This window comes from Ruegeria sp. YTSC199 (genome assembly GCF_059609725.1).
In genome coordinates this window covers 1-54,033 of record NZ_JBXWMF010000024.1, presented here as the reverse complement: position 1 = coordinate 54,033, position 54,033 = coordinate 1, and the positions used below count along the sequence as shown (strand labels likewise).

At 55.7% G+C, this 54,033-nt stretch carries 62 protein-coding genes and 4 pseudogenes (1 of these 66 only partly in view); 43 read left to right on the top strand and 23 right to left on the bottom strand.

Annotated features, from left to right (window positions below; genetic code table 11):
- A protein-coding gene (locus tag AC2FEE_RS19725) for a helix-turn-helix domain-containing protein (RefSeq protein ID WP_496867049.1) crosses the window boundary here: on the bottom strand, positions 1-501 show its 5' portion. 129 nt of this gene lie to the left of the window's left edge; only the first 501 of its 630 coding nucleotides appear in the window; its start codon is at positions 499-501; the stop codon falls past the left edge of the window.
- Between AC2FEE_RS19725 and AC2FEE_RS19720 the strand changes: the two are divergent.
- A pseudogene (locus tag AC2FEE_RS19720) lies at positions 474-764 on the top strand (GlxA family transcriptional regulator); the annotation flags it as partial. The gene AC2FEE_RS19725 and the pseudogene AC2FEE_RS19720 sit on opposite strands and share 28 nt — an antisense overlap.
- A 55-nt stretch (positions 765-819) precedes the next feature.
- On the opposite strand, the pseudogene AC2FEE_RS19715 reads toward AC2FEE_RS19720, so the two are convergent.
- Together AC2FEE_RS19715 and AC2FEE_RS19710 are read right to left on the bottom strand one after the other, a co-directional pair.
- Positions 820-1,501, bottom strand: a pseudogene (locus AC2FEE_RS19715) (IS6 family transposase).
- Positions 1,485-1,748 carry a hypothetical protein gene (locus tag AC2FEE_RS19710; protein ID WP_496867035.1) on the bottom strand — a complete coding sequence of 88 codons (264 nt, stop codon included), beginning with the start codon at positions 1,746-1,748 and terminating at the stop codon, positions 1,485-1,487. Before AC2FEE_RS19710 ends, AC2FEE_RS19715 begins: the two are co-directional and overlap by 17 nt.
- A 235-nt stretch (positions 1,749-1,983) precedes the next feature.
- On the opposite strand from AC2FEE_RS19710, the gene AC2FEE_RS19705 reads away from it, so the two are divergent.
- Complete coding sequence (locus tag AC2FEE_RS19705; RefSeq protein ID WP_496867048.1) at positions 1,984-2,358, top strand: lysozyme inhibitor LprI family protein; 375 nt, start codon at positions 1,984-1,986, stop codon at positions 2,356-2,358.
- Positions 2,359-2,472: 114 nt separating this feature from the next.
- Here the strand turns inward: AC2FEE_RS19705 and AC2FEE_RS19700 are convergent, their stop codons facing one another.
- The gene (locus AC2FEE_RS19700) at positions 2,473-2,982 is read right to left on the bottom strand and encodes a GNAT family N-acetyltransferase (RefSeq protein WP_496867034.1); all 510 of its coding nucleotides are present in this window, start codon (positions 2,980-2,982) and stop codon (positions 2,473-2,475) included.
- Positions 2,983-3,138: 156 nt separating this feature from the next.
- Here AC2FEE_RS19700 and AC2FEE_RS19695 point away from each other — a divergent pair, with 156 nt between their 5' ends.
- Positions 3,139-3,858, top strand: a complete 720-nt coding sequence (locus AC2FEE_RS19695; protein WP_496867033.1) for an IS6 family transposase — start codon at positions 3,139-3,141, stop codon at positions 3,856-3,858.
- A 31-nt stretch (positions 3,859-3,889) separates the two neighbouring features.
- On the opposite strand, the gene AC2FEE_RS19690 is transcribed toward AC2FEE_RS19695, so the two are convergent.
- Positions 3,890-4,804, bottom strand: coding sequence for a LysR substrate-binding domain-containing protein (locus AC2FEE_RS19690; protein ID WP_496867032.1), 915 nt, complete (start codon positions 4,802-4,804; stop codon positions 3,890-3,892).
- 144 nt (positions 4,805-4,948) lie between these two features.
- Here AC2FEE_RS19690 and AC2FEE_RS19685 point away from each other — a divergent pair, with 144 nt between their 5' ends.
- The 7 genes from AC2FEE_RS19685 to AC2FEE_RS19655 all read left to right on the top strand — a co-directional run bounded on the left by AC2FEE_RS19685 (position 4,949) and on the right by AC2FEE_RS19655 (position 11,008).
- Positions 4,949-5,443, top strand: a complete 495-nt coding sequence (locus AC2FEE_RS19685; RefSeq protein ID WP_496867031.1) for a TRAP transporter small permease — start codon at positions 4,949-4,951, stop codon at positions 5,441-5,443.
- A complete protein-coding gene (locus AC2FEE_RS19680; RefSeq protein ID WP_496867030.1) occupies positions 5,440-6,738 on the top strand; it encodes a TRAP transporter large permease in 1,299 nt (432 codons plus the stop codon). The genes AC2FEE_RS19685 and AC2FEE_RS19680 overlap by 4 nt, the downstream gene beginning before the upstream one ends.
- A 36-nt stretch (positions 6,739-6,774) precedes the next feature.
- Positions 6,775-7,767 (top strand): TRAP transporter substrate-binding protein DctP, encoded by a 993-nt coding sequence (dctP, locus tag AC2FEE_RS19675; protein WP_496867029.1) that lies wholly within the window; start codon positions 6,775-6,777, stop codon positions 7,765-7,767.
- A gap of 74 nt (positions 7,768-7,841) precedes the next feature.
- Positions 7,842-8,153 (top strand): (2Fe-2S)-binding protein, encoded by a 312-nt coding sequence (locus AC2FEE_RS19670; RefSeq protein WP_496867028.1) that lies wholly within the window; start codon positions 7,842-7,844, stop codon positions 8,151-8,153.
- Positions 8,089-9,537 (top strand): FAD-dependent oxidoreductase, encoded by a 1,449-nt coding sequence (locus AC2FEE_RS19665; protein WP_496867027.1) that lies wholly within the window; start codon positions 8,089-8,091, stop codon positions 9,535-9,537. Before AC2FEE_RS19670 ends, AC2FEE_RS19665 begins: the two co-directional genes overlap by 65 nt.
- Complete coding sequence (locus tag AC2FEE_RS19660; RefSeq protein ID WP_496867026.1) at positions 9,534-10,649, top strand: NAD(P)/FAD-dependent oxidoreductase; 1,116 nt, start codon at positions 9,534-9,536, stop codon at positions 10,647-10,649. The genes AC2FEE_RS19665 and AC2FEE_RS19660 overlap by 4 nt, the downstream gene beginning before the upstream one ends.
- A 14-nt stretch (positions 10,650-10,663) precedes the next feature.
- Positions 10,664-11,008 carry a RidA family protein gene (locus AC2FEE_RS19655; protein ID WP_496867025.1) on the top strand — a complete coding sequence of 115 codons (345 nt, stop codon included), beginning with the start codon at positions 10,664-10,666 and terminating at the stop codon, positions 11,006-11,008.
- Between the two features lie 126 nt (positions 11,009-11,134).
- Here the strand turns inward: AC2FEE_RS19655 and AC2FEE_RS19650 are convergent.
- Positions 11,135-11,409 (bottom strand): annotated as a pseudogene (locus tag AC2FEE_RS19650) (IS6 family transposase); the annotation flags it as partial.
- Between the two features lie 149 nt (positions 11,410-11,558).
- Here AC2FEE_RS19650 and AC2FEE_RS19645 point away from each other — a divergent pair.
- The 13 genes from AC2FEE_RS19645 to AC2FEE_RS19585 all read left to right on the top strand — a co-directional run bounded on the left by AC2FEE_RS19645 (position 11,559) and on the right by AC2FEE_RS19585 (position 23,852).
- A complete protein-coding gene (locus AC2FEE_RS19645) occupies positions 11,559-12,485 on the top strand; it encodes a hypothetical protein (protein ID WP_496867024.1) in 927 nt (308 codons plus the stop codon).
- Positions 12,486-12,569: 84 nt separating this feature from the next.
- The gene (locus tag AC2FEE_RS19640; protein WP_496867023.1) at positions 12,570-13,526 is read left to right on the top strand and encodes an AAA family ATPase; all 957 of its coding nucleotides are present in this window, start codon (positions 12,570-12,572) and stop codon (positions 13,524-13,526) included.
- On the top strand, positions 13,523-14,428 hold the full coding sequence (locus AC2FEE_RS19635; protein ID WP_496867022.1) for a DUF58 domain-containing protein: 906 nt from the start codon (positions 13,523-13,525) through the stop codon (positions 14,426-14,428). Before AC2FEE_RS19640 ends, AC2FEE_RS19635 begins: the two co-directional genes overlap by 4 nt.
- On the top strand, positions 14,425-14,796 hold the full coding sequence (locus AC2FEE_RS19630; protein WP_496867021.1) for a hypothetical protein: 372 nt from the start codon (positions 14,425-14,427) through the stop codon (positions 14,794-14,796). Before AC2FEE_RS19635 ends, AC2FEE_RS19630 begins: the two co-directional genes overlap by 4 nt.
- Positions 14,789-15,751 carry a VWA domain-containing protein gene (locus AC2FEE_RS19625; protein ID WP_496867020.1) on the top strand — a complete coding sequence of 321 codons (963 nt, stop codon included), beginning with the start codon at positions 14,789-14,791 and terminating at the stop codon, positions 15,749-15,751. The genes AC2FEE_RS19630 and AC2FEE_RS19625 overlap by 8 nt, the downstream gene beginning before the upstream one ends.
- The gene (locus AC2FEE_RS19620) at positions 15,748-16,647 is read left to right on the top strand and encodes a vWA domain-containing protein (RefSeq protein ID WP_496867019.1); all 900 of its coding nucleotides are present in this window, start codon (positions 15,748-15,750) and stop codon (positions 16,645-16,647) included. Before AC2FEE_RS19625 ends, AC2FEE_RS19620 begins: the two co-directional genes overlap by 4 nt.
- The gene (locus AC2FEE_RS19615) at positions 16,644-17,318 is read left to right on the top strand and encodes a tetratricopeptide repeat protein (RefSeq protein ID WP_496867018.1); all 675 of its coding nucleotides are present in this window, start codon (positions 16,644-16,646) and stop codon (positions 17,316-17,318) included. Before AC2FEE_RS19620 ends, AC2FEE_RS19615 begins: the two co-directional genes overlap by 4 nt.
- Positions 17,315-18,496, top strand: a complete 1,182-nt coding sequence (locus AC2FEE_RS19610; protein WP_496867017.1) for a hypothetical protein — start codon at positions 17,315-17,317, stop codon at positions 18,494-18,496. Before AC2FEE_RS19615 ends, AC2FEE_RS19610 begins: the two co-directional genes overlap by 4 nt.
- Positions 18,497-18,606: 110 nt before the next feature.
- Positions 18,607-19,326, top strand: a complete 720-nt coding sequence (locus AC2FEE_RS19605; protein ID WP_496867016.1) for a response regulator — start codon at positions 18,607-18,609, stop codon at positions 19,324-19,326.
- Positions 19,327-19,335: 9 nt separating this feature from the next.
- Positions 19,336-20,493, top strand: a complete 1,158-nt coding sequence (locus tag AC2FEE_RS19600; RefSeq protein ID WP_496867015.1) for an FIST N-terminal domain-containing protein — start codon at positions 19,336-19,338, stop codon at positions 20,491-20,493.
- Positions 20,494-20,495: 2 nt separating this feature from the next.
- Positions 20,496-22,763, top strand: a complete 2,268-nt coding sequence (locus tag AC2FEE_RS19595) for a hybrid sensor histidine kinase/response regulator (RefSeq protein ID WP_496867014.1) — start codon at positions 20,496-20,498, stop codon at positions 22,761-22,763.
- Between the two features lie 31 nt (positions 22,764-22,794).
- Positions 22,795-23,469, top strand: a complete 675-nt coding sequence (locus tag AC2FEE_RS19590) for a hypothetical protein (RefSeq protein WP_496867013.1) — start codon at positions 22,795-22,797, stop codon at positions 23,467-23,469.
- A 47-nt stretch (positions 23,470-23,516) separates the two neighbouring features.
- Entirely contained in the window at positions 23,517-23,852 is a 336-nt protein-coding gene (locus AC2FEE_RS19585; RefSeq protein WP_480594694.1) for a hypothetical protein, read from the top strand.
- Positions 23,853-23,872: 20 nt separating this feature from the next.
- On the opposite strand, the gene AC2FEE_RS19580 is transcribed toward AC2FEE_RS19585, so the two are convergent.
- Entirely contained in the window at positions 23,873-24,685 is an 813-nt protein-coding gene (locus AC2FEE_RS19580) for a quinoprotein dehydrogenase-associated SoxYZ-like carrier (protein WP_496867012.1), read from the bottom strand.
- A 123-nt stretch (positions 24,686-24,808) separates the two neighbouring features.
- Here AC2FEE_RS19580 and AC2FEE_RS19575 point away from each other — a divergent pair, with 123 nt between their 5' ends.
- A complete protein-coding gene (locus AC2FEE_RS19575) occupies positions 24,809-25,840 on the top strand; it encodes a quinoprotein relay system zinc metallohydrolase 2 (RefSeq protein ID WP_496867011.1) in 1,032 nt (343 codons plus the stop codon).
- Between the two features lie 5 nt (positions 25,841-25,845).
- Here AC2FEE_RS19575 and AC2FEE_RS19570 read toward each other — a convergent pair whose 3' ends face one another.
- Together AC2FEE_RS19570 and AC2FEE_RS19565 are read right to left on the bottom strand one after the other, a co-directional pair.
- On the bottom strand, positions 25,846-26,625 hold the full coding sequence (locus AC2FEE_RS19570; protein WP_496867010.1) for a pentapeptide repeat-containing protein: 780 nt from the start codon (positions 26,623-26,625) through the stop codon (positions 25,846-25,848).
- 30 nt (positions 26,626-26,655) lie between these two features.
- Positions 26,656-27,270: a hypothetical protein gene (locus AC2FEE_RS19565; protein WP_496867009.1), complete on the bottom strand. Its 615-nt coding sequence runs from the start codon at positions 27,268-27,270 to the stop codon at positions 26,656-26,658.
- Positions 27,271-27,433: 163 nt separating this feature from the next.
- Between AC2FEE_RS19565 and AC2FEE_RS19560 the strand changes: the two genes are divergently transcribed.
- The 7 genes from AC2FEE_RS19560 to AC2FEE_RS19530 all read left to right on the top strand — a co-directional run bounded on the left by AC2FEE_RS19560 (position 27,434) and on the right by AC2FEE_RS19530 (position 33,678).
- Positions 27,434-28,546, top strand: a complete 1,113-nt coding sequence (locus AC2FEE_RS19560) for an S-(hydroxymethyl)glutathione dehydrogenase/class III alcohol dehydrogenase (protein WP_496867008.1) — start codon at positions 27,434-27,436, stop codon at positions 28,544-28,546.
- Position 28,547: 1 nt separating this feature from the next.
- The gene (fghA, locus tag AC2FEE_RS19555; RefSeq protein WP_496867007.1) at positions 28,548-29,381 is read left to right on the top strand and encodes an S-formylglutathione hydrolase; all 834 of its coding nucleotides are present in this window, start codon (positions 28,548-28,550) and stop codon (positions 29,379-29,381) included.
- 55 nt (positions 29,382-29,436) lie between these two features.
- Positions 29,437-29,793, top strand: a complete 357-nt coding sequence (locus AC2FEE_RS19550) for a c-type cytochrome (protein ID WP_496867006.1) — start codon at positions 29,437-29,439, stop codon at positions 29,791-29,793.
- A 132-nt stretch (positions 29,794-29,925) separates the two neighbouring features.
- Entirely contained in the window at positions 29,926-31,728 is a 1,803-nt protein-coding gene (gene xoxF5 / locus AC2FEE_RS19545) for a lanthanide-dependent methanol dehydrogenase XoxF5 (protein WP_496867005.1), read from the top strand.
- Between the two features lie 69 nt (positions 31,729-31,797).
- Entirely contained in the window at positions 31,798-32,301 is a 504-nt protein-coding gene (locus AC2FEE_RS19540; protein ID WP_496867004.1) for a c-type cytochrome, methanol metabolism-related, read from the top strand.
- Positions 32,285-33,127 carry a substrate-binding domain-containing protein gene (locus tag AC2FEE_RS19535; RefSeq protein WP_496867003.1) on the top strand — a complete coding sequence of 281 codons (843 nt, stop codon included), beginning with the start codon at positions 32,285-32,287 and terminating at the stop codon, positions 33,125-33,127. Before AC2FEE_RS19540 ends, AC2FEE_RS19535 begins: the two co-directional genes overlap by 17 nt.
- Positions 33,124-33,678 carry a PQQ-dependent catabolism-associated CXXCW motif protein gene (locus tag AC2FEE_RS19530; protein ID WP_496867002.1) on the top strand — a complete coding sequence of 185 codons (555 nt, stop codon included), beginning with the start codon at positions 33,124-33,126 and terminating at the stop codon, positions 33,676-33,678. The genes AC2FEE_RS19535 and AC2FEE_RS19530 overlap by 4 nt, the downstream gene beginning before the upstream one ends.
- 1 nt (position 33,679) lies before the next feature.
- On the opposite strand, the gene AC2FEE_RS19525 is transcribed toward AC2FEE_RS19530, so the two are convergent.
- The 3 genes from AC2FEE_RS19525 to AC2FEE_RS19515 are packed head-to-tail and all read right to left on the bottom strand — an operon-like array spanning position 33,680 to position 35,965.
- Positions 33,680-34,498, bottom strand: coding sequence for a quinoprotein dehydrogenase-associated SoxYZ-like carrier (locus AC2FEE_RS19525; protein WP_496867001.1), 819 nt, complete (start codon positions 34,496-34,498; stop codon positions 33,680-33,682).
- The gene (locus AC2FEE_RS19520; protein ID WP_496867000.1) at positions 34,495-35,418 is read right to left on the bottom strand and encodes a beta-propeller fold lactonase family protein; all 924 of its coding nucleotides are present in this window, start codon (positions 35,416-35,418) and stop codon (positions 34,495-34,497) included. The genes AC2FEE_RS19525 and AC2FEE_RS19520 overlap by 4 nt, the downstream gene beginning before the upstream one ends.
- A 7-nt stretch (positions 35,419-35,425) precedes the next feature.
- Positions 35,426-35,965 carry an SRPBCC family protein gene (locus tag AC2FEE_RS19515; RefSeq protein WP_496866999.1) on the bottom strand — a complete coding sequence of 180 codons (540 nt, stop codon included), beginning with the start codon at positions 35,963-35,965 and terminating at the stop codon, positions 35,426-35,428.
- Between the two features lie 321 nt (positions 35,966-36,286).
- Here AC2FEE_RS19515 and AC2FEE_RS19510 point away from each other — a divergent pair, with 321 nt between their 5' ends.
- Genes AC2FEE_RS19510 through AC2FEE_RS19480 form a run of 7 tightly spaced genes read left to right on the top strand, consistent with a single transcriptional unit; the run spans position 36,287 to position 41,498 of the window.
- Positions 36,287-37,459, top strand: coding sequence for an ABC transporter substrate-binding protein (locus AC2FEE_RS19510; RefSeq protein ID WP_496867047.1), 1,173 nt, complete (start codon positions 36,287-36,289; stop codon positions 37,457-37,459).
- Positions 37,460-37,471: 12 nt separating this feature from the next.
- Positions 37,472-38,443 (top strand): YVTN family beta-propeller repeat protein, encoded by a 972-nt coding sequence (locus AC2FEE_RS19505; protein WP_496866998.1) that lies wholly within the window; start codon positions 37,472-37,474, stop codon positions 38,441-38,443.
- 19 nt (positions 38,444-38,462) lie between these two features.
- On the top strand, positions 38,463-38,900 hold the full coding sequence (locus AC2FEE_RS19500) for a cupredoxin domain-containing protein (protein ID WP_496866997.1): 438 nt from the start codon (positions 38,463-38,465) through the stop codon (positions 38,898-38,900).
- Between the two features lie 15 nt (positions 38,901-38,915).
- On the top strand, positions 38,916-39,164 hold the full coding sequence (locus AC2FEE_RS19495) for a PepSY domain-containing protein (protein ID WP_496866996.1): 249 nt from the start codon (positions 38,916-38,918) through the stop codon (positions 39,162-39,164).
- A 19-nt stretch (positions 39,165-39,183) separates the two neighbouring features.
- Complete coding sequence (locus AC2FEE_RS19490; protein ID WP_496866995.1) at positions 39,184-40,149, top strand: ABC transporter substrate-binding protein; 966 nt, start codon at positions 39,184-39,186, stop codon at positions 40,147-40,149.
- Positions 40,150-40,155: 6 nt separating this feature from the next.
- The gene (locus AC2FEE_RS19485) at positions 40,156-40,905 is read left to right on the top strand and encodes an ABC transporter permease (RefSeq protein ID WP_496866994.1); all 750 of its coding nucleotides are present in this window, start codon (positions 40,156-40,158) and stop codon (positions 40,903-40,905) included.
- A complete protein-coding gene (locus tag AC2FEE_RS19480; protein ID WP_496866993.1) occupies positions 40,902-41,498 on the top strand; it encodes an ABC transporter ATP-binding protein in 597 nt (198 codons plus the stop codon). Before AC2FEE_RS19485 ends, AC2FEE_RS19480 begins: the two co-directional genes overlap by 4 nt.
- Positions 41,499-41,501: 3 nt before the next feature.
- Here the strand turns inward: AC2FEE_RS19480 and pqqE are convergent, their stop codons facing one another.
- From pqqE to AC2FEE_RS19435, 9 genes are all read right to left on the bottom strand, one after another.
- Positions 41,502-42,614: a pyrroloquinoline quinone biosynthesis protein PqqE gene (pqqE, locus tag AC2FEE_RS19475; protein ID WP_496866992.1), complete on the bottom strand. Its 1,113-nt coding sequence runs from the start codon at positions 42,612-42,614 to the stop codon at positions 41,502-41,504.
- A complete protein-coding gene (gene pqqD, locus AC2FEE_RS19470; RefSeq protein WP_496866991.1) occupies positions 42,614-42,886 on the bottom strand; it encodes a pyrroloquinoline quinone biosynthesis peptide chaperone PqqD in 273 nt (90 codons plus the stop codon). The genes pqqE and pqqD overlap by 1 nt, the downstream gene beginning before the upstream one ends.
- Positions 42,886-43,635, bottom strand: a complete 750-nt coding sequence (pqqC, locus tag AC2FEE_RS19465) for a pyrroloquinoline-quinone synthase PqqC (RefSeq protein ID WP_496866990.1) — start codon at positions 43,633-43,635, stop codon at positions 42,886-42,888. Before pqqC ends, pqqD begins: the two co-directional genes overlap by 1 nt.
- Positions 43,632-44,528: a pyrroloquinoline quinone biosynthesis protein PqqB gene (gene pqqB, locus AC2FEE_RS19460; protein WP_496866989.1), complete on the bottom strand. Its 897-nt coding sequence runs from the start codon at positions 44,526-44,528 to the stop codon at positions 43,632-43,634. Before pqqB ends, pqqC begins: the two co-directional genes overlap by 4 nt.
- 23 nt (positions 44,529-44,551) lie before the next feature.
- A complete protein-coding gene (gene pqqA, locus AC2FEE_RS19455) occupies positions 44,552-44,653 on the bottom strand; it encodes a pyrroloquinoline quinone precursor peptide PqqA (protein ID WP_085823998.1) in 102 nt (33 codons plus the stop codon).
- A gap of 103 nt (positions 44,654-44,756) precedes the next feature.
- A complete protein-coding gene (locus tag AC2FEE_RS19450; RefSeq protein ID WP_496866988.1) occupies positions 44,757-45,440 on the bottom strand; it encodes a response regulator transcription factor in 684 nt (227 codons plus the stop codon).
- 9 nt (positions 45,441-45,449) lie between these two features.
- Positions 45,450-47,051: a sensor histidine kinase gene (locus AC2FEE_RS19445; RefSeq protein ID WP_496866987.1), complete on the bottom strand. Its 1,602-nt coding sequence runs from the start codon at positions 47,049-47,051 to the stop codon at positions 45,450-45,452.
- Positions 47,048-47,839: an ABC transporter permease gene (locus tag AC2FEE_RS19440; protein ID WP_496866986.1), complete on the bottom strand. Its 792-nt coding sequence runs from the start codon at positions 47,837-47,839 to the stop codon at positions 47,048-47,050. Before AC2FEE_RS19440 ends, AC2FEE_RS19445 begins: the two co-directional genes overlap by 4 nt.
- Positions 47,836-48,582, bottom strand: a complete 747-nt coding sequence (locus AC2FEE_RS19435; RefSeq protein WP_496866985.1) for an ABC transporter ATP-binding protein — start codon at positions 48,580-48,582, stop codon at positions 47,836-47,838. Before AC2FEE_RS19435 ends, AC2FEE_RS19440 begins: the two co-directional genes overlap by 4 nt.
- Before the next feature lie 180 nt (positions 48,583-48,762).
- Here AC2FEE_RS19435 and AC2FEE_RS19430 point away from each other — a divergent pair, with 180 nt between their 5' ends.
- From AC2FEE_RS19430 to AC2FEE_RS19410, 5 genes and pseudogenes are all read left to right on the top strand, one after another.
- Positions 48,763-49,200 carry a thiosulfate oxidation carrier protein SoxY gene (locus AC2FEE_RS19430; protein WP_496866984.1) on the top strand — a complete coding sequence of 146 codons (438 nt, stop codon included), beginning with the start codon at positions 48,763-48,765 and terminating at the stop codon, positions 49,198-49,200.
- 15 nt (positions 49,201-49,215) lie between these two features.
- Positions 49,216-49,548, top strand: coding sequence for a thiosulfate oxidation carrier complex protein SoxZ (soxZ, locus tag AC2FEE_RS19425; RefSeq protein ID WP_496866983.1), 333 nt, complete (start codon positions 49,216-49,218; stop codon positions 49,546-49,548).
- A gap of 14 nt (positions 49,549-49,562) precedes the next feature.
- Positions 49,563-49,934, top strand: coding sequence for a c-type cytochrome (locus AC2FEE_RS19420; RefSeq protein ID WP_496866982.1), 372 nt, complete (start codon positions 49,563-49,565; stop codon positions 49,932-49,934).
- A gap of 24 nt (positions 49,935-49,958) precedes the next feature.
- Positions 49,959-51,218, top strand: a complete 1,260-nt coding sequence (locus AC2FEE_RS19415) for an FCSD flavin-binding domain-containing protein (RefSeq protein ID WP_496866981.1) — start codon at positions 49,959-49,961, stop codon at positions 51,216-51,218.
- Between the two features lie 251 nt (positions 51,219-51,469).
- A pseudogene (locus AC2FEE_RS19410) lies at positions 51,470-52,683 on the top strand (IS3 family transposase).
- Positions 52,684-53,064: 381 nt separating this feature from the next.
- Here AC2FEE_RS19410 and AC2FEE_RS19405 read toward each other — a convergent pair.
- Both AC2FEE_RS19405 and AC2FEE_RS19400 read right to left on the bottom strand, forming a co-directional pair.
- Positions 53,065-53,451, bottom strand: coding sequence for a type II toxin-antitoxin system death-on-curing family toxin (locus AC2FEE_RS19405; RefSeq protein ID WP_496866980.1), 387 nt, complete (start codon positions 53,449-53,451; stop codon positions 53,065-53,067).
- Positions 53,448-53,672: an AbrB/MazE/SpoVT family DNA-binding domain-containing protein gene (locus tag AC2FEE_RS19400; protein ID WP_496866979.1), complete on the bottom strand. Its 225-nt coding sequence runs from the start codon at positions 53,670-53,672 to the stop codon at positions 53,448-53,450. The genes AC2FEE_RS19405 and AC2FEE_RS19400 overlap by 4 nt, the downstream gene beginning before the upstream one ends.
- Positions 53,673-54,033: the final 361 nt, after the last annotated feature.

Genomic DNA, 54,033 nt, shown 5'->3' with positions numbered 1-54,033 from the left:
TCCGTGGCGATAGTCTACCTCGCCTTCCAACATGTAAATAGTCTCAATTCCTCCATGTTGAAATGTCGGGAACACGTCGGATTCAGCGGTTAGTGTTATCAGGTAGGGCTCTACGATTACGCCTGACCCGTTGGCGCCAATATGCCCCAACAGATTATATTGATGGTTGGCACGTGTTCCTTCGCGCTCCAGTTCAACGCCCTCGCCAGCTTTTGTATGAACCGCCTCGCGACGCTCTTCAAACTGTCTGAAGAAGCTTGTTAATGGAACTGACAGTGCGTCCGCCAGCGACTGTAATGTCGTCAAGGAAGGTGACGTATTCCCGTTCTCGATCTTGGACAGCATGCCGATCGACAATCCGGTTAGCTGGGCCAGTTCCGCGACCGTAGTGTTCTGCTGTTTGCGAAAGGCGCGAACCTCGCGGCCGATGGCAACTTCGAGAACTTTTTCTCTGTCACCCGAACGAACGGAATGTGGGTCCTGCGTCAGATTTGCCGCCATTTCTTTGTCGCGTTTTTTCAATTTTACTCTTTCGATGTCTTGCTATACTTGCCCAATCCGGTTCCGCAAGCAGGCGTGGCGCAATCCCCAATACAACTGGGACTACCATATCACCAATTTTTCCTGGTAGTAAAATATTCATGCTGACAGAAAAAAGAATGGAAACCGGATTCCTTCTGTTTGACGGCTTTCCGATGGCATGCCTGTCATTGGTGATCGAACCGCTACGTGCCGCAAATGAGATCGCCGGACAAGAGACATTTTGCGGTTCTGTCGCAAACCTCTTGGATGACAGCATGAATGGAATTGGTAGTTTGTTTATCCAGCCAATTTAGCAAACTGCTGAAACGGCCGGAGTCCGGGTGTGAACTGACCTTTTCGGACCATGTTGACCAGTTCGATACCTGCCAGTGAAATGCGGCTGAAGCGAAAGATTTAAACCCCTGCATGGGTCTGATCCTTCGTTTGATGAAAAGGTGATCCTGTTCAATGATGTTATTGAGGTGTTTGCGCCTGACCATCTCGATCAGGATCGGACGACCAAAGCTCTTGAGCATCTTGTTGACCGCCTGGACGCCAGATGTGTTGGCACCACTTTTGTCGATGACGATCTTACGCAGTAGACCGTTCACCTCAAGCGCGCGGGCGAAAAACTTCGTCGCAGCGGCTTTATTCCGGCGCTCGGACAACATGAAATCCGGGGTTTTGCCGTGTTTTCGATCGCTCGAAAAAGAAATACCCATTTGCCTTTGACCCGCACTTTGGTTTCATCCATTCGGCACGAAAGGTCTGCGGGATGCTTTCTGTACCGCGCTGCTTCAGCAATGAGGCCGGCATGTCGACTGACCCAGCGGTTTAGCGTCGCGTGATCCAGAACTACGCCACGTTCCGCCATAATTTCTTCCAGATCACGTTAAGAAACACCGTAGCGCAGGTAGAAGAAAACCGTGTGCAAGATCACGTCTTTCGGAAAATGCGCGCCCTTAAAGGAGATTGTCACGGCCTGCTCCTGTCATGTTCCGGTGCGCGCTACCGGAAATGCACTCGACCTGACAGGTAGGGACGAAGTTTGCGACAGAGCCCTTGAGTTTCCAATCTGGCTGGTCACCCACCGCGAGCTTCAGACCAGCCGCCGCATCCGGATCGTTTTCGACCTGCTGGCCCGGGGCCTGGCAGACATTGCGCGGCGCCGGGATCGCGGCGATTGATAGGTGTCGATGCGCCGAACCAAAAGTAATTATGTTCATCAGGCAGCCGGTGCTCTTCTTAGTCTTAAAGGGTAGCTTCGCGCGCCACAGATACGCTTGCAGAAGTTCGTCCTGTGCGCTGACTGCACGTCAGCCGTGGAAGTGTTGCGCAATCTATCAATGTCAGCTTCGGTGAAGCTGCCGACATCTACATAAGGAATCAGGAAAATTGTGGATCTGGAACCAGAACAGAGTGAACGTCATTGGGTTTCTCAGCGGAGTCTTTGTTGCGAGTATGGCAGTAGCGCAAACAACACCATTACCCGCTCCAACTGATCCTGCCTCCGTGACGGACGGCCCCTGCTGGCGCCAGCTTCAGCAGGACGGTGATAGCGAAGGAGCTTGGGCATGTGTAGAGAAGTCTTTGAGCGAGGCGGACGAAGAACTCAACCGTGTCTATGAAGAGATAATAAGCGGCGTTGACCCAAGCTGGCCGCTTGCTGATGACTACAAAGTAGCTTTAAGGGAAGCACAGCGTGCATGGATTGCCTTTCGTGACGCGGATTGCAGTAGGATCGGTGTCGCTGCCCGGGGCGACGCGAACCTTAGGATCCAGACGTGTTACGAGTATCAAACGCGAAAACGGATTCAAGAACTCCAGTCCTACTGAACTCGGCTCATCGAGTTAGGTATTAGAAGCGGTCATGTGGGTCGTTTCAAAGGTTCGCTGTATGCCCAAGCCGATTGATGCTGCGCTTTGCAACGATGTTGGTTTTCTGCGCGCTTAGACTGAAGCCAGAGATTTCCTGAACGCTCTATGTTCTCCGATGTATCCCGCCCGCTCATAAAACCGGTGGGCGGCTGTCCGTTCTCCGTGTACGAATAGTTCGATCAGGCTGCATCCGTGTTCCGTTGCTCGGGCCTCGGCATGCGCGAGTAGAAGCCCACCGATACCGCGACCTCGATAGGGTCGCTCGACCCTGACATCTTCAACCAGACCACGGCGTATACCACGATAGGACAAGCCGGGTATTACTGTCAGTTGAAGACATCCAATCACCGCATCATCATGTGTTGCGACGAACACCTGACTGTTCGGATCGCATTCAATCTGCTCAAAGGCAGTCAAATAGGCAGTAGCGTCCTCAGGTGATACACTCTCGCGTCGTCGGCCCTGTTCGTCATCCCAAAGCAGACGCACAACCTCTGGGATGTCAGTCCGTCTTGCGATGCGGATCTCTGGCAATGCCATGTCGGCATGGGTTCTCGAATTGGTGTTGCTGCTATCATTCATACCTAAAGTGCATCACAAAGGCGATGTACCCTCAATGATTTAACGAATGGAACGGAACTTATTGTACGTCAGATGGTTCTGTCACAAGCTTCGTCCCCACCTGTCAGGTCGAGTACATTTCTGGTAGCGCGCACCGGAACATGACAGGAGCAGGCCGTGACGATCTCATTCATAGGCGCACATTTTCCGAAGGACGTGATCTTGCATGCTGTCTTTTTCCACTTGCGTTACGGTGTTTCTTACCGTGATCTGGAAGAAATCATGGCGGAACGTGGCGTTGATCTGGATCATGCAACGCTAAACCGCTGGGTCAGTCGAAATGCCGGCCTCATTGCTGAAGCAGCGCGGTATAGAAAGCATCCCGCAGACCTTTCATGGCGAATGGATGAGACTTATGTGAAAGTGAAGGGCGAATGGGTGTATCTCTATCGCGCCATCGATAAATTTAGCAAGACGCTCGATTTCATGTTGTCCAGGCGCCGTAACAAAGCTGCTGCAACGAAGTTCTTTGCCCGTGAACTCGAAGTGAACGGGCTGCCGCGAAAAACTGTCGTCGGCAAAAGCGGTGCGAACACAGCCGGGATCAAGTTGATCAACAAGATGCTCAGAGGCTTTGGGTGTCCGATACCGATCGAGATGGTGAGGCGAAAATATCTCAATAACATCATTGAACAAGACCATCGGTTTCTCGAACGTCGGATCAGCCCCATGCTTGGTTTCAAATCTTTCGATTCAGCAGTATCTGCCTTAGCTGGTATCGAACTGGTCAACTTGATCCGCAAAGGTCAATTCACGCCCGGACTCCGGCCGTTTCAGCAGTTCGCCCAACTGGCAATGTTAACTGCTCACCAATTCCACGGATGCTCCGCCATCTAATAAGTTTGCGACAGAATCCCACAAACACTTCTCAAAACTGATTGTTAACGCGTTCCAGAGCCGCCTCCAATTGCCGAACAAATTCACTGGCCAATGCAGATGGAGGACGATGCGCCGGTTGCATAATTGAGACGTTCAAAACGACATGGGGATGAAACGCCCGGAAAACGATGGGTCTCGGCTCGGGTCGCATATTGACGTACCCAACTGCGGTAATGGGATCGCAGACGCAGTAGCAGAGTCCTTTTTCCACCAGAGTTAATGCCGGGTGAAAGGTCCTGAGTTCGAACCGTTGTTCGAAACTGGCTTTTTGCTCGGCGAATGCTCTCTGGGTTGCAATCAGGTTCGGGTGCCCTTCCTGCAACCCGGCCATCGGACGACCCGACAGGTGGTGCGCCTGGACTGTTTCAAGTTCAGCCAGTGGATCACCCGCAGGGATCGCACATACGCACTTCATGTCAAAGTCGACCGTATCAATTGCTGCAGTGGGTTTCGGGGTTTCACCCAATCCAATATCGTATTGCTGAGATGCCACCCATTCCTCGATCACCGGGGACGCGCGCATCATCAACGAAGCTTTTACTTCTGGTTTATCTAACAAGAACTCACCCAGAAGCTGCGGCATTAAAAGGCTGGAGGCGGCTGGCATACAGGCAATGTTCAGACGCCCCTTCGTCAGCCCGCCAATTTCGCGCATCGTTCGGGTTGAAAGCGACAGGCGATCCAGGATCGCCTCGGCCTCGGTGAGGAAATACTGCGCCTCGGGGGTAGGGGCCATTTTCCCGCGCTGTCGGCGGAACAGGGCGATATCCAATTCGGCCTCGAGATTTGCGATCAGCGCGCTCACAGCTGGCTGAGTTCGGCCCAGGATTCGGGCGGCGCCAGATACCGACCCTGTCCGCATAACCTCTCGAAAGGCCTGCAATTGGCGAAAGCTGAGATTCATGCGCCTTTGTTAATCCTTATCTTTTTGCCATCCCATAAACTAGCTTTATTCAACAATCAATTAAATCGTTTTGACTTGATATGCTCAGCACGTGATTTTCCCGCCACGAATGCACCGCATGCATTCGCTATGACGGAGGGGGAAATGACACGCTTTGCTAGCGTCTTGCTGACAGTTCTGATCTGCCTGGTTGCTCTTGGGCAGTTTGTGCAGGTGATCACTCGCTATGTGCTGGAAATCCCGGTCATGGGGCTGGAGGAAAGCCTGCTTTATCCCACCTTGTGGCTGTACATGTTGGGTGCGGTCAATGCCTCGCGCGAGAACACGCATATCCGCGCCAATGTGCTCGAAATCTTTTTGTCCACGGAACGTCAGCATCAGGTTCTTGCTGTCATAGGTGAGGTCATCAGCCTGATCGTGGGTATCTGGCTGACTACATGGGCCTGGAACTTCACCATGTATTCGATGCGCGTCTGGCGCGAGAGCCCAACGCTGTATTTGCCAACCTTTTATGTCGATGTCGCTTTGTTTGTCGGGTTGGTCCTGATGATGATCTTCACCGCCTGGCATCTGCTGATGCACTTGCGCGCACTGTTTTCCCTTGCTGCTGAACCTGTCGTTGATGGAGGCCTGAAATGATCGAGATCGCGCTTTTGGCCGTACTGGTTCTGGTCGTCCTGCTGACGCTTGGTGTTCCGCTACCCTACTGTTTTGGTGCGGGTCTGATGGTGATGTATTTCGCCGATGACGTGGTCATGAAAGGCAATATGCTGTGGGGTTTCCAACAGTTGGGAAACCCGGTGCTGCTGGCCATTCCGTTGTTTGTTCTGGCAGGGACAATCATGTCCGTATCCGGCATTGCGGCGAGCCTTCTCAATTTCGTCAACATCTTCATTGGTCACCTGAGGGGCGGACTGGGCGTTGTGGCCACGGTGTCCTGTGCACTGATCGGAGCGATCTCAGGTTCTGGCCTGACCGGTGTCGCTGCGATCGGTCCGCTGCTGATCCCGGAAATGGAGAAGCAGGGCTACCCGCGTGAATACGCAACGGCATTGATTGCGAACGCATCACTTCTTGGACTGTTAATCCCACCTTCCGTGACGATGATCGTTTATGGTTGGGTGACTGATACATCAATCCTGGCCTGTTTCCTGGCGACGCTTGGCCCCGGCCTGCTGATCATGGCGAGCTTTTCGGCAGTCAATATCCGGATGGCGCGCAAGTTTCCACTGCAACTAAATGAACCCCTCAAAGGCACGGCGTTCATGTCCGAAGCGACCCATCGCGGGTTCAAGGCTACGCCTGCTTTGTTGATGCCGGTTATCATTCTGGGCGGCATTTACGGTGGCATCATGACGCCGACCGAGGCCGCTGCAGTGGCGGTGATCTATGCAATTCCGGTTGGGTTCCTGATCTACAAAGGGCTGGATGTACGCACCTTTTTGGGCGCAGGAAGAGAAGCAGCCACTTCCGTCGGGGCGATCATGCTGATGATCCTGTTCTCGATGATCCTCAGCCAGATGTTCGTATTGGAAAGCATACCGCAAGCCATCGTGCAGGCTATCTTTTCGGTGACCGAAAACAAGGCGCTGTTGCTGGTCCTCATCAATGTCCTGTTGTTCTTGGTCGGCATGGTGGTCAATGACGTAACTGCTATCATTCTTATCGCACCGCTACTGCTGCCACTGATGCAGGCAATCGGTGTCAGCCCTATCCAGTTTGCAGCAATTATGGGCGTCAACACCGCGATGGGAGGCGTAACGCCGCCATATGCCTCGATCCTGTATCTCGGTGCGCGTATCGGCCAGGTGCCTGTCACCAAGGTGATCCGACCCGCCATGACCCTTATTTTGCTGGGTTATTTGCCCGTCGTGTTTCTGACCAGCTTCTGGCCAGACCTGTCGATGTGGCTGCCTCGCTTCTTTGGCTACTAAACCGCCCACTTCATCATTCACGGAGGAGACTTATCCATGATGAACTTTCTGAAACCCACCTGTCTGGCTGCGGCCGTTGTGGCAACTGCGGGCATCGCCGCCGCCGACACGCTGAAGATCAGCCACATCCGCCCCCAGGGTGCCACCATCGACAATGAACTGCGCGCCTTTGCAGACGATCTGAAGACCGCCACTAACGGCTCTCTTGAACTAAACCTGTTCCCGGCCTCTGCACTTGGTGATTACACCTCGGTTCAGGAACGCATCTCGGTTGGCGCCATTGACATGGCCGTTCAGCCCGCAGCCACGGCTGTTGATCGCCGCATGCAGATCTCGGCATTCCCCTATGTGGCCGCAAACTGGGAAGAGGCGAAAAAGATCTACGGCCCCGGCGGTGCGATTCACGGTGCGATGAAAGATCTCTATGCCAAACAGGACATCACCATGCTGGCCGCCTATCCGGTGTATTTCGGTGGCGTTGCTCTGAACACCAACGCTGTGAGCGCGGGCGACCCGACAGCCGCGAAAGGTATCAAGGTACGCGTGCCCGGCATCAAAAGCTTTCAGCTGACGGCCGATGCTCTGGGCTATATCTCTTCTCCGATCCCCTTTTCTGAGGCGTTCACCGCGGTTCAGACCGGCGTTGTTGACGGTGTCGTTGGATCGGGGGCCGAGGGCTATTATGCCTCATTCCGTGATGTGACCACCGCGTATGTGCCCGTCAACACGCATTTCGAAGTTTGGTATATGATCATCAACGCGGGCACGATGGCCGATATGAGTGACGAAGATCGTGCGGCGTTGGAAAAGGCTGCGCTGGCGTTCGAAGCCAAGCGCTGGGAAACAGCCGAAGCGGATCAGGGCGCCTTCGAACAGAAACTGGCCGATAATGGCGCCACAATTGTATCACTGACAGACGAAGAGCTTGCTGCCACCGCCGCCCATGTGCGCGCGCAAGTCTGGCCTCAGGTCCTGGAGGACGTTGGTCAGGATTGGGGTCAGTCCATCCTTGACAAGATCGGCGAATAACCGGTCAGGCCCCACGATCGGGCAAGGCGTGCCTCTCCCCGCGCCTTGCCCTGCCAGCCCACGGAGATCAGCCTATGTTCAGATATTTGCAAGACGATGACCACGATCTGGTTACGCTGAGCGTCAATGGTCGATCGGTCAATGCGCGCGGCGGCCAGTCGGTCTGGTCGGCGATGGCCGTGACCGGTCAGGTCGTGACCCGCAAGGCGACCCAATCGCGAGAAGCGCGCAGCGCTTACTGCGCCATGGGTGTCTGTTACGAATGCATGGTCGAAATCGATGGCCTTCCCAATCAACAAGCCTGCCTGCGTCGCGTGGCTGATGGAATGCATGTCATCACACAAGACATTACCGAAGACACTGAGGCGCCCGATGAAGGCCTTTGACTGCGCGATCGTTGGGGCTGGGCCAGCTGGAATGTCTGCCGCCATTGAATTGGCGCGGTCCGGAGTTGATGTGGCTGTGCTGGACCGTGCAGAACGGGCAGGGGGGCAGATTTATCGCTCCGCAGCAGATAGCCCATTGCCGGACGCTGCAAGTCTTGGGCCGGACTACGCGGCCGGAGTCGATCTGATCACCCAGTTTGAACAATCAGGGGCGGCACATCTTGCCGGTGCAGACGTATGGCATCTGGGGGATGATGGTCGAATTCTTTTTTCTCATCAGGGCAACACCCGCGAATTGCATAGCCGAGAAATGCTGTTGTGCCCCGGGGCGATGGAACGACCCATGCCGATCCCCGGCTGGACCTTGCCTGGCGTCATGACAGCCGGTGCCGCACAGGTGATGCTGAAATCGGATGCAGTTGTTGCGGACGGAGCCGTCTTTGCTGGATCGGGCCCTCTGTTGTACCTGATTGTGGTGCAGTATCTACGCCTTGGCGTGCCTGTGGCCGCTCTAGTCGACACCACTCCGCGACAGCATTATTTGGATGCCGTCCCTATGATACCGCGTGCTTTGCGGCAGGTTGGGGACATTCGCAAGGGTTTGTCTTTGTTGCGGGAAATTCGCGCTTCGGGCGTAACCACATACAGATACGCCGAAAACCTGGAGGTAATCGGCGATGATAGGGCCAAAGGGCTGCGTTTTGTGTCATCGGGCCGGCAACTCGAGGTCTTGGCCGATACCGTGTTTCTGCATCATGGCGTCCAGCCCAATCTGAACATGACCCGGGCGTTAGGGCTGGCGCATCATTGGAACAACACACAATCGTGTTGGCAGGCCACGGTTGATGCCTTTGGCCAAAGCTCGGTCGCACATATTTCGGTCGCCGGCGATGGAGCCGGAATTGTCGGTGCCAACGGTGCGCGTGCCGCCGGGCGCGTGGCAGCGCAGAATATCCTGCTTCGCCTAGGTCGGATTGCCCAAGCCGACAGGGATCAAAAGACAAGCGCTGATCTGAACTACTTGTCCGCCTTGAAACCTTTTCGCCAGTTCATCGATTGTCTCTACCGCCCGACCGAGGCACTGAGATTGCCGCGATACGCAGAGACTTTGGTATGTCGTTGCGAAGAACAGTCTTTGAGCGAATTGCGCAAGGGATTCGAACAAGGCGCGCGCGACCCCAATGCGCTGAAATCTCTGACCCGATGCGGAATGGGGCCATGCCAGGGTAGGCAATGCGGCCATGTGGTGACCGGCCTATTGGCGCGGTGGCGTGAAGAAAGTCCCGAAGCCGTTGGGTATTACCGCTTGCGCAGCCCTCAGCGCTTACTGTCTCTGGATGAACTTGGCCGGTATGGCCTGGTATCGGCGGAGGCTGCGGAATGAAGTCGGACGTTTTGATTATTGGCGGCGGTATCCAAGGTTGCGCAACCGCGTACCATCTGGCCCGCAAGGGTGCCTCAGTGATGGTAATTGAAAAGGACTACTCCGGACGACATGCCTCGGGCGTCAACGCTGGTGGGGTACGGTTGCTGGGCCGAGATATGGCCGAAGTCCCCTTGTCTAAAGCGTCGATGGAGATGTGGCAGACGCTGGATGAGGATCTGGGTTATGACACCGGATTTCGCCGCCAGACACTGGTCAACATTGCGGTGGATGAGGCGGATCTGGCCAGCGCGCAGGCCCGCGAGGCCAAGATGCAAGACGCTGGATACACACATGAACGGATTATCGACCAGGCCGAACTCAGGGAACGCTTACCTTATGTGAATCCCGACTGCGTTGGTGGTGTGATCTCGGAATTGGATGGATACGCCATCCCCTACAAGGCGACGTCGGCATTTCGTCTGGCAGCGGAAAAACTGGGCACACAGATTGTCGAAGGCGAAGAGGTGGTTGGCCTTCGGCGCGTCGGGGAAACGTGGTTGGCGCAGGGTGCGCGTCACACATATGAGGCTGAAACTGTCGTCAATTGCGCCGGTGCCTGGGCGGACAAAATTGCCCTGATGATCGGCGACAACGTCCCCCTCAGCCACTCTGCACCGATGCTGATGATCACAGCCCGGATGCCACGTTTTGCCAAGCCGGTCGTTGGTGCGGTCAGCCGCCAGCTCAGCTTCAAGCAGTTCAAAAACGGCACGGTATTGATCGGCGGCGGTGCCAAGGGATTTGCCGACCGCGCCAGCAACCGCACACGGCTGGACTACGCCAAACTTGCTGCTGCGTGCCGCACTACAGCAGAGTTTTTTCCGATCATGCGCAAGGCCAGCATCAACCGGATGTGGGCCGGGTTAGAAGCTTACATGCCGGACAATCTTCCTGTAATAGGCCCTGCAGTAAACGCTCCGCGTGCCTTCCACGCGTTCGGGTTTTCTGCGCATGGATTTCAAATGGGACCTGTCGTGGGGCAGGTTCTGGCGGATTTGGTGACTGGCGGTCAGGGTCGTTTCAATCTGTCATCTTTCCGTATCGACCGATTTGACCGCAAGGTCCTGTAAAGGAGATATCAAACATGGCAATCACACGTATTGAAACCGGTACTCGCATGAGCAAGATCGTCAAGCACAATGGTGTTGCGTATCTGTGCGGCCAGACCTCGGATGCCTCTACGGTTGCGGATCAGACCCGCGACATCCTGTCCAAGGTCGAGGATCTGTTGGATAAGGCGGACAGCGACAAGACCCGCATATTGCAATGTGTGATCTGGTTGGCTGACATGGCGGATTTCGCCGAGATGAACGCCGTCTGGGATGCATGGGTACCGGAAGGTCACGCGCCGGCCCGCGCTTGTGGTGAAGCTAAGCTGGCGCGCGACGTACTAAAGGTCGAGATGATTGTCACTGCGGCTTACGACTAGGTTAAGCCCGTTGGGTCTCAAAAGGTTCGGTAGAGCGGCCCCTTAATCGGATGTGTCGCAAACTTGTGGGTCTCTCTGTTTGAACTGAAACGCTTGTGATATCGGCGGACCGAAATTCGGCAGAGGAGTGCGGGCGATGACGATCTTTCTGGGAAGACCGTTGATCACCATCATGCGAGCGAAGAATTTCGTGGCTGCCGACTTGTTTCGCCGCCGCGCAGTTTCTTCAATGGCGCGAGAGTATCGCGTGACCCAACGGTTCAGCGTGGTGTGATCTACCGTTACGCCTCGTTCACCCATGATCTCCTCCAGGTCCGGTATGACACGCCGTACCGGACATAGAAAAACACGTCGAACGGGATAACGCCCTTCGGATATTGAGTACCCTTGAAAGAGATCATGTATAGTCTTTCGACTATTTGCTTTTTGCAGCCGCTCAGTCGAAAGCGGAGTCAGTGTCCATCGCAAAAAGTTTGCAACAGATTCCGACACAACCCTTGGATGGTGTAGGGACTTTAGATACGATGCTCTTCACATCACGAGGGATTGCATGCGTTATCTTCTGATGCAAATCATCATGTTTGTTTTCTTAGCAAGCGCGCTCCATGCCGATAAACGCGACTATATCGAGCTTGCGCAGCAAGGATGGGGGTATGAGCTGCGCTCAACCATGTTGGGGCGGGATATGGCGATTCCCGTTCACATAAACGGGCGCGATCTGGTTGGTGCAGCCCTATGCCTTGTAGGCGAAAGGCCGCATCCAGAGACTTTGGCAGTTTTGAATACCTTTCGAGAATTGCTGAAACACAGTTTTGGTCACCCGACTCCGATGCGGTACGCTGGCCCTTCAGCGCGGGACTGTGGAACCGGCCGTACCGTGATTTTGCGACTATATTCCGGTTACCCTCCCAACCGTGATCTGTCAGCGGATATTGACTGGCTCAGCGACGTGCATCAGCTTGGATTACCTGAGGGGCGCGCCTATGTTGTGACGTCTCCGGCGATGGCGCAGACTTTCTTTGGTCGTCGGGGGCAGGGGACCCATATCGTGGTCAAGCAACCGGCTCATGAACGCCTTGGCAAGCTTGAGAAAGACTTTCACAAATCGATTTTATTGGAAGAGCTGTTTCAGTCTTTCACATTTGGCATGGATATCCTGCTATATGATAAGTCAACGGGGTTCCTATCCAAACTGCAGGAAACGCCGGTGAACCTGCAGCGCCTGCCATGGAGCTCGCATGACTTTATGCGCGCACTCTTGAATTCGAACCCCAGCGGTCTGTGTGCGTTTGACATCTTCATGATGCATGCCGTTGCGCAATCTCCCGCGGATCAGACCATTGACTCAGGCTTTATCGACTACATTGACAGGCAATACGATCGCCTTTGGGCACAGGCGGATGAAACACTTGCTGATCCACAGTTTGCGGCCTTGTTTGACGAAGGCTGCTCAACATCCGTCCGTGTGCCTAGGTAATACCATCTGCTATGTTTTGCTGAACGGGTGACTCCGGGTAGCCTGAGCGCAGGTATTGCGCCCTCAGGGTCTATGGGAGGAATTATGGACACAAGGCCTGAAAACCCGCCGCGAACGATTGCGGGATTATCTGGGTATTTGTCGCAGGGGCTTGTTGGCCACGAGCGATTGGTGGAATCGCTGCTGATCGCCCTACTGGAAGGCGGCCATCTTCTTGTGGAAGGACCGCCCGGGCTGGCCAAGACTCGCGCCGTCAAATGGCTGGCGAACGCTGTCGAGGGCAGCTTTGCCCGTATCCAGTGCACGCCCGACTTAATGCCCTCGGACGTGACCGGAACGCCTGTGTACCAGCCCCACGAAGGCCGTTTTGAATTTGTTCCGGGGCCTGTGTTTCACACGCTGGTTTTGGTTGATGAGATCAACCGCGCGCCACCAAAGGTGCAGTCCGCCCTGCTGGAATCCATGGCGGAGCATCAGGTTACGGTTGGCAACGAAACACACGCACTGCCGGATCCGTTTCTGGTCATTGCCACACAAAATCCCATTGAACATGACGGGACCTTTCCCTTGCCTGAGGCACAGCTGGACAGATTCCTGCTGCACGTCGTGCTAACTTTGCCGGATCTGGAAACGGAACGTCAGATTCTCGACTTGGTGATTGCTGAAACGCAGGAAGGTCCGCCAGATGTTCAGAAGATGACGCTTGCGGAGCTAAAGATCGCGCGCACCGAAGCGCAGGCGGTGCATGTGGCCCCAGAATTGCGCGACTATATCGTGCGCCTCGTGACCGCGACCCGTAATGGCCCGATTGCTGAACAAGTAGAACATGCGGTCTCGCCCCGTGGATCGCTGGCTTTGGCCTCGGCATCGCGCGCGCGCGCCTATCTGCGAGGTCGCGATTTTGCCCTGCCCGAGGATGTGGCCGCGGTTGCGCCCGATGCGCTGGCCCATCGGATGGTGCTGACATGGCGGGCCATCGCGGATGGCAAAAAGCCACGCGAACTGGTGGCGGACATTCTGAATGCGGTCGAGCCGCTGTGACGGGCGTGCTGGCTCATGCGGGCGTCAGCCTGACAACTGATGCCTTGATCGCCTTGCGGCATGTCGCGTTGACTGAACACGAGAACCCGACAATGGCGGCCTTGCCCGGGGGGGTTCTGACCCGAAAGCGCGGTCAGGGTATCGAGGTTGCAGATGTGCGAGAGTATGTGGCGGGTGATGATATTCGTCACCTGGATCGTGGAACGACCGCCCGCACCGGGCGCCTGCATATCCGACAGTTTCAAGAGGAACGGGATCGGGTTGCCCTGTTGGTTGCCGATTTCCGCGCGCCGATGTTCTGGGGCCTGAAACGCGCCTTTCTCTCGGTTGCCGCGGCTGAGGCACTGGCATTGATCGGATGGCACATGGTTGAAAGTGGCGGGCGTGTGGGTCTGCTGGCGATCACGACCGACACATCCATCATTGTGCCGCCGCGCGGAAAAACGCGGGGGATGCTGGATGTGATTGGCGGTCTGGTTCAGGCCCATGCGCGCAGTCTGAATACCCTGCAGAAGGGTGAGGATGAGGGCTGGACGCTGGAACACGTGCTCACCGGTGTTGAACGCCTGACGCCCACCGGGTCCGAAATCATCATCGCGTCTGGCTTTGATCAGCAGGGCGATGGGTTTTCTGACCTGCTGGACCGGCTTGATCACCGCCGAAACCCCCGTCTTGTCCTCGTGACTGAAAGCAAGACACATGAAATGCCAAGCGGCTGGTATCCGATCCAACTTTCAGATGGGCAGCAAAGGCGCGTTTATCTGAGTGAGGCAGCGCCTGATGATGCGGCGATTTATCAGATGGTTGCCGCACATACGGCGCTTGTTTTGAATGCCAGCGACCCGGTTGAACAAACTTCTCGCCGCATTTCGTCAGCCTTTGCGGCAAGATACGTGTCATGAGCGAGACGGCCCTCTCTGAGGCCACAATGCTGGCCAGTCTGCGGGACATCCATTTACCCGCTGAGGCTGCTGGCGGGGTGATTGCAGAATATGCGGTTGTCTTTGGTATCGCGGCGTTGGCGTCAGTAAGTTGCGTCAGCATCCTGCGTTTTCTGAGTGTCAAGACTGCCAAAAAAAAACTGATGGAACCTCCCGATCAATTTGCAGATCAACCGGGTTGGTCTGCGGATCGCCGCAAGGTGGCGCTTTTGCACAGGCTACGCGCTCAGAACCCGACGCGTTATGCGGAACTGAGGGGCGAGCTTTATCAACCCGGCGGAGGCCCCGATCTGGAGACTCTGCGAGATGAGGTTGCGGGTCGTGTTTGAACTTGCTGATCCCTGGGTCTTGCTTCTGTTGCCGTTGCCTCTGGTGATTGTTCGTCTGATCAAACCACGGCCAGTTTTTGAACGCGGGTTTCCGGTTCCGGATCGCATTGGTGGGATGCTGTTGGCGGCAAGTCCTCGGGTTAACGCCGCGAACCGGCGCTTGGCAGATCGTCTTGCTTTGTGGGCCGTTTGGGCGCTGATTGTCGTTGCTTTGTCCGGTCCTCGCGAGTTGCAACCCGTCAGCGCCCTGAAGGTTTCCGGGCGGGACCTTGCGATCGTTTTGGATCTTTCGGGTTCGATGGTGAGGGAAGATTTTTATCTCGATGGGCGCCAAATCACTCGGTTGGAGGCGGTGACCAGTGTCGGGTCCGAGTTTGCCCGACGCCGCGCTGGCGACCGAGTGGCGTTGATAGTGTTCGGATCCGAAGCCTATTTCGCTACGCCTTTCACATTCGATACTGAAGCAGTTGCGCGGCGGATCGAAGAGGCCACGATAGGTATATCGGGCCGCGCTACCAACATTTCCGATGGTCTGGGCCTCGCTTTGAAGCGTCTTGCTGACAGTGAGGCGGCGTCTCGCGTTGTGATCCTGTTGTCGGATGGGGTGAACAACGCGGGGGCCACGAACCCCCGAGGCGTGGCGGAATTGGCGACTGAATTAGGCGTGCGGGTCCACACAATTGCGCTCGGTCCCAAAGACCTGCAAAGCGCAGAGGTAGGTGAACGCGGAGTGGTTGATGCGGCCACCTTACGCGCTATCGCCGAGGTTTCGGGGGGTGAGGCCTTTCGCGTCAAAACCACCGATGATCTGATCGACGTGACGCTAGCGCTGGATCGTTTAGAAGCGACAGATAGTGCGGGTCTTACGGCTGAGATCCACAAGTCCTATTGGACATGGCCCGCAGCAATGGCAGCGGCACTTGCCCTGATGGCGGCGTGGAGGCAGGCGCAATGAGTGAATTGGATATCACTCTGCTCAGGCCGTTTTGGGGGCTTTCCGTGATCTTAATATGCGCGATCGGCTGGTGGATAATACCCCGCACCGCCGGGTTCGGAGCCTGGGATAAGGTTACCGATCCTCAGCTTATGAAAGCGATGGCGGCGATTGGCAGGATCGAAGGTGGGTCGTTCCCGCTCACGCCAGTCGCCTTACTGCTGACCAGCGGGATCATTGCAGTTGCTCTGACTGGCCCGGCCATCGAACGGCGCGACGCGCAAACCTATCGCAATCTGGATGGCGTGTTGTTCCTTGTGGATGCGTCAGACAGCGTGGTGGATGACAACCGCTGGCCACAAATGCTGAGCATGGGGCGTTTTGGCATCAGCGCGCTTGGATCCCGGCCCGGCGGCATCATTGTATTCGCAGGTGATGCCTATGTCGCGACGGACATGACGACGGATCACCGCCAATTGGGGCAAACTTTCTCTCTCATCAATGGCGAGACCGTGCCGGACAAAGGATCTCGCCCGGGACGTGCACTGGCTTTGGCGCTTCAGCGAATGGAGGAGGCGGGGATCCTGGCCGGGGACGTGGTGATATTCACAGACGGAGACGGATTGGGCTCAACCTCGCTGCAACAAGTCGCGTCTCTTGCGTCGCGCGGGGCGCGCGTGTCTGTGGTGTCGCTACAGACTCCGACGGCGCAGATGCAAACGCATACCGGTGTCGGCGGTGGCGCGGTATTCACATTGGACCAGACTGATGAACTGGCGCTGTGGTTGGATGATGACGCCGCAACCAAGCTGGAACGGGAAGACTATCCCGTGTTGTTCTGGCACGATCTGGGGCGGTATTTTTTGTTTTTAGCACTGCTCCCCCTCTTGTTGTTGTTTTGGAGGGAACGTGCATGAAGTGGTTTGCTATCACGGGTGCTGCTTGCATTGTTCTTGCTTTCGTGTTGGGCGGTGCTGCCCCTTTTGGGCGCGTTGCTTTAGCGATTGGCCTATATCCGACGGCGGCAAACTTGTTTTCCGACTCGGACTGGCGAGGTGTCGCCTTCTATCGTGCTGGGAAGTTCGATAAAGCCGCCGAAGCTTTCGTGAGCGCAGGCAACCGATACAATCTCGGCAATGCCGAGGCCCAAAATGGTCAATTTGCCGCCGCACTGGAGGCCTATGATCAGGCCATTGCCAAAGGTAACCCGGACGCTCAGGCGAATTTTGATGTGCTGGCCGCTTATTACGCAGGGCAGCAGATCGATCCAGAGGCTTTAGGTCTTTTTCCGGAACGCAAGTCAGGTCCCAAAGCCGACAGCTTTGTGGCCCGTGGAAACGCGCGCGCGGCGGGAACAGGGAGTGAGGTCACGAATTCGAACACGATGCTGGGATTGGCGGAATTGGACAGCCGCGGGCGACTGGGTGTACGGCGCATCTTTGATGACAAGTTCATGGTTGCCGACCAACGATGGCTCAATCAGCTTTCCGATGTTCCTGGCGAGTTTATGGCGGCGCGGATTGCGCAGGAACATAAGCGCAGGGTGCAGCAGGGTCTTTCGCCTCCCGAAGCGGAGAGCCCGGAATGAAGTGGTTGGTCTTACTTCTCATCGCTTTCCCTGTTCATGTGCTGGCGCAGTCAAAGACTGTTTTGCCGTCCGAGGCATCGATAGACGTCACCATTGAAGACGATACCTCTGTTCCCTTCACCCGTGAGATGGTGCTTTTGACGATCCGAGGTGTCTACCGAAGGCACATCACTCGGGAAGAACTTGTCCAACCTGATTTTGAAGGGTTCAGTTGGGCGCAGCTGGGGCCGGACAGTTGGTCGGAAGAAAGGATCAATGGCCGTAAATACAAAGTGTTTACGCGACGCATGGCGATCTACCCGGTCGAGGCTGGCGAGCTTGCAATTGGTCCATTTATTCACCGGCTGACCCTGACTGACGAAAATGACGACTGGTTCGAACATGAGATTCAATCGGAGCCGTTAACCATTCAGGTGGCCGAAGCTCCGGCTACGAAGGATTGGTGGTTTCCGGTGCGCAAATTGCAAATCTCGGACCAGTGGTCGAATGCCCCGGATCAACTTGCCCCGGGTGAGGGCGTCTTGCGCGTTATCCGGCTGGAGGCGTTGGGCGCCACCCCAGAGATGATACCGCCGATGCCGGAGTTAACCTCACCTTCGGCCCTGATTTTCGCGCACCCTGAGAAGCGTCTTGTCGAACTGACACCGGAAGGGCCAGTGACCTACGCATTCTGGCGCTGGACCATTCGCCCGTCTAACGATACGTCGGGCATCGTTGAACCCCTGCAATTCAGCTATTTCGACACCTTCGCGCGCGAAGTTCGCGAGGTCACGATCTCACCACAACGCATTGCGTACGGCACGGTCAACGGAGCGGTGCCCTCGGACAGTCCCGAGGAGGTCGCGCGCCCTGTGGCGTTGCCGGAATGGCCGGCATTTGCAATCGCCGTTGTGGTCTTTCTGGCTGTTCTGGTTTTGGGCATGTCGGGGCACAAAGTGGCCGCTTCAAGGGCATTGCAGCGATTTGGGGTTTTCGATCCAATGGTCCGAGATTTGCGGGGTTGCGCTAAAGCCGGTCGTGCAGACGGGCTGCGACAAGCTGCTGTTGCGATCTTACGTCGTGACGGAGCCTCATCCGGACGCCTTGAGCAAATACGAGACTTTGACCGTCAGGTATTCGATCCCAAGGCGGCAGCACCTGATTTGAATGAATTTGTCAGGAAGTTCCTCAACAATTAGGCTCTCAGAGTCATCAAGCTTTTGTTACCTAAGGCATCTTTCGCTCGTATCAAAATGAAACAGTTGAACTGGTCAGGAAATGCTGTACTTTTCCCATTGGAGGAGAAACCATGCAAATTGCGGGATGCCCTGAACCGGTAGACCAAGTGTCCAGCGTCCTAATCGTTGATGATCATCCGCTATTCAGCGACGCATTGGCTGCGGCGTTGCAACTGAATTTCGAGAATTGCCGGATTGAAAAAGCCAACACGCTTGCGCAGGCATTTAAGATACTTGGCGAGGGCTTCAAACCTGACCTGATCATGTTTGACCTCAAATTGCCGGATGTCACAGGTATCTCGGGTTTTCAACAGTTTCGGCAGCGCTGTCCGAAGGTGCCGGTTCTGGTTATTTCGTCGCTTGCATCCGGAGAGCTTGTGCGATCTTTGATGGATCACGGTGCGATGGGGTTTCTTCCCAAGGATACGCCAGCACAAAAACTCAAGATCGCGATCCAGGAGATTGCGGCTGGCCGCAAGTATGTGCCTGTCGAATTCAGCCGAGTTGAAGAGACAAAGCCAGCAGAAAGCATTGTCTATCAATCCAGTCCCGAGCTTTCGTCGCTCACCCCGCAGCAGGTCAAAATTCTCAAGCTGATATGCGTGGGCCAATCCAACAAACAGATCGCATATGAGCTGTCGCTGGCCGAGGCGACGGTCAAAGCGCATATCACCGCCTTGCTGCGTCGCCTTGGTGTGCGCAATCGGACCCAAGCTGCTGTTCTGGTCGACTCGGTTGTCGCCCGTCATGCGCGACATGAGCCGGAGGTCAAATCCTTTCTTCAACACTAGGGGGCTTGCATGCGGGATTTGGAACATGGACCGAGTTTTATTGCTATTGGCCGTTCCGCTAGCTCGGACCCGACAACCGCCGTTGAAGAAGCCTGCGCAGGCATTGATTGCCTCTCATCTTGCTTCGTCTTGGCCTTTGTTCCCAGCAACCATGATCCTGCGGAAATATCGCGTCGCCTAAACTGGAAGCTTGCGGGCGTTCCAGTTTTTGGCTGCACCACCGCGGGGCAAATAACGCGATCGGGTTATGAATCGGATGCGCTGTTGTTGCTGGCCTTTCCCAAGTCCAACTTTCGATGCTCCTCCATTCTGTTCGAGGGACTTAGACCGCTGGATTCAACGGAAATCGCAGCCACCGCGCAACGTCAGGCCGAAAGGTTTCGTCATACGGCAGGATGGAACAGATTGGCTTTGGTGTTCTCGGATGGATTGTCCAAGCAAGAAGATCTGCTGGTCTCAACTCTGGAAACGGTTCTTGATGGGTTGCCGATTTTTGGCGGCTCTGCCGGAGATGGCCTTCAATATGAAGAAACGTTTATTTTACATGGCGGCAGTGCCTACAGCAATGCCGCCGTCCTGTTGTTGATTGAGACCAACCTTGGTTTTCAAGGCATCGGTTTTGACCATTTCCTGCCAATCGGGTCAGAGATCATCATCACCGATGCCAATCCGGAAGAGCGTGTGGTCTATGAGATCAATGGCGCCCCGGCAGCGCAGGAATACGCGCGGCTGGTCGGCTGCGCGGCCGAGGATCTGTCGCCGCTGGTCTTTGCAGAAAACCCGCTGCTTCTGCGGCAAAACCTGAATTACTACGTACGCGCCATTCGCGAACCGATGGAGGGGGGCTCACTGTCCTTTCTCGCGGCCATTGATGATGGCCTCATCATGACTTTGGGGCGCGGGAAGGAGATCATAGAAACGCTCAAGGCCGGGCTCGATGTGCGTGATAATACCGGATCGGCACCTGATTTCATCCTTGGGTTTGACTGTATTCTGCGCAAACTGGAAATCGAACAGAAACAGCTGAGCAAGCAGGTCTCTGACGTTTTGCAATCCCACCGGGTTGTTGGTTTCAACACCTACGGAGAGCAACAATCCGGTGTACACATGAACCAGACCTTTGTGGGGGTCGCCTTCTTTGAACCAGAGAAGCGTGACCTGAGCTGACTATGCTTAATCCAGACGATCCGCTCGAGATTCAAGTCTCGAAACAAGCCAAGATAATTGACGCGCTGATGCGGCGCGCCAATCGACAGAAAGATGTAGGCCCGTCCGCCTTCCAAGCGTTTCAGTCCGCGATTGAGTTGCAACAGCAGGTGATGGAGCAGAGCCGTGATCTGGAGCGCGCAACCACCGAGCTTGAAAGCGCCAGATACGAACGTGAGCAAACCCGCAAGAGTCTCGTCAAAGCGCTGTCTTCCATGGAAGAAGGGTTCGCGCTGTTCACCGATGGTGAATTGAACCTGTGTAACGAGCTGTTTCAGGCGATTTTCCCGGATATGTCGGACATTGTCGGGCCAGGCCTCAGCCTGGGACGGTTCTTTCTATTGGTGCAAAGCAGCCCCGAGTTCGTGTCGTCCGACCATGGTATCTCGAACATGTTGGATACGCTGGAGCGCAATTGCCACACGGGCATGGTGTCAAGCGACGTGATCGAACTGCGTGGCGACCGTTGGTATCAACTCAGCGCGCAATACACGTCAGCCCAGAATGTGGTCATTTTACTCACCGATATCACTTCGGTTGTGCGTCGGAACCGCGACGAGAAAGAGACCCTGATTGACCGGCAGGAAGACTACCTTCAGGCGGTTTTTCAAAACATGAGCTCTGGTGTCTGCACTTTCTCGTCAGATTCCCAGATCATGATGCATAATGCGCGGTTTCGAGAGATTCTGAACCTGCCGCTCTCTCTGTTGCAGGGAAACGTACCTGTGAAAACGCTCTTGGATCTGATGCGGACGCGTGGGCTGATCAAGGCAGATGATGAACGCAGGATCGGTAAGTGGCAGCACGAACTAAAAAGTCGGGGTTGGCTGCGCAAACGTGTGCGCGACGGATCGGACCGGGTTCTGGATATTCAAGTCAACCAACTGCCAGATGGTGGTTTTCTGGTCGAACTCAAAGACGTGACACTGGAAGCGCGTGCGACCGAGACTCTGGAAAACCGAGTCATGGAACGCACGGCCGAATTAACCCATGCAAACGCCAGGCTGGTTCAGGAATACGAAGAAAAAGCGCGGGTGGAAGAGGCGCTACGGATCGCGAAGGAACGAGCCGAAGCTGCGGTATCTTCCAAGACACGATTCCTTGCCGCGGCCAGTCACGATCTGCTTCAGCCGATCAACGCCGCAAAGCTGATGATTTCAACCTTGCTGGAGATCACGCGTGAGTCCGAACTGCATGAGATGATGGAGCGGCTGGACGGTGCATTTGGCTCTACAGAACAGTTGTTGCATTCATTGCTGGATATCTCAAAGCTTGAAACTGCTGATCCGGATACGGTCTCACCCACGGATGTCAGTCTCGCGTCGATGATTGAGGGGATACAGGGCGATCAGACGCTGGTTGCCGAGACCAAGAACGTGAAGCTTGATGTTGTTCCGTGCTCGGAAATTGTAAACTCAGATCCGGTCTATCTTTTACGCTCGATCCAGAACCTGGTCGTAAATGCCATTCAGTATACCGAACCCGGAGGCCGGGTTCTGGTGGGCTGTCGCAGACGTGGTGACATGGTCATCTTGCAAGTTTGGGACACGGGTATTGGTATTGCGCTCAAAGATCAGGAACGCGTTTTCGAAGAATTCACACGGGCCGACAATGTACCATTGGGTTCTGGCATGGGATTGGGGTTGTCAGTGGTAGACCGCGCCTGCCGACTTTTGGGTCATAAGCTGTCGCTTCGGTCAAAACCTGGCATTGGATCGGTGTTCAGCATTGAAATGGACAGGGTTGAAGCAGGGCAAAGTGCCGTGGAGCCCCTGGATCTTCTCGCGAATACGAGCGATGTGCCGCTCGATTTCATCGTTTTAGTGATCGAAAATGATCGTGATGTTCTATATGGCACGACGCAGTGGCTGGAACAAAATGGTGCGAGCGTTCTGCCAGCCCAGTCGCCGCAGGAGGCATTGCAATTCATAAAAGACATCGGAATGCCGCCCGATATCATTCTGGCGGACTATCAACTGGATGATGGTGAAACCGGAGTGAACACAATTCGCCAGATACGCGAAATGACGCAGACCCAGGTTCCGGCAATTTTAATCACCGCGGATCGCAGTGAGGCCTTGCGCAAAGACGGATTGCAGCTTGAGATTTCGGTCATGACAAAACCGGTCAAGCTGCCTCGGCTCCGATCTTTGATCATATGGAAAATTCAGCGCCATCTTTACCAAGACGCTCGACACCGACAAAAGTCGGCGGTGACATGGAACGATTAGCCCATACTCTCATCTATGGGAGGACAAGATCATGAGAATGCTTCTTTACGGGCTCGCAATTTCGATTTGGAGTTTAAATCCAGCGACCGCGGCCTCGGTTGACGCAGAACAGGCTTATGAATTGCTGTTTCAGGATGGGGTTCTGGACAATATCGCAAGGGATAAGGAACTGATCTACCAGCGCACCGTCACGAACCAGATCAGGCCGGATGCAGCCGAACGTGATACGGGCGATATCGCACTCAGTTTCAGGGAAGACGGGGCCGAAATGGCGCATCTGGAGTTTCGTCAGAACGACAAACACCGCGCTATGGGCGTTTTCCCGGCCAGCGTCGGGAATCCGATGATCATGGTTTTTTACGAAAGCGCGGTCCGGGATATGGCTGAGTCCGCCGGAGGCAGCCCGTTCTACATCCGAAACCGTGTCAAAGATGCGCTGGTTCAACCTGCCGAGATTGTCGAGGGTGAGGCGGTGATCGACGGCAAAACCATCTCCGTACAGACCATCCTTATGCGTCCTTTCGCTGAGGATCCTAACCGGGACCGGATGCAAGGGTTCGGAGATCTCGTCCTCAGCGTCACGGTGTCAGAGGAGGTTCCGGGATGGTATCTGCGCCTGGTTGCTGAAGCCGCACCGGAAGGCGAAGGGGCAGCAATCTATCGGTCGGAGATGCAGTTTGAAGGCGTGCAGGAGGGTCGCGAATGAAAGCCCCAGACCTTAAATGGGAACGTATCCGCATGACCTTTACAGCCATGGTCGCGGCTGTTCTGGTTGCACCGATCACAGCGTCTGCACAAAGCGTCGCCGACCGGCTCAACGATTACCCTACCGCTGCGCGCGCGGATTACGTATTCGCATGCATGGTGACCAACGGCCAGACCCGCGAGATGCTGGATCGGTGCTCATGTTCAATCGACCTGATCGCTTCAATCCTTCCTTATGAACAATACGAACAGGCGGAGACTGTCCTTTCGATGCGTCGGGTCGGGGGCGAGCGAATGGCGTTCTTCAAAAGCGCCGTACTGGCCGAAAACATGGTGGCTGATCTGCGTCGGGCGCAGGCCGAAGCAGAGGTTGTCTGCTTCTGAGTGAAACGCGAACCCGCCCGTTAGCTGGCCGCAGCCTTGGGCAGATCTTTCTCGAATGTGTTGCCCTCGGTATCCGTTGCCTTGACCGTCAACATGGTCGAGCCGTTGTCGTTATAGGCAAAGCGGAATGCCGGGTTTTCTGAGATCGAGATACCGCCGTCCATGGTGAACAACAGCTCATCCCCCTGCCAGACTTCGATGTGGTCGATGAAATGCGCAGGAATGAACAATTGCGTAACCTGATCGCGCTGTAGGCCGGAATAGTTTGGGTGCCGGATCATGATCTGTGCTTCACGGCGCGGTGTTGAAATCTGCGCCTCTTGCCCAAAGCTGCGCAGCTTCATCTTACCCATCGATGCCAAAGCGACCTCGGGGTCTTTGCTGGCTGGTGCCGAGCAGCCGCCCGAGGCTTTGACAAACCGGCCCGTCATGTGGAAACCATCTGGTGTTTCTGCGATCACGCGGACATTCGAGTATTGGTTCACGCGGACTCGCATTTCGAAATCCAACTCACCCATGGCAGGTGAAAACGTGAAGACACCTGCAATTGGCGCGGGGTTTTCGTCGATCACCACAGTGGCGGCAGAGATTTTGGCACTTGGATCAAGTTGCTTCAGAACGATGGGCACCGTTGCAGCATCATGCGCCCTATAGGGTGCGTCCATTGAAAGCAGCGTATCGGCACTCCCGATTTGAACATCGCCCACCACATCGTATTGCAGGTCGTGCCAGGTTTCGCTGTCGACCAGCGGATTCTTGACCGACTGTTCCGCCCAAGCGGGCAAGGATAGCGCAAGTGAAAGGATCGCTGCGGGTGCAATTGCTCTGGCCATGTGTTTTCCTCCGGCAACCGGTGCCGCGGATTATGCCACAAAACCCCGGGAAATTATATGCCGACGAAAGGCGGTGTGGTTCTGGCAGTAAACTGTGCCAAGGTTTTAGGGTGGAGGTTTGCCATGTTTGAAGCCGTGATCTTGCTATGCGCGCAGGCTGCGACCGAGCCCTGCAGAGAGCAGCTTTTGCCGGGCTACGAGGCCGAAAATCAAGCTGAGTGCGAAGAGAAACTTAAGGCGCAACCTCCGTCTCTTTCCGACGGTCACAGCAGTGAACCCGTCTGCCAAGCCATTGGGAAGGTGTTGGAATTCGATGAAGCCGCCCCCGGCCTTTTCGTGCATCGCGGTTTGATTGAGGAGCCAAACGCGGACAATCTGGGGGACGTGTCGAATATCGGATTTGTCATCGGACTAGACAGTGTTGCAGTGATCGACACAGGAACAGCTCCCTGGATGGGAGAAGCCATTTGGCGTGCTGTTCGGGCAGAGACGGACAAACCCGTTAGTCACGTCATTTTGACCCACATGCACCCCGATCACACTCTCGGAACTGCGCCGCTGACCCTGACAGGGGCGCAGATAGTTGGCCATGTGGGGTTGGAAAGAGCGTTATTGGACCGTCTGGGCAATTATGTAGAAAGCCTGAGCGCCGTTATCGGTTCCGACGACTATGTGGGTGTTGGGCCAATCACTGTCGATATCGCGGTCGAAACTGAGGAAGAGATTGATTTGGGCGGGCGTAAACTGATCCTGCGGGCCTGGTCCAGAGCTCATACCGGGAATGACCTGACGGTAAAGGATGTGAACACCGGCGTTTTGTTCACAGGCGATCTGGTGTTTCATCGGCATACCCCGGCCTTAGACGGCGAGCTGATCGGCTGGCAGCGTGTTCTCAAAAAGATGACCGAGCTGAATATTACCCAAATCGTGCCCGGCCATGGTGGCCCGATCCTGGCCTGGCCAGAAGGCGCCGAGGACATGGTGCGCTATCTGGATGTGTTGGAGACTGACACACGCGCCGCAATCGACACGGGTCAGCGACTGGGCGATGCGGTTGAAACAATCGCTCAAAGTGAAGCGGAACAATGGGAATTGTTTGACGCTTATAACCCGCGCAATGCCACGGTCGCGTTTACCGAACTTGAATGGGAATAGCCCTGTCAGCGAATGGCGCGGTTCAGGTTCTTTGCGGCTTTTAAATTGGTCTGATCTGCGCCCTGAACATCGGTTAGCCGCGTCGCGGTCAAATCGGCATCCGTAAAATCAGCACCTGACAATGTGGCCCCTGTCAGGTCTGCCCCACCCAATGTGGTCATCGACATGTCCGCACCGGTGAAATTTGCATTGGGAAGTTTGGCAAATTCCAGATCGGCGCGCGACATTTGTGCATTGGTAAAATCCACATCCGACCCGTGCGCCGAGGTCAGGACGCCACGCATAAGCCCCATGGATTGGTTGCGCATGTCGGCGGAAAAATCTGCCCCTTTGAACACCGCTCGGGTCAGATTGGCCTTGGTGAAGTCAGCGGCGGTTCTGGCATTTGTGAAATCGGCATCACTCAGGTCCGCCTTGCTGAGCTGCGTCTGGAACAACTCGGCTCCAACAAGGGATGCGCCTGAAAGGTTCGCTCCGATCATCCAGGACTGGCTCAGCACTGCGCCATCCAGTTTTGATCCCGACAAATTGGTGCCATTTAATGAGGTCGCTCGCAGGGTCGCATTGCTGAAATCCAGTCCGGACAAGTCCAGATTGTTGAGCCAGACCCGGGTAAAATCGGCGGGGGTGTCGGTTGTGGCTGCATCGAGCCGGGCAACAACGTCGGCGCGGGTCATTTGCGACTCGGTCATTTTGGGCAGTGTCATGTCAACGCCACTCAGCGGTGATTGGCCAAGGACTGTTAGAGGCGCAAGGGTAAATAAAAAGATCAGTAAGGGTTTCATGCATCCCTCCTGCGTTTGTTGGTCGGTAAGTTAACCCTGATCCGACGTCAACTGCTGTAGCATTTGCGAGATCGCGAACAGACGGCGTTCTAGAATTTGCGGTGTTTCGCAGAGATAGGTGATTGAGCGCTGACGGTCTGTATAGATCAACTGATCCCAATCCAGCTGCTCTTCAAGGGCGTCAATGCGGTCGTAATCCGGTGGGTCGGCAGACAAGGCCTGCTCCATTTCCACGCGGGCCAGATCAATCTTTTCGGCCATATCGATCTGGTTCAGCGAAAACTCTCCGATCCCGGCTATTATGCGCTTGCGCCGTTTCGACAAAGTGTCAAAGACACGCTGAAATACCAACCCCAGAACATCCGGATCCCCATTGTAGCGCGCAGCAAATTCCGCGACGCGGGGCTGAAGGTCTTCCAACTCAATCCGTCTCAGGGCAAGCAGCCCGGCAATTTCGTCAATGTCGGCGTCGTTTTGGCCGGATTCACTCTCGGCGATCTGGTGTGGCCACATAAGGCCCAGCGACAGATCTTCGACCTTACGTTGAATACACGGCCAAGTTGGGTCGGAAAAATCCGCGGCAAAGCTTGGGCCAGCCGTGCCGAGCCACGCCAGGGCCATAACAATTAGCTTGCCGTTCGACATCTCAGCTCTCCTCCACGCGGATAGTATGCATGAAATCTGCGCGCCAAGTCCATTCAACCCAATACACACCATTGTCTTAATTGTTAGAACAAGGGGCTGGCCCTCATACTCAACCCAGGCAGTCGGTCTAAAAATGATTCCGCTGCAAGGGAGGACAGACAGAATGAGAACACGCGCGGCGGTTGCTGTGGCGGCAGGGCGACCTTTGGAAATCATGGAGGTTGAACTGGATGGCCCGAAGGCAGGCGAAGTCCTGATCGAGGTCAAGGCAACCGGATTATGTCACACGGATGAGTTCACCCGTTCGGGCGATGACCCCGAAGGGATTTTTCCTGCAATTTTGGGCCATGAGGGTGCCGGGGTTGTAATGGAAGTTGGTGAAGGCGTCACCAGCCTTGAGGTCGGGGACCACGTGATCCCGCTTTACACACCCGAATGCCGCGAGTGCGAGTATTGCCTGAACCCCAAAACGAACCTGTGTCAGAAAGTGCGCGCCACGCAGGGGGCGGGTCTGTTGCCGGACGGAACGACCCGGTTCAGCATGCTGGATGGCACGCCGATCCATCACTACATGGGCTGTTCGACCTTCGCCAATCACACTGTGGTGCCCGAGATCGCCTTGGCCAAAGTGCGCAAGGACGCACCGTTTGATAAAATCTGCTATATCGGCTGTGGCGTCACTACTGGTATCGGGGCCGTAATCAACACCGCCAAGGTCGAGATCGGATCGCGTGGCGTGGTGTTTGGTCTCGGTGGTATCGGCCTGAACGTGATCCAAGGTCTGCGCATGGCTGGTGCGGATCAGATCGTTGGTGTCGATCTGAACGATGGCAAAGCCGAGATGGCAACGCATTTCGGTATGACCGATTTCGTGAATCCCTCGAATGTAAGCGGCGATATCGTGGCGCATCTGGTCGAACTGACCGGAGGGGGTGCAGATTATACCTTTGATGCCACAGGCAATGTTGGCGTGATGCGCACTGCTTTGGAATGTGCGCACAAAGGGTGGGGTGAAAGCATCATCATCGGTGTTGCACCCGCCGGAGCCGAGATTTCGACGCGTCCCTTCCAGCTGGTCACCGGCAGGTCGTGGCGCGGCACGGCGTTTGGCGGCGCCAAGGGTCGGACGGATGTCCCGAAAATCGTCGACTGGTACATGGACGGCAAGATTGAGATTGATCCCATGATCACGCACAAATTGACGCTGGATGAGATCAACCACGGCTTTGACCTGATGCACGAAGGAAAGTCGATCCGCGCGGTGGTGGAGTACTGACATGGATCTAAAAATCATTTCGCAAAACCGCAGCTTCGGAGGGGAGCAGACTGTCTACTCCCACCCCTCCGAGACATGCGGCTGCGAGATGACATTTGCCATCTACCTGCCACCTCAGGCCAGATCCGGGCCGGTGCCTGTGCTGTGGTACTTGTCGGGTCTGACCTGCACGCATGAAAATGCGATGACCAAAGGCGGCTTTCAGGAGGCGGCCGCGGACTATGGTGTCGCGGTTGTATTTCCCGATACGTCTCCGCGTGGTGACAACGTTGCCGATGATGATGCCTATGATCTGGGGCAGGGGGCAGGTTTCTATGTGAATGCCACCCGTGATCCTTGGCGGTCGCACTTCAGAATGTATGACTATATCGTTGACGAGTTGCGCGACATAGTTGTGGGGAGTTTTCTGGTTCAGGATCGTCATGGGATCACGGGTCATTCCATGGGCGGGCACGGCGCGATCACGATCGCGATACGGAACGCCGACAAATTCAGATCTCTTTCAGCATTTGCGCCGATCGCGCACCCGACACGTTCGGATTGGGGTCGCAAACAGCTCAGCAGCTATCTGGGTGACGACGAAAACACCTGGGTCAAGCATGACGCGACATTGCTGCTGGAAGAACACGGCTGGAAAGGCGATCTGCTGATCGATCAGGGTGCGGATGATCAGTTTCTCGATCTGCTAAAACCCGAAGCTTTGGCCAACATGATGGCCAAGCGCCGCCAGCCAGGACAGATCAGAATTCAGGAAGGGTATGACCATTCGTATTTCTTCGTGAACAGCTTTGCGCGTGATCATGTCGAATGGCACGCCGAACGTCTCAGCCAATGAAAACAGCAAGGAAAGAATGATAGTGTTAAGAACGGTAATCACGGCAACCTGCCTCATGCTTTCACCCGCCTTTGCAAGTGCCGAAGGCGATCCCGAAGCGGGCGAGAAAGTCTTCCGCAAGTGCAAAGCCTGTCACGCTGTGGGCGAGGGGGCAGAAAACAAAGTGGGCCCAATGCTGAACGGTATCGTTGGGCGTCCGGCCGCAACCGTTGAGGGGTTTGGCTATTCTCCGACACTCATCGAACTGTCCGAAGAGGGGCTGGTCTGGACACCCGAAGAACTGGACGCGTTTCTGACGAAACCGCGCGACTATGCGAAGGGAATCAAGATGACCTTCGCCGGTCTGCGCAAAGAGGACGATCGCACCAACATCATCGCATATCTTGCAACCTTTGAAGACCCAGGGTCGTAAGAGATCGCATTGCTCGCCTGTCGATGTGACCGCAATAGGGCCGGTCTGGGCGAGCATCAACAGACACCGCAATCCGACCTGGGTGAGGTGTTGCAATGCAGCGAGAACGCTGCACGAAAGGGAGGAGATCGAATGAGAAATTTATCGCTTTGGACCTCCGGGATTGCCATTGCACTGGCCACTTCGGCTTATGCCAATGACGACCTGGTTGCCCAGATGGAGAACTCAAAGCAATGGGCGATCCAAACGGGTGACTACAAAAACCAGCGCTATTCCGAACTGGATCAGATCAACGCCGACAATGTTGGAGATCTGCAGGTGGCGTGGACCTTCTCGACCGGCGTTCTGCGCGGGCACGAGGGTTCACCGCTGGTTATTGGCGACATGATGTATGTTCACACGCCGTTCCCGAACATTGTCTATGCTCTGGATCTGGCCAATGACGGCAAGATCGTTTGGAAGTACGAGCCCAAGCAGGACCCGGACGTTATTCCGGTAATGTGCTGTGACACCGTTAACCGCGGTGTGGCCTATGCGGATGGCAAGATCTTCCTGCATCAGGCGGACACCAAGGTTGTGGCGCTGGATGCCAAATCCGGTGACGTTGTTTGGGAAGTCCAGAATGGTGACCCGGCGATTGGTGAAACCAACACAGCCACGGTTCTGCCCATCAAGGACAAGGTCATTGTCGGCATTTCGGGTGGTGAGTTCGGAGTGCGCGGATCGGTTACGGCCTATGACATGAACTCGGGTGAGCAAGTCTGGCGCGCCTATTCCATGGGGCCGGATTCGGACATCCTGGTTGACCCGGAAAAGACCACCCATCTGGGTAAGCCGGTTGGCACGGACTCGGGCACAAACACCTGGGAAGGCGATCAGTGGAAGATCGGTGGCGGCACCACCTGGGGCTGGTATTCTGCCGACCTGGACGAGAACCTGATGTACTATGGCACGGGTAACCCGTCGACATGGAACCCGGCACAGCGGCCCGGCGACAATCGCTGGTCGATGACCGTCATGGCACGTGACATCGACACCGGCATGGCCAAATGGTTCTACCAGATGACGCCGCATGACGAATGGGATTATGACGGCATCAATGAAATGATCCTGACAGAGCAGGAAATTGATGGCACAGAGCGCAAGCTGCTGACCCATTTCGACCGCAACGGTCTGGGATACACTATGGATCGTGTCACAGGTGAGTTGCTGGTGGCTGAAAAATTCGACCCGGTTGTGAACTGGACAACTGGCGTCGACATGGACCCCAACAGTGAGACTTATGGTCGTCCGGCTGTGGTCGCTCAGTATTCGACGGAACAGAACGGCGAGGACGTGAACTCGACCGGTATCTGCCCGGCGGCACTGGGCACCAAGGACCAACAGCCCGCAGCCTATTCGCCGAAGACTCAGCTGATGTACGTGCCGACCAACCACGTCTGCATGGACTATGAGCCGTTCCGCGTTTCCTATACCGCTGGTCAGCCTTATGTGGGCGCGACTCTGGCGATGTATCCGGCACCGGATAGCCATGGTGGTATGGGTAACTTCATCGCGTGGGACAACACCGACGGAAGCATCAAGTGGTCGCTACCCGAGCAGTTCTCGGTCTGGTCCGGTGCGCTGGCGACAGCAGGTGATGTTGTCTTTTACGGCACGCTCGAAGGTTATCTGAAGGCCGTTCATGCTGAAACCGGTGAAGAACTGTACAAGTTCAAAACACCGTCCGGCATCATCGGCAACGTGATGACGTATGAGCAAGGTGGCAAGCAGTATATCGGCATCCTGTCGGGTGTTGGTGGCTGGGCCGGTATTGGTCTGGCGGCTGGTCTGACCAACCCGAATGACGGTTTGGGTGCCGTGGGTGGCTATGCCGCTCTCAGCGACTATACCGCGCTGGGTGGTCAGCTGACAGTGTTCGCACTGCCGAACTAAGCCAAAGAACTGACCGGCGCGACCCGATTGGACCGCGCCGGTTTTCACCTGCAAAAAAACGAGCTTTCCATGAACCACTCTGTACGTCTTCTGGCATCCGTTCTTGTGTCCTGCCTTCCCGTTGCCGCGATTGCTGACAATCTGGCGGTCTCCTATTCCGAGGATGGGCGGTATTACACCGAAGACGATATCCCGACATTTAACGTGGCCGAGGATGGAACTGTGGACTGGATGACATTTTCAGGCTTCCGGCGTTATCACGCGGAATGCCATGTCTGTCATGGTCCGGATGGCGAAGGCTCGACCTATGCGCCGGCTCTGAAAGAGTCAGCGCTGGATATGGATTATTATGACTTTGTCGACATCGTCACGAATGGTCGACAGGTGGTGAACGCCGCTGAAAACTCGGTGATGCCGGGATTTGGCGACAACCCGAATGTGATGTGCTTTCTGGATGACATCTATGTATACTTGAAAGCTCATGGATCGGGCGCGATCCCGCGTGGTCGCCCGCCCAAGAAAGAGGCGAAATCCGACGTGATCCGCGAGGATGAAGATGCGTGCATGGGCTAAGGGCTGTCTTGCTCTGACGGTGCTTGGCGTCTGGCTTGGCCAGGCGCAGCCCGCGTTGGCCCAAACCTCTGATCTCGTTTCAAAAACTGCCTTTCGCGTTTGCGCGGATCCAGCCAACTACCCTGTGTCGTCAAAGGACGGATCGGGATACGAGAACCGACTGGCCGAACTGGTCGCCGCAAAGCTGGAATTGCCGGTTCAATATGTCTGGTTTCCACAAGCGACAGGCTTCATTCGAAACACACTCGCTGCCAAGCGTTGTGATGTAGTGATTGGCTATGCACAAGGTCATGAGTTGGTGCAGAATACCAACCACTACTATACCTCGGCCTATGCGCTGATCGTGCCGAGGGACAGCGATCTGGCGCAGGTGGACCGGTTGAATGACCCTGCGCTCAAGGGGCAAAAAATCGGGATCGTGGCGGGTACTCCGCCGGCGGCGCATATGGCGCGGAATGGGCTGATCGGACAGGCCAAGCCTTACAACCTGTTCGTCGATCGACGCGTGGAAAGTCCGGCTATCGATATGCTGGATGACCTGCAATCGGGCGAGATTGATGCGGCCATCCTATGGGGTCCATTGGGCGGACCATTGGTCAAGGCGGACTACCCAGATTTCAAGGTGAACCCGCTGGTCAATGAAGAGCTGCCTCCGCGTTTGTTCTATCGCATCACCATGGGCGTGCGGCAGGGTGAGAAGGTTTGGCAACGGCAACTGAATTCTCTGATCAGGCGCAATCAGGATGAGATAAATGCTGTGTTGGCCGATGCCGGAGTTCCGCTTGTGAATGATTTGGGAACCGAGGTGCTGGATCTGTCACAATGATCCGGGCCGCGTTGACCTTTGCGCTGATCTCGACCGCCGCGATGGCACAGACAGTGCCCGAGCCGACGGATTATCGCATGGATCACTACCGTGCGCCGGTGCCGGACCGGATCACCGGCGGCACAACCATCGGCCCGGAAGAGGCACACACGTTGTGGCAAGATCAGACCGCCGCGTTTATCGACGTTTTGCCACAGCCACCTAAGCCAGCCAATCTGCCCGAGGGCACGATTTGGCGAGACAAGCCGCGCGATAGTATCCCCGAAACGATCTGGCTACCCAATGTCGGCTATGGTGCAATCGCAGACGTCACAGCTGACTATTTTCGATCCGGGTTAGAGGCCAGCACCAATGGCGATGTTGAGCATGGCGTTGTGTTCTTCTGCCTTGAAGATTGCTGGATGAGTTGGAATGCCGCCAGACGCGCAATCGAAAGGGGGTACACCAACGTCTATTGGTTCCCAGAAGGCACCGATGGCTGGGCCTTGTGGGGGTACCCACTCGAACGGGTCGAGCCGTTTCCAGGTCAGCCCGTAACTGGAGGCGGCTGAACTAGAATCCCGCCAGCCTCTTGTGCAAATGACTAACCGTTCCGTCCGTGTCTGTCATGGTCACATCCACCGCTTGCGCTCGGCTTGGAACGGATACGCCGACCCTCGGGTTTTCAGACAATGAAATTGATCCGGTCATCTGAACATAACCCGCGCCATCAAGATCAATATCCACGGTTTCCACATAGCGCATCGGTATGAACAGCAGGGAAATCTGGTCCATCTGCATTCCCGAATGCGACGGATGATCAATGTTCAGATCCATCTTGTTGGCGCGATCCGCACCTAGATTGGACAACCGTGAACGCATATCCAGCGCAGGTATACGACCGACAAGTTCCGCCTCCATCGTTCCCAGGTTTTCCAACGCCAGTTTCGGGTCAGTTCCGGGCGGTGCGGCGCAAGCCCCAAGGCCCGAAGTTTTGACAAAGGTTTCTGACACCCAAAGGCGGCCATCCGTGGTTTCGGCAATGACATGCATCGGGGTCGGGCCGTTCACGCGCATGGTCACGTCGAAGTAGAAGCTCGGCAGCGGTTCTTCCAATTCGAACACAGCAGAAACAGGCATCGGGTTTTCATCCAGCACCAAGGTCACTTTCGCTACATTCGTTCCTCTGGGGGCAACGACCTGAGCCGCCAGCTCGGTCCGTGTGTCATCGGGTGTGCGGTAGGGCGCATCGATCGCGATCAACGCGTCACCATTCTGCATTGGTCGGTCGCCGTAGAGCAGCGCGCGGACATTTTCCCATGCCTCGTTCGATGCCCAGGCTGGAGCAACCAGCACGCAGAACAGGGCTGCAATCAGGTGAGAAGCCTTCATTGTCTTCCTCCTTGCAGAAATCTGCCGAAGGCACGCGGCCCATCGCAGGTTTCTATCGTTTCTACCACGGACAGCGCCTTTGGGTCCACAATGCTGACAGTGTTGTCGAACCAGTTTGCGATGACCACAAGATCCTCGCCGGTTGTTGCGTCGATGCCCTCCGGGTATTCCCCGACCTCAAGCAGAGCTTCATGCTCCAACGTCTCAAGAGTGATAACACTGAGCGTATTGGCATATTGGTTCGTGACGAATGCACGACCATGGGCAAAGGCTATTCCATAGGGACGTTCGCCAACGGGGACCGTAGCTATGACCGCGCCGGTTTCGACATCGACAACGCTGACATCATTGCTGCCGACATTGCCGACAAAAAGCCGCCCATCAGGGGTAAAGCGCAATCCGAAGGGGCGGGTGCCAACGGTTACAATGTGAAGTGTTTGTAGAGTTTTTGCATCGAAAACCGAAACCTGATCAGAGTCCTTGTCAGCCGATGCCAGAAAACGTCCATCGGATGAAATCGCGATCCCGGCCGGGGCGGTGCCTGTTGGCAATTCTGTCAGAACCTCCAGACTTTCGCTGTCCAGAACCCAAAGACGAGAGTTGAACCAATCCGATACAAATACTCGCCCGCGTACAGGGTCTAGCGCGATTCCCATGGGACCACCATCGAGCATAACCTGCGCTATCGCCTCACCCGTTTCTGCAGACAAACGCCGCACCGTTTTACTATCCGGGGACACGGCGAACAGCGTACCGTCCAACCCAACGACCACGCCCGCAGGCATGCCGGGCAGCGGCCAACGGGCCGTTTCCTGCATTTCGGAAAGGTCAATGCGGCTGAGTTCCTCACCGTTTTGGCAAGTGATGAACGCCGTCTCTGCCGGCACCGGGCTGCCAGAGAGCACCGCAAGCAATATCAAGGATCGGCTAGCTTGCCGCACCAAAACGCTCGATCAACGCATCGAGGCCGGCCTGATACACCCCTGTCACGGCGGCGATGGCGGCTTCGTCATTTAGTTCGGCTGGTGGATCGTTGTTTGGATAACCGCGATAAAAGGCCCCGCGCCATTCGATGATCGAACCGCCCCCGTCGCGCGTTTTGACCGTCAGGTGCGATGAGTAATTTGTAACAGGCAGCACCTCAACCGCAACTTCGGTGATCCGGTAGGAATAGCTCATCTTTTCGTCGCTGTGTTTATAAAGAATCTCGTCAATCTTCGGCCCATCTTCCTGGCCGAGTGTTAACAACCGGGTCGCGTCGATCTCGTTGCCGCCTTTGCCTTCAGTCGCATGCACGGCGGGATGCCATGACATGTCATCAAAGTTCCCGACAACAGCCCAAACCTCTTCGGGCGAGGCCGCGACTTCGGCGGTCAGCGTGACTTTCTGCCGGGTCGGCCCGTGGGCCCAGACCATGCCCGGAACCAGTAACGCAGCGGTTGTCGCGAGAAGCGTTCGTCGATTCATCCTGTATCCTCCCTGAATGCGCTTGGCGGTGTTTGGCACGGCCTTTCGACCGCGTGTTCCCGGTCAAAACTGACGTGCAGTCACGCTGAACAGGCCACCCTTTCCGATCCCCTGCGAAACCGTAGGGGGTCGTGGGAAACCATAGCAAGATCAACCGCATACGCGCATTCTTATAAAATAAGAATCGAGCTTAATCATGAAGCTGATACGCTTTGGTTTACAACACGGCCAAAAGTATCGGTTCCGTTCTTAGGGCGTTTCGCCCTTGATGAGCCAGCCTGATCTTTCGGGCAACGGGAGGGCATCTTGATTTTTCGCGTGCTGCCGCAGCTTGCGGCGCTGTTCTGGTGTGTGTCTGCAGTGACTGCGGCGGCGATCGATGTGAAAGCTGCCGTGCTACGGATCGACTATCCGTCGCTTTTGCCGATCTCGCGATATGATCTGAAGCCGGACGATCTGGGCTTTGCCGGTGCCGCGCTCGGGGATGAAGATAACAGCACTACGGGCGGGTTTCTGGGACATACTTACGAGACTGCAACTGTTGCGGTATCGCCAGAAGAGGCCGACGTCGCAATGGACCAGATCCTTGCAGACGGTGTGCGCCTGATCGTTCTATTGGCCGAAGCCCCAGACGTTTTGCGCCTGACGGACAAGGCGGGTGAGGCTGGGGCACTGGTTTTCAATGCGTCGGCACCAGATGTCGAATTACGGGATGCAAACTGCCGCGGCAACCTGCTGCATATTGCTCCGTCCCGTGCCATGACAGCTGATGCAGTGGCGCAGTTTGCGGTCTGGAAGAAGTGGGACGATTGGTTTTTGCTCGCCGGTTCAAACCCTGAAGATATCAAACTGGCTGATGCTTATCGCCGTGCCGCCACCAAGTTTGGCGCGAATATTGCCGAGGATCGGACCTTTGCGGATACCGGAGGCTCTCGGCGGACAGATTCTGGCCATGTTCTGGTTCAACGCCAATTGCCGCTCGATACACAAGATGTACGAGATCATGATGTGGTGATCGCTGCAGACGAAACGGACTACTTCGGACGCTACCTGTCTTACCACCTTTGGACCCCGCGCCCAGTGATGGGTTCCGGCGGTCTGCGCCCAACGACCTTCCACGGCGCGCATGAGGCCTGGGGAGCAACTCAATTCCAGACCCGTTTCGAAGAGCTGACGGGCCGCTTTGCCCGTCCCGAGGATTATAGCACCTGGCTTGCACTGCGTGTAATCGGTGAGGCCGTGACCCGCGCCAGCACTGCCGAGCCGGACGGTGTGCGGGACTATGCCCTGTCAGATGAGTTCGAACTTGCTGCTTTTAAAGGGCAGAAAGTGACGTTCCGCGATTGGAACGGGCAACTGCGCCAGCCGATCCTTCTATATGACGGATCGATCACTGTCAGTGTCAGCCCACAGGAGGGGTTCCTGCACCAGGTCTCACCGCTCGATACCATGGGTCTGGATCGGGCGGAATCCAGCTGTCAGGCATTTGAATAAACGGAGGTCTTGATGAAACGACTATTGTTGACCGTTGCCTGTGCCGCGCTGACCTCTGGTCCTGCGCTGGCGGGCAAGGCCTTTGTCTCGAATGAGCGGGGTAACACCATCACCGTGGTGGATACCGAAACCTGGGAGGTGATCACCGAATTTCCCGGCGGCAACCGCCCGCGTGGCATCACCGTCAGCCCGGATGGCGGTACGCTGTATGTCTGTGCCTCGGATGACAATATCATCCGGGTGTTTGATACAGAGACCTATGAGGAACTGCCCAGCTTGCCTTCGGGCCCCGACCCTGAGCTTTTCATCCTAGAACCCTCGGGCAAACGACTATACATCGCCAATGAAGACGACAATCTGGTTACGGTCACGGATACCGAAACCCGTACCGTTCTGGCCGAGGTGCCGGTCGGCGTCGAACCCGAAGGCATGGGGATGAGCCCGGACGGCAAATTTGTGGTCAACACCTCTGAGACCACCAACATGGCGCATTTCATTTCCACCGAGGATTACACAATCAAGCACAACATCCTGGTCGATCAGCGCCCGCGTTATGCCCAGTATACCGCCGATGGCAAACGCCTGTTTGTGACCTCGGAGATTGGCGGGACAGTCTCGGTTATGGATATAGCCGAGGACGGAACGCCCACAGTTGTTGGCAAGATCAGCTTCGAGGTGCCCGGGGTGCAGCCGGAATGGTTGCAGCCCGTCGGAGCGAAGGTAACCTCGGATGGCAAACGCCTGTTTGTTGCTCTGGGACCTGCAAACCGTGTTGCCGTCGTTGACGCACAAAGCCTTGAGGTTTTGGACTACGTCCTTGTTGGACAGCGGGTCTGGCAGCTCGATTTCACGCCGGATGAGAAATATCTGCTGACCACAAATGGCAACTCAAACGACATCACGATTATCGATGTGGCTGCAGAGAAAGCCATAAAATCGGTACAGGTCGGACAACAGCCCTGGGGCGTGGTGACCATTGACTGAAGTTCTGGGAGGGACGGGAATGAAAAAACTCTTGATTGCCGCGATGGTTGCAACGTTAGGCGAACCGGTCTCGGCGGCCCCGCTCTGTGATGATCTGGGATTTGCCGGCCTTCTGGCGAAATGCAACCGAGGTGACACCATCAAGCTGACGCTTGCTTCGGGGCAACCGCTGGGTGAGGATGTGGTCCTGCAATCCGGCGCGTATTACAAGCTTGAGATCACCGCCGATGGATCTGCAGAACTGGCCATCGAGGGGCCATCGTTCTTCCGCGCGATCTGGATGAACGAGATCGTGATCAACAAGATCGAAATCCGCCCGATGGCGGTGGACAGCATCGAGTTTGACAAGGCTGGCGTGGCGGAGCTGTCGTTTATCGCAATCAAACCCGGCAGCCATGAAATTCGCATCCCCGGGTCCACGGGTGACTCGCAACGTATCACAGTCAGTATTCAATAGAGAAAGGATAGTATGATGAAAAAGGCGGGAGTTCTGTTGATCGCCGGAATTACAGCGGCACCTGCATTCGCCGACGATATTGACGCGGCAACTGTCGAAAAGATCGAAGCCTATCTTGCATCCATCGAATGTCAGATGGATCCGGATGACATCGAAGTTGAAGACGATGGTTATGATCTGGATGACGTCATCTGTAAGGGTGGCAACCAGTTCGACATCAAGCTGGATAAAGATCTGAATGAAGTCAGCAGAAAGGCGGAATAGCGGGTGAAAGGATGAAGTCATGATCAAACTACTTGCCGCCTGCCTTGCGCTGGTCTTCACGGCGGGCGCTCTGGGCGCCGATACCCTGCCAACCATTCGCGCTGCGGTACTCAAGATCGGGACGGTGAATTGGGAGTTGGAGACCATTCGCCAGAACGGTCTGGACAAGAAACATGGCTTCATTCTTGATGTTCAACCATTTGCCGACAATGGCGCAACCCGCATCGCGGTCGCAGGCGACGAAGCTGATCTGGCCGTCGCTGACTGGATTTGGGTCGCGCGTCAAAGGGCTGCTGGGAAGGACTATGTCTTTATCCCTTACTCCAAAGCCGTCGGTGGGGTGGTTGTGCCCGCTGACAGCCCTGCGACCAGTTTGAAGGATTTGGCAGGTGGCAAGATAGGCATTGCCGGTGGACCGCTGGACAAATCCTGGCTGATCCTGCGTGCCTATGCAGCGCAGGAATATGGGATGGATCTGAAAGCCGACACCGAGCAGGTGTTCGGTGCTCCGCCACTGATCTTCAAATCCGCTCTGGGAGGAGATTTCGCGGGGGCGATCAATTTCTGGCACTTTCTGGCCAAGATGAAAGCGTCGGGCATGAAGGAGCTGATCTCGGTGGAAGACGCCGGGCAGGCGCTTGGCCTCGACATAAATACGCCGCTGCTGGGCTATTACCTGAAGGAGAGCTTTCTCAACGAAAACCCGGACCTTGCGCAGAGCCTGTTCGCCGCCAGCCGCGACGCCAAGGAGCTGCTGGCCAATTCTCCTGCTGCATGGGAGGCGATCCGCCCTCGTATGAACGCGAAGTCCGACACGCAGTTTGAACAGCTCAAATCCGATTGGATCGCAGGAATTCCTGATCGCAGCCCTGTTGACACGGATGCCGCCAACAAGATGCTGGAACTGATGGCAGAATTAGGCGGGGCCGAGCTGGTCGGTGAAGCAACAACAGTGCCACAAGGTCTGTTTGCTGACGTGGAATAGGATTTGATGCAAGACACGCGCCTCACGCCACTTATGTCCATCGCGGGCCTTGTGGCGTTTTGGATTGTTGCGGCCTTTTTGACCGCAGACCCGCAGGTTCTGCCGCAGCCCTGGGATCTGATCCCCCGATTTCAACAGGAACTGGTATCGGGGGAATTGCTGCGAAGCCTTGGTGCGACTTTGTTGCGAGTGATCTGGGCCTTCGCGTTGGCGATGACCTTGGGGACGGCTATTGGGCTGGCCATGGGGCGCTCGGAGGCGCTGAACCGCTGGCTCGACCCCTGGCTGGTTATCTTCCTGAATCTGCCGGCCTTGGTGCTGATCGTGCTGTGCTATCTCTGGATCGGATTGACAGAGGTGGCGGCGATTACGGCCGTAACCTTGAACAAAATTCCCAATGTTGCGACGATCCTTCGCGAGGGGGGCAGAGCGTTAAATCCGGACTTAGATGCGATGGCCCAGGTTTACCGATTGCCGAAGCAAACACGACTACGTCACGTGATCCTGCCGCAGCTTGCCCCGTTTATCGCGGCTGCTTCACGGTCTGGGCTTTCCCTGATCTGGAAGATCGTGCTTGTGGTCGAGTTTCTTGGGCGCTCATCTGGCGTCGGGTTTCAAATCCACTTGTATTTTCAACTGTTTGATGTGGCGATGGTGCTGGTCTATGCGTTATCATTCATTGCGGTCATGCTGGTCGTCGAATGGTTGTTTTTGCAGCCATTGGAGCGCAAGACACGACGGTGGAGAGCCGCATGATCCGCATCGACATCCGGCAGAAACGCTTTGGCCATGACGTCGTCTTAGGTCCTATTTCTTTTAATATCGCTGCTGGGGAAACGCTTGCGTTGACCGGGCCATCGGGTATCGGAAAGACAACGCTACTGCGATTGGTTGCCGGTATCGATCCTGACTTTGACGGCCAGATCGTGCGGCCGGATCGGCTGGCGATCGTGTTTCAGGAACCCACTTTGCTGCCCTGGCGTTCTGCTCTTGATAATCTGATCCTGATCCACCCGGGCTTGTCCCGCGCCGATGCTGACGTCGCTCTGTCCGACGTTGGATTGGAGGAAAAGGGGGATTTGTTTCCCGGGCAATTGTCGTTGGGTCAGCAGCGGCGGTTGTCGCTGGCGCGCGCCTTTGCCGGGCAGCCCGAGTTTCTGATTATGGACGAGCCCTTTGTTTCTCTGGACGCCGAAACAGCCGAGACGATGCTGACTCTAACCGAGGGTCTGATCGCACAGCATGGCCCAGCCACCCTGTTCGTGACCCATTCCAAATCCGAAGCGAAACGACTTTCCGACCGGATACTCAACCTGATATCCGGGCCAAACGGCGCTGTTTTAGGGTAGGAACTACTCCGCAGGTTCAGTCGTTGCCCCGGGTGAGACGCGATAGACAAAGGGCGCATCCGCTTTGGCTGCATATTCGTTTGCCTGATCCTGCAAAGCCTGATGGTGGGGCGATTTGATGCACACCGGATCGGTGGCGCTTGCATCACCGATAATGGCCATGGCCTGACAGCGGCAGCCCCCAAAATCAATAGTTTTCCGTTCGCAGGTTTTGCAGGGGTCCGACATCCAGTCCGTTCCGCGGTAAGCATTGAATGCACGGCTATTGTACCAGATGTCCGCAAGCGGTTTTTCCTGTACCCGATCAAATGTCAGATGCGGAATGGACTGTGCTGCATGGCAGGGCAGAACCTGACCGTCAGGAGCCACGTTCAGCCCGGTGGTGCCCCAACCGCCCATACATCGTTTGGGATAGTCATCATGATAATCCGCCGGGACATAGTCGATGACCAACTGCCCTTTGAGTGCTGTCCGCGCCTCGGTCACCTGTTTCGTCACCTGCTGCGCTTGTTCCCGCGTTGGCATCAATGCATCCCGGTTCTTCAAAGCCCAGCCGTGGAATTGCACCGTTGCAACTTCGATCCGCCGTGCGCCCATCTCCTGTGCCAGTTCCAGCGCCCGTGGCAGTTGGTGCGCGTTGTGGCGGTGCAGGACAAAGTTCAGGGTCAGCGGGAATCCGATTTGATTGATCCATTCGACCGTTTTCATCTTACGGTCAAACCCACCCCGGTACCCGCCCACTTTATCCGCCATCACAGCATCGGTGCCCTGAAGTGACAACTGGATATGGTCCAGACCAGCCTCATCCAACTCGTTCAGGCGTCGTTCGGAAAGGCCGATCGCCGAAGTGATCAGGTTAGTATATAACCCGGCCACGCGCGCGGCTTTGACTAACGCGACCAAATCCCGTCGGGATGCGGGTTCGCCGCCTGACAGATGCAGTTGTAAGACGCCAAGCGCGGCAGCCTCTTGGAAAACGCGAGCCCAGGTTTCGGTATCCAACTCGCTGTCGAGCTTCGCCATTTCGACCGGGTTGGAGCAATAAGGACAGGACAATGGGCAACGATGCGTCAGCTCGGCCAACATGGCGATGGGTGGTGGGGTCTTTGTCTGCATCAAATCACATCCAGAAAACGCCGCGCCCGCAGGGCATCCAGAAAACCCGAACTGTCTTCGGCGATCTGCTCTTCCGGGGCGCTGTATTTTTCGGATAAAATTGCCGTGATCTGTCCAAAGCTGCGCTGGCCGTCGACTTCGTGCAAGATCGCTTGCCCGATCTGATCCAGCGTTACGGCCCGTTCAGGCGCCAACAGCACCCATTTTTCCCGTACGGAATCGAAATGGATACGGACACCGCGCGGGAGCGAGGGGACCTCCTGCGCCAGCATCACGATGCCCGCCGCATCAGCAGACCAGCTTCCGGTTTCCAGGCACCTGGAGGAATGCGGGCGGGCTCAACATAGGCACCCCACAAGGCATCCAACTGCGACCAGAGGACATCAGTCTTGAATATCAGCGCTTTGGCCGCCGCTTCCTGTTTTTCTGCGGTATCGGCATGATCCAATACCCAAGCCAGACCAAAGGCCACATCTTTAGGGGCTTCTTTCAAGCGGTTGCGGAAATAGGCAAGTGAGCTGTCATCCGCAAAATCGTAATGCTGAAGCAGACCTTCGATCCTGTTGGCATGAATCCTGGGTGCAAATAGCTCAGTGAGTGAGGCCGCAACCGCCTCTAGCAATGTCTTTTCGCGGACGTATCGCACATAAGCGTCCACCGCAAACTTGGTGGCAGGCAATACGCCGTCACATGAGGCGACATATTCCGGATCCAGACCGACCGCTTCGGCCAGTCGCAACCAGCGCCGGATACCACCTTCGTTCTCTTCTGTGCCGTCATGATCTTCGATCCGCGACCGCCAGGCGCGACGTAGGGCCGGATCTTCAACGCGCGACATGAAGGCGGCGTCCTTCATCGGGATGGAATGCTGGTAGTAGTAGCGGTTGATCACCCAGGCGCGGACTTCGTCGCGGGTGCATTGGCCGCCATGCAGGCGATGATGAAAAGGATGCAGGTCGTGATAGCGCTCAGCTCCGATCTGGCGCAGCCTGGCTTCGAAATCTTCGCGGCTTTGGGTCATAGCGTGATCTCCATTCCATCCTCACCTATCGTCCAGCCCTTGGCCTGTGCCCGAGCTTTCTCGGCACTGTTGGGGCGCAGAACCGGATTGGTGTTGTTCATGTGAACAAAGACTTTCCGTCCGATCTGCATATCAGCGAACCCGGCGATCGAGCCGTCGGGACCGTCCATCGACAAATGCCCCATTCGCTTGCCCGTTTTCTGCCCCAGCCCTGCGCGCACCATCTCATCATCCCGCCAGAGCGTGCCGTCAAAAAACAAGAGGTCAGCCCCTTCAAGCTGAGCACGCAACTCGGGCGTCAAAGCAGCACAGCCTGGGATATAATAGGCTGTCTTTCCTTGCGTGCGCAGCGCCACGCCCACAGTTTGTTCACCCACCAGATCGGTTTGAACATGGTCCCCTTCCAGATACAGGGGCACCTTGCCGGGCACTGGAAACAAGGTTGCTGTTAGGTTTGGAACAAGTTCAAAGGGCTCATTCAGCGAAATCGGCTCGCGTTTCACAACAGAGGCGTTCAAGGCATTGAAAATTGGGTTTTCTCCAATGACGCCATGAATGCTATTGGTGGCAAAAAGCGTGAATGGCTGCATCTCGCGTAACGTGAGCAAGCCCGCGACATGGTCGATATCCCCGTTTGTCACCAGCACCGATCGAACCGGCAACTCTCGCAACCCTGTGGGAAACAGGAGGGGCGTATTGCCCAGCTGCGTTCGAATATCCGGAGAAGCGTTCAGAATGGCCCAGTTCTGGCCATCGGGGGACACGGCGAGCGATGATTGCGTTTGCGCAGGAATTTCTCCGCGTCGTGCCAGATTGCAGTTTTCACACCCGCAGTTCCATTGCGGAAGGCCGCCGCCAGCAGCGGCCCCAAGTATTATCGCGCGCAACGTCATCTAATGTTGGCGCTTGCGTCTGTTCAGATCAAGCCGCCGCCACGCTCATCATCATGATCGGGGCCGTACATGTTGATTTCCATGCCGCACTCGATTTCGCGGATAACAGGTTTGCTCCAAGCCATATCGGGGGTCCTCCTCTTAAGATGTGCTTGGGTTCAATGTGGCAGGTCTCATGCGCCCGTGCGACTCTTAATTCATAAGAAGGATTTAGACTTTGGTCGGTACTCAGGTGTCATCCGACAATGGAGCCACCCCTTGAAGGCAAAAACCCTGATTGCGTATCGTTATGATTTCAAATCCAAAATCACCGGATCCCAGTTTTTTGCGCAGATACCCTATGTAGACATCGACCACGTTTTCGTTACTGGATCCCTCCTGCGACCAAAGTGTGTCAAACAGCTCCCCGCGTGAGATGGGTGTTCCCGCTTTGCTGTTGAGCAGCATGAGCAGATCAAACTCGCGTTCTGTCAGCGTAATGCGTGTTTCTCGGATGGAGAGGGTTCTGTCCTTTGTTGATATCCGCGCCGGATCGGGACGTTGCGAAAGCACGCGTTGTTCCTGTACCTGCAACCGGGCGACAAGTTCGTCAAAGCTGAAGGGCTTCACGACATAGTCGTCGGCTCCGGCTTCCAGCCCGGCCGCGCGGTGGTCGACGTCGGAGAGGGCCGACAACATCAGGATGGGGATCGCGACACCAGCCGCGCGTGCGGACCGGACCAGTTCTATACCGCTGTCTGCGCCCAGCATTACATCAACAATTGCACCTGAGAATGCACCGCTCTTTAACCGCTCCAACCCATGATCGGCGCGGTTCTCTGCTTCGGCCGAGTAGCCGTGTAGTGACAGGCCCCGGACAAGGGCCGAGGTGATTTTCGGGTCGTCGTCTATGATCAACAATCTCGAGGCCATGGTATCACTCTAAGCCTCTGACAACGGCAATCGAATGCAGACATTTGTACCGGCATTTGCGCCCAAGGCGTGATCACCTAAGACCGGGCTGGTTATTGAGATTGATCCTTCATGAGCCTCGACGACCCATCTGGCAAGAGCCAGTCCGACGCCAAACCCCTGACTGTTCGCTACCCCGCTCTGAACAAACCGTTCAAATATCTGACCTTGCGCGCCTTTGGGAATTCCCGGACCGTTATCGGTTATCTGTATCTGAGCAATCCCACCTTTCGATTGACCCGAAAGCGACAATGCTTTGCCATCGCGCGCGTGCCGGATCGAATTGCGCAATAGACTGAGCAAAACCTGACGCATCCAGTTCGGATCGCAATGCAAGATACAATCCGGGAAGTCGCCCACTTCAAGATGCATGCTGGCGCTGTCGATTTCAGGCTTAATGTCACGCGCAACGGTTTGCATCACCGTGCGGAGCGCAACATTTCGCAGTTCCAAAGCCAGTTCCCCAGTTTCAGATCGCGCGACACGCAGCAAATCGTCAATGCGCTGGTTCAGTTTTGCAGCACTAGACTCGATCGTCGCCAAAGTCTCTGGCGCGGTCTGGCTATCCCGTTGGCCAATTTGTGATTCCATCATGATAACCGTCAGCGGTGTGCGTAATTCGTGGCTGATATCAGCAAAAAAGCGGCGGCGATTCTCATCAATCTTGGACAAGGTTTCGTTTGCCGCGCGAAGTTCCTGCGTCCGCTGAGCAATAGTCTCATTCAATCCGGCCCATTCTGCATCAACCTCATCCTGGCGTTTTTTTAGTGCATCCGCCATTCGATTGGTCTCGCCATACAATTGGCCGATCTCATCGTTGCGGGTTTCTGGTAGCGAAACAGCAAACTCGGATTTGCCAACCTGAACTGCCGCGTTGCGCAGCCGGTCCAGACGAGAGAATTGTGGTCGTACCAGCCCAAAGTAAAACCACACCGTGCTGAGTAAGGCGAATAGTGCAAGTGCCAATGCCACCCAGGTCAGCGTCAAACGCGTCCTTTCGATCCCGGCCAAAATGGAGTTTCGAAACAGAACCTCGGTATTCACGGCCTGACTGAGCAAGGGATCAAATGCCGACGCAAACGACTCGATATGGGCGCGCAGCCGTGCCTGATCGGCCTCAGTATCAGCAAGCCCGTCCAGCGTGTTGGCCAGTAGCGCCTCCATTCTGGCCAGTCCAAGGGATTGGGTTCCGTACCGGGACTGCTCGTCCAGCCCGAGGGACCGAACGGCGGCAACGGACTCTTCTACATCTGAGCGAAGTTGCAGAAAGGTTGTCCCAATCTGGTCCCGGATTGGGGCAAGGCGATCCAGTCGGGTTTCGACGGATTGGCCGGTCTGGATCGATTCCGTTGCGATCACAAGAAAGGTCGCGGCTTGGGTAGACAAAACGGCATAGCGTGCCATCCGGGTTTCCGAAGCAAGCGCCGTTTCCAAGCGGCTGGCGACGGTTTGCATCCCGAAATAGAGGATAGCCGCCGTCAAAAGGGTTCCGGACCCAAGCACAACCGCACCGAGGCCTAAACGGGTTTTCAAAAGCAGGCTGCGTTTGGTGGTTTCGGGCTTGGTCGTCATGATTTCCGCTTCATCAGACCACGGGCCGGATCATATCCCCATACGGCAATCGTGCACAGAACCACAGTCGACGCCAGAACCCACATCAGAGCCCCCCAGTTGATCTGCAGGTAAAACAGAAACCGGATCAATTCGACCACATGCGTGAACGGATTGAAGGCGCAGATATCGCGCAGCAAGGGGGAGCTTTCGGCCATTCGCCACAAGGGGTAGAGGGCCGAGGACAGGAAGAACATCGGGAAGATGACAAAGTTCATGACCCCGGCGAAATTCTCCAATTGTTTGATAAAACTGGACAGCACCAGACCCAGCGCTCCCAGCATCAGGCCACCTAAAACCAACCCCGGCAAAACCGCTACGTAGCCGGGCAGTGGCAGGACTATTCCGAACAGCGCAGCCAGCGCAAGAAATGTGTAGACCTGCAGAATGGATATCGCCGTTGACCCCAGCAGGCGGCAGAACAACAGCCACCAGCGTGGGAACGAACTGGTCAGCAACAGGCGCATCGAGCCCATCTCGCGGTCGTAGACAAGGCTGAGCGAGCTTTGCATCCCGTTAAACAGCAGAACCATCGCACAGAGGCCCGGAACGATGTAGGTCTCATATGTGATGTAGGTCTGATAAGGTGGGATGATCGACAGGCCGAGTGCCGCGCGAAACCCTGCTGCGAAAATCAAAAGCCACACCATCGGCCGGACCAAAGCCGCAAGAAACCGTTCGCGTTGATGGATGAAACGCAGAAACTCGCGCCCAATAATGGCGCGTGCAACACCCCAGAATCCGCTCATGCCGGGACCTCGGTCTGGGACAGGAACCAATCGGACAGCGTTTGATCGCCTCGCAGGTCGCCTGTCTGGCCGCGAGCCAGGATCTGACCGCGATGCAGCACTAGCAACTGGTCATCGTCGCGCACTTCATCTGTCAGGTGAGTGGCCCACAGAACACACAGCCCCTGTTCCGCCAGGTCGTGCACATGGTCGGTTATCGCCTGCCTTGCTGCGGCATCGAGCCCGACGGTTGGCTCGTCCAACAGCAGCACTGAAGGGTCATGCAACAGTGCACGCGCCAGCTCCATGCGGCGTCGATGACCGCCATTTAGGTCACGCACGCGTTCCCCGGCACGTTCCCGCATGTTCAACCGATCCAGTGCTGCGTCGATACGGGCAGGGACCTCCGATCGTGGCAATCCGTGCAGGGCGGCGAAATAAGTCATGTTCTGGCGCACCGTCAGACCCAGATCCAGGGTTGGTTGTTGAAAAACCACGCCGAGCCTGGCCAGCGCCTTGCGGGGGGCTTGGCGTAGATTGTGACCAGCAACACTGATTTTACCATCCGGTGCCACAAGCAACCGTGTTAGCAAGGACACCAGCGTCGATTTTCCGGCCCCATTCGGGCCGAGCAGCCCGCAGAAAGCTCCTGCTGATACCTCGAAAGAGACAGCATCCAAAGCTGCTTTGGCGCCATAATAAAAACTCAACTCGCGCACGGCGAGACCGGGATTGGCTATTGCCGAGTGCCGCGTATTTGACATTCTTCCTCCGTCCCGAACCGTGGGGCTTGACCGCAGCTTGCAATGTCGGCTCGCGTTTCTCAACCTTCCTGTCTGGGGCCCGACCGCGACTTAAGTATGTGAAGGTTCACGGATATGTTATGTATCCGAACAGCGATTGCGCAGGTAACATCGGCATCAGACCAATGAGAAAGGGCCGCAATGTCCTTAAATCGGCGCGATGCACTGCAGGTGAGCCTTTGGGCTTTGATGTGTCTTGCCTTGCCTGTGCGCGCGCAGGATTTGGTGGCTTTGCCGAACGTCGCGACGCTGGAAGAATTGATCAACAGTTTTGCTGGTGATGCACTGATTAACGACAGCGGCGTATCCATCGATATGGAGGCCATTGCCGAAGATGGCTATCGCGTGCCGGTGACCATTAACGCTGTCTCGGCAGAGGAGGTCATGTTAATCGCACCCGGCAATCCGGTATTGCCGGTTCTCAGGGCTCGGTTCGGGCCTTTGGCTGGCGCGCACGCCATTTCAACGCGCATGCGTCTGGGACAGTCCCAAGAGGTTTTGGCCCTCGCGCGTCTGCCGGACCGCAGTGTTCGCCGCGGTACGTGGGCGGTCTCGGTCGTTGTGGGTGGTTGCGCATGACAGAGGAGCTGTGACATGGCCACAGGCGTCAAAACCCGCGTCAAGTTGCCTAAACAGGCTCGCGCTGGTGACGTGGTTACGATCAAGACCCTGATCACCCACCGCATGGAGTCCGGTCATCGTCTTGATCCTGATGGCCAGCCTATTCGGCGGTCGATCATTCATCGTTTTCTGTGTGAATTCGAAGAAGAGGTGGTCATCGACCTCGATATCGGCCCCGGAATATCGAATAACCCATTCTTCGAGTTTCAGGCAATTGTCCCGGGCCCGGGCGTTTTTACCTTCAGTTGGTTTGACGATGACGGTGCGATCTACACCGACAGCCGTGCGATCTCGGTCGTATCATGATGTCGACGAAAGTGATGGTTCTGATCGCGCGTGGATTTTGCAAGCGTTGGGCGTTGAAAAACTGTGAAACAAGGACGAGGAAGGCCATCCTCGCCACCTGCGCCTGTTTTGGCGTTTTTTCCGTCTCCGAGGCAAAGGCAGACGTGGAAGACGATGCCTTAGAACTAGGTGCCTATCTGGCTGCGGAATGTTTGACCTGTCATCAGGCAAGTGCCGAGACGGACAGTATTCCACAGATTGTCGGGCTTGATCCCAACGCCTTCGTGGATGCGATGCTGGCGTATAAGAGCAAACAGCGTGAACATCCGATCATGCAGATGATGGCCGGGCGTCTGAACGATGACGAAATCGCAGCGTTGGCGGCATACTTTAACACGCTGGAGTGAAAAGAGCCGCAGGGAGGGGTTCAGATGACGTGGAATAGACGCAAATTCTTGGGTGCCGCGACAGGCGCTTTGTCAGCGCCAGCAGTTCTGGCGGAAGGCCGCAGAAAACCCCTGGTCGTCGTAGTTGGTGGCGGGGCCGGTGGGGCCACTGCGGCCCGCTACATCGCCAAGGATAGCGATGGCGCAATTGATGTAACCCTTGTCGAACCGTCACAGGTTTATTTCAGTTGCTTCTTCTCCAACCTCTACATTGGTGGCCTGAAATCGATCAATGAGATCGGGCACACCTACGGTGCGCTTGCTGCAAAGTACGGTATCAATGTCATCCATGACTGGGCGATTGTGGTTGATCGGGTCGGTAAGACTGTGAATTTGGCTGGGGGGCAGGCGCTGCCCTTTGACAAGTTGATCCTAGCGCCAGGTATTGATTTCGTTGAAGGGTCTGTTCAAGGCTGGGAACTATCTGCGCAGAACAAGATGCCTCACGCATATGAAGCGGGATCTCAGTCCCAGCTGCTGCGCGCGCAAATTGATGCCATGCCTGAGGGTGGAGTGTATGCGATGGTCGCGCCTCCAAGCCCTTATCGTTGTCCGCCGGGTCCTTACGAGCGAATTTCAATGGTCGCCCATGTTTTGAAGAATACCAACCCGACCGCTAAAATTATCATTGCTGACCCGAAACCAAAATTCTCTAAAATGGCGCTGTTCGAGGACGGCTGGGCCACGCACTATCCGGGTATGATTGACTGGATCGGCGAAGAATTTGGCGGTGGGGAAGTCTCGGTCAACCCGGACCGGATGACCCTGACAATTGACGGCGATGAAATGACCGTTGACGTCTGCAATGTCATTCCTGCTATGAAAGCCGGGCGCATTGCTGAACTCGCGGGGGTTACGGATGGCCGGTGGGCTCCGGTGAACTCGGCTGACATGTCCTCAAAAGTTGATCCGGATGTTTATGTTCTGGGCGACGCAAGTGAACAGGGCGATATGCCAAAATCCGGTTTTTCAGCCAATTCGCAAGCCAAGGTCTGTGCAAATTCCGTACGCAGTGCGCTGACCGGGTCACGGATATTCCCACCAAGATATGCAAACACATGCTGGTCATTGATCGCGGTCAATGACGGCGTCAAAGTCGGTGCGACCTATGAGGCGACCGAAGAGAAAATAGCACGTGTTGACGGCTTTATCAGTCAGGTCGGTGAAGACGCTGTTCTACGCAAGACAACATACGAAGAATCTGAGAATTGGTACGGCGCCATCACTGCGGACATGTTTGAATAGGTTCTGTCGCAAAATCTTTTCAAAGCAGAATAGACAGAACTATTTGGCAGTTTAGCAAACTGTCGAAATGGCGAGAGTCCAAGCGTGAATTGATCTTTGCGGATCATGCGTGCCGGTTCAGTACCGGCAAGGGCAGATTCAGCTGAAACGAAAGACTTGAAACCCGGCCTGGGCCTGATCCGACCTTTGATGAACTGCGAGCTACCAACTGAACTGGCCCTCCGTCTTTTTTAGGAAACGAAGGACCAAGAATGGCAAGCAAGAGGTCGAAGCCCGAGGAAATTGTCTCAAAGTCAGGGCAGGTTAAAGTTCTGATGGGGCAAGGCATGTCCCGACTTGATGCAGTCGGACAGATTGGCGTTGTTGTTGAAGCCTATTACCGCTGGCGCAAGAAATGAGCCGTTGAAGGCGGCATTGGTTCGAGCCCACCGGCGATTGTGGAAAGGGCGTAGATCAGTTGAAAGAACTGAAGCGGCTTCAGAAAGAGAACGAACGAATGCGGCGTGCGGTTTCTGATCTGACGCTGGGCAAACTGGTCCTGACGGAAGCCACAAAGGATGAAGGCCGAAAAGTAAATCATTCAATGTACGATTTGCAGGCCCGAACGTGCAGCCCTGCTGGGCCCCGCTCGTCGTCGTGCTTGTATTAACCATGTTCGCAACCAGCTGAACGTTTCCGAGAGACGCGCCTGCCGCGTGCTTGGACAACACCGGTCCACGCAACGGCGCGCCCCACAAGGTTGCGTAGGCGAAGACCGGTTGGTGGTCGACATGATCGAGCTGACCCGTCAATACGGGCGATATGGCTATTGCAGGATCGCAGCGCTGCTGAGAGAGGCTGGAGGGTCTGTCAGCGACAGGCGATTGAACGGCTTTAGCGACGAGAAGGGCTGAAAGTGTCCGCGAAACAACCGAAGAAAGGACGGCTCTGGCTGAACGATGGGTCGTGTGTCCGGCTCAACCAGGAAACGCAACCACGTGTGGAACTATGATTTCGTCCATTGCCGAACCGATGATGGTAAAGCCTTCCGGCCGCTGAACATCCTTGATGAGTACGGTCGAGGTTTTCTGGCGATCAGGGTGATACGGAAGCTGAACTCGACCGACCTGATTGACGCCCTGACGGATCTGTTCAACCTTCGTGGCGCACCCGGTTTCATACGTTCAGATAACGGGCCGGAATTTGTAGCCATGGCCGTCAGGGGTTGGATTGCTGCTGTCGGGGTAAGAAAGCGTACAACGAATCTGGAAGCCCTTGGGATAACGGATACTGTGAAAGCTTCAATGGCAGGTTCAGGGACGAGTTGCTCAACGGTGAGATCTTCTACAGCCTGCGCGAAGCTCAAATTCTGATCGAACAATGGAGGAGAAACTACAACACAAAACGCCCCCACAGTGCTTTGTGCTATCGCCCGCCGGCACCTGAAACCATCATGCCGATGGATCACAGGCCAATGATGCACTGACAATCAACCTAGGGCAGTCAGATGAGGCTGCTCAGCATGATGAGTGTTGTTCTTCTTTGGGGTTTGTTACTGTCTGCGTTTGTTTATTTCGTCCAACCGTTTGCTTCTAATAGCTTTCCGAGCTTGTGGCGAACAATTTCAAATTGATCTACGTCTTTCATCAACGATCCATAAGCGTTTTTCGTATCAACTTGTAACATGTATGCACCTCGTGCTTTCTCTGTTGGTGATGGGTCGTCAAGAAAACTGTTTTACGTAATTGTATGTGCGCCGGCGGCTAATTGGGCTTGGGAGTGTGAAGCGGCTTCGCTGGACGTCCGTTGAGTTTCTTGATCGGCTGCTTTTCAGTTGCGTCGCGGAAAAACTGCGAAGCATCTAAACTCAAATAGGTCGTGATATCGCGGCAATCCAATGGGCGAACTCTTTTTCGGTCACGTCGCCGGATGCCAAATCTTCCATCATTTTAACGCCCTGGACAGGATCTGGGCGAATTGAAAGGCCGTTGAGTCGCAGGAACGTCGCCGCTGTTACAAAGGCGGTGCGCTTGTTGCCGTCTACAAAAGCGTGGGCTTTGGCGATTCCAAACGCGTAAGCGGCGGCAATGTCCGCAAGGCCTGCATCTGTATAAGCGGCAAGGTTCATCGCCCGCGCACAGCCCATTTCCAGAAGCGCCTGATCCCTAAGCCCCGGTGCCCCACCGTGCCTCGATATTTGTCTGTCATGAACTATAATGATTGCACTGAGCGGAACCCAGATTAGCCCTTTCACGCAAGCGCCTCTAAGAGGTCTCGGTTTTCATCCATGACAAGTTCTGCAGCAGCCAATGCCTCAGCCACGGAGGGGTCGTGGGCCATGACCTTAAGTGCGCCGTCGTCGCTCCGGACAACGAACAGAGAGTCGCCTTCTTTGACATCCAAAATGGTCAACATCTCGGTTGTCAGAGTCATAACAGCCGAATTGCCAACTTTGCGTATTTTCGTCTCAATCATGCGCGCACCTTTCGTGTATCCATATGTATATACCATAGGTGTCTTTCTATCAAGCTTGATCGGGTTTGGGTTCAATAGAGCAAAGCCGCCAAAGCCCTTAATTGTCAAATACGAGGCTTAAACGATCAGAGTATAAGTGATCAGGCGCGCGCCATAGTTGGCCCGAATTACCATTTTCTCATTGATCTGCGACAAAGTGATTCATCGGCAATGGTTATCAAGAATAGACTTCCGGATCGTATTCTATTGAGTCAATTGATGATCAGTCTTGGGCAGAAGTCTTGGGGTCAGGATTCCTAGCCAATAAATGACGGTTGTTGCGAGTGCGATTGCGGACAGGAAGACTTTAGGACAGCGATCA

Bases quoted from the DNA above. Each gene is read 5' to 3' on its own strand.
- pqqE (WP_496866992.1), bottom strand. From the start codon at position 42,614: ATGCAGACAAAGACCCCACCACCCATCGCCATGTTGGCCGAGCTGACG.
- AC2FEE_RS19620 (WP_496867019.1), top strand. From the start codon at position 15,748: ATGAGTGAATTGGATATCACTCTGCTCAGGCCGTTTTGGGGGCTTTCC.
- AC2FEE_RS19665 (WP_496867027.1), top strand. From the start codon at position 8,089: ATGGAATGCATGTCATCACACAAGACATTACCGAAGACACTGAGGCGC.
- AC2FEE_RS19525 (WP_496867001.1), bottom strand. From the start codon at position 34,498: ATGAAGGCTTCTCACCTGATTGCAGCCCTGTTCTGCGTGCTGGTTGCT.
- AC2FEE_RS19680 (WP_496867030.1), top strand. From the start codon at position 5,440: ATGATCGAGATCGCGCTTTTGGCCGTACTGGTTCTGGTCGTCCTGCTG.
- AC2FEE_RS19610 (WP_496867017.1), top strand. From the start codon at position 17,315: ATGAAGTGGTTGGTCTTACTTCTCATCGCTTTCCCTGTTCATGTGCTG.
- AC2FEE_RS19710 (WP_496867035.1), bottom strand. From the start codon at position 1,748: ATGAACATAATTACTTTTGGTTCGGCGCATCGACACCTATCAATCGCC.
- AC2FEE_RS19615 (WP_496867018.1), top strand. From the start codon at position 16,644: ATGAAGTGGTTTGCTATCACGGGTGCTGCTTGCATTGTTCTTGCTTTC.
- AC2FEE_RS19565 (WP_496867009.1), bottom strand. From the start codon at position 27,270: ATGTCGAACGGCAAGCTAATTGTTATGGCCCTGGCGTGGCTCGGCACG.
- AC2FEE_RS19435 (WP_496866985.1), bottom strand. From the start codon at position 48,582: ATGTCAAATACGCGGCACTCGGCAATAGCCAATCCCGGTCTCGCCGTG.
- AC2FEE_RS19670 (WP_496867028.1), top strand. From the start codon at position 7,842: ATGTTCAGATATTTGCAAGACGATGACCACGATCTGGTTACGCTGAGC.
- AC2FEE_RS19535 (WP_496867003.1), top strand. From the start codon at position 32,285: ATGCGTGCATGGGCTAAGGGCTGTCTTGCTCTGACGGTGCTTGGCGTC.
- AC2FEE_RS19415 (WP_496866981.1), top strand. From the start codon at position 49,959: ATGACGTGGAATAGACGCAAATTCTTGGGTGCCGCGACAGGCGCTTTG.
- AC2FEE_RS19530 (WP_496867002.1), top strand. From the start codon at position 33,124: ATGATCCGGGCCGCGTTGACCTTTGCGCTGATCTCGACCGCCGCGATG.
- pqqB (WP_496866989.1), bottom strand. From the start codon at position 44,528: ATGACGTTGCGCGCGATAATACTTGGGGCCGCTGCTGGCGGCGGCCTT.
- pqqA (WP_085823998.1), bottom strand. From the start codon at position 44,653: ATGGCTTGGAGCAAACCTGTTATCCGCGAAATCGAGTGCGGCATGGAA.
- AC2FEE_RS19660 (WP_496867026.1), top strand. From the start codon at position 9,534: ATGAAGTCGGACGTTTTGATTATTGGCGGCGGTATCCAAGGTTGCGCA.
- AC2FEE_RS19550 (WP_496867006.1), top strand. From the start codon at position 29,437: ATGCTTTCACCCGCCTTTGCAAGTGCCGAAGGCGATCCCGAAGCGGGC.
- pqqD (WP_496866991.1), bottom strand. From the start codon at position 42,886: ATGCTGGCGCAGGAGGTCCCCTCGCTCCCGCGCGGTGTCCGTATCCAT.
- AC2FEE_RS19540 (WP_496867004.1), top strand. From the start codon at position 31,798: ATGAACCACTCTGTACGTCTTCTGGCATCCGTTCTTGTGTCCTGCCTT.
- AC2FEE_RS19690 (WP_496867032.1), bottom strand. From the start codon at position 4,804: ATGAATCTCAGCTTTCGCCAATTGCAGGCCTTTCGAGAGGTTATGCGG.
- AC2FEE_RS19495 (WP_496866996.1), top strand. From the start codon at position 38,916: ATGAAAAAGGCGGGAGTTCTGTTGATCGCCGGAATTACAGCGGCACCT.
- AC2FEE_RS19560 (WP_496867008.1), top strand. From the start codon at position 27,434: ATGAGAACACGCGCGGCGGTTGCTGTGGCGGCAGGGCGACCTTTGGAA.
- AC2FEE_RS19445 (WP_496866987.1), bottom strand. From the start codon at position 47,051: ATGACGACCAAGCCCGAAACCACCAAACGCAGCCTGCTTTTGAAAACC.
- AC2FEE_RS19705 (WP_496867048.1), top strand. From the start codon at position 1,984: ATGGCAGTAGCGCAAACAACACCATTACCCGCTCCAACTGATCCTGCC.
- AC2FEE_RS19450 (WP_496866988.1), bottom strand. From the start codon at position 45,440: ATGGCCTCGAGATTGTTGATCATAGACGACGACCCGAAAATCACCTCG.
- AC2FEE_RS19400 (WP_496866979.1), bottom strand. From the start codon at position 53,672: ATGATTGAGACGAAAATACGCAAAGTTGGCAATTCGGCTGTTATGACT.
- soxZ (WP_496866983.1), top strand. From the start codon at position 49,216: ATGGCCACAGGCGTCAAAACCCGCGTCAAGTTGCCTAAACAGGCTCGC.
- AC2FEE_RS19685 (WP_496867031.1), top strand. From the start codon at position 4,949: ATGACACGCTTTGCTAGCGTCTTGCTGACAGTTCTGATCTGCCTGGTT.
- AC2FEE_RS19700 (WP_496867034.1), bottom strand. From the start codon at position 2,982: ATGAATGATAGCAGCAACACCAATTCGAGAACCCATGCCGACATGGCA.
- AC2FEE_RS19630 (WP_496867021.1), top strand. From the start codon at position 14,425: ATGAGCGAGACGGCCCTCTCTGAGGCCACAATGCTGGCCAGTCTGCGG.
- AC2FEE_RS19570 (WP_496867010.1), bottom strand. From the start codon at position 26,625: ATGAAACCCTTACTGATCTTTTTATTTACCCTTGCGCCTCTAACAGTC.
- AC2FEE_RS19585 (WP_480594694.1), top strand. From the start codon at position 23,517: ATGGTCGCGGCTGTTCTGGTTGCACCGATCACAGCGTCTGCACAAAGC.
- pqqC (WP_496866990.1), bottom strand. From the start codon at position 43,635: ATGACCCAAAGCCGCGAAGATTTCGAAGCCAGGCTGCGCCAGATCGGA.
- AC2FEE_RS19505 (WP_496866998.1), top strand. From the start codon at position 37,472: ATGAAACGACTATTGTTGACCGTTGCCTGTGCCGCGCTGACCTCTGGT.
- AC2FEE_RS19485 (WP_496866994.1), top strand. From the start codon at position 40,156: ATGCAAGACACGCGCCTCACGCCACTTATGTCCATCGCGGGCCTTGTG.
- AC2FEE_RS19605 (WP_496867016.1), top strand. From the start codon at position 18,607: ATGCAAATTGCGGGATGCCCTGAACCGGTAGACCAAGTGTCCAGCGTC.
- AC2FEE_RS19515 (WP_496866999.1), bottom strand. From the start codon at position 35,965: ATGAATCGACGAACGCTTCTCGCGACAACCGCTGCGTTACTGGTTCCG.
- AC2FEE_RS19480 (WP_496866993.1), top strand. From the start codon at position 40,902: ATGATCCGCATCGACATCCGGCAGAAACGCTTTGGCCATGACGTCGTC.
- fghA (WP_496867007.1), top strand. From the start codon at position 28,548: ATGGATCTAAAAATCATTTCGCAAAACCGCAGCTTCGGAGGGGAGCAG.
- AC2FEE_RS19575 (WP_496867011.1), top strand. From the start codon at position 24,809: ATGTTTGAAGCCGTGATCTTGCTATGCGCGCAGGCTGCGACCGAGCCC.
- AC2FEE_RS19645 (WP_496867024.1), top strand. From the start codon at position 11,559: ATGCGTTATCTTCTGATGCAAATCATCATGTTTGTTTTCTTAGCAAGC.
- dctP (WP_496867029.1), top strand. From the start codon at position 6,775: ATGATGAACTTTCTGAAACCCACCTGTCTGGCTGCGGCCGTTGTGGCA.
- AC2FEE_RS19490 (WP_496866995.1), top strand. From the start codon at position 39,184: ATGATCAAACTACTTGCCGCCTGCCTTGCGCTGGTCTTCACGGCGGGC.
- xoxF5 (WP_496867005.1), top strand. From the start codon at position 29,926: ATGAGAAATTTATCGCTTTGGACCTCCGGGATTGCCATTGCACTGGCC.
- AC2FEE_RS19600 (WP_496867015.1), top strand. From the start codon at position 19,336: ATGCGGGATTTGGAACATGGACCGAGTTTTATTGCTATTGGCCGTTCC.
- AC2FEE_RS19500 (WP_496866997.1), top strand. From the start codon at position 38,463: ATGAAAAAACTCTTGATTGCCGCGATGGTTGCAACGTTAGGCGAACCG.
- AC2FEE_RS19440 (WP_496866986.1), bottom strand. From the start codon at position 47,839: ATGAGCGGATTCTGGGGTGTTGCACGCGCCATTATTGGGCGCGAGTTT.
- AC2FEE_RS19430 (WP_496866984.1), top strand. From the start codon at position 48,763: ATGTCCTTAAATCGGCGCGATGCACTGCAGGTGAGCCTTTGGGCTTTG.
- AC2FEE_RS19595 (WP_496867014.1), top strand. From the start codon at position 20,496: ATGCTTAATCCAGACGATCCGCTCGAGATTCAAGTCTCGAAACAAGCC.
- AC2FEE_RS19655 (WP_496867025.1), top strand. From the start codon at position 10,664: ATGGCAATCACACGTATTGAAACCGGTACTCGCATGAGCAAGATCGTC.
- AC2FEE_RS19580 (WP_496867012.1), bottom strand. From the start codon at position 24,685: ATGGCCAGAGCAATTGCACCCGCAGCGATCCTTTCACTTGCGCTATCC.
- AC2FEE_RS19640 (WP_496867023.1), top strand. From the start codon at position 12,570: ATGGACACAAGGCCTGAAAACCCGCCGCGAACGATTGCGGGATTATCT.
- AC2FEE_RS19590 (WP_496867013.1), top strand. From the start codon at position 22,795: ATGAGAATGCTTCTTTACGGGCTCGCAATTTCGATTTGGAGTTTAAAT.
- AC2FEE_RS19420 (WP_496866982.1), top strand. From the start codon at position 49,563: ATGGTTCTGATCGCGCGTGGATTTTGCAAGCGTTGGGCGTTGAAAAAC.